A 50,673-nucleotide genomic window follows, 5' to 3' on the forward strand; every position below is an offset into this window, starting at 1 on the left:
GTATCGTTGCCGCTGTTCTCCCATGTGGACACACCTCCGTTAGCCTTATTATCCTTCTGTCCGTTAACGGGTGTCCACTTTTTATTCTAGTTCCAATCGGTTCGTTAGCGCTCGGAGCAAAGAGAGAGAATTCTCTTTGCGAGAGCCCCATTTCAGCTTTGCGCAGGGGAAGTCAGATTTATACGCTGATTCCGGATTCTACGCTAACGAGTGGAAGGAGGACGGCTAACATGTTCTTTTTTACATGTCATGGTGAATTGTGTAACTTTTTCTCTTCCGATGCGTTAAATACGTTTGTATGTATTGAAACGGCTCATCTAAGAGCTTACAGAGAGGGAGGTTATCGGGATGTATTATTCATTGACGTATCGAAGCTGGTCGGATGAAAACCAAGCTGAGACCGGCGTGCTGGAGCAGGCTTCAGTGACGCGGGATGAACTGTTCATGCGTAAGCTGGTGGATGCCACACTGGTCAAAAACAAACTGTGGGCGCATCTGTCCAACGAGTGTCAGGATCAACGGGAGCATGCCGTTTATGTGACAGCGTATGATACACAGATGCCGGAGGGATACGGCGGGGCGATTGCGGACGCATCGCTGGCCATGTGCAAAGTGTCCTCCATGTACAGCCCGGAGTATATGCTGTGGAATGGACATTCCTTTGAGGAACTAACGCTCACAGAGTCCTCTGTTTACACGATGGAGATTGCCGAACAACTCCTTGACCATTACATGGTTCGTAGTGGCAAGACGTATGAGTTCCTGTATTCGGTGCTGGATGCAGATCGCAGAAAAGTGTTGTTTTTCATGAAGGAGGTGGATCTGTGATGAACGAAGAAGAGCGTAACCACAGAGCGAAGCCCGGTTCCAAAGCGAAGTTGGTAGCATTTTCTTTGATGCTGGCTGTTCCTGCTGTACTGGCGGGATGCGGCAGCAACAATGATGAATGTGATCCGGAGTATGACACCGGATGTGAATATGATTCAAGCAGTGGACATTATTATTATGGCGGTGGCTCCTCTTATCGCAGCAACAAGGACGGCAATAGCTCATATAGCTCATCCACATCCAAATCCAAATCAAGCGGGTTTGGCAGCTTCTTCCGCAGTTCGGGAGGATAAGTCAATGAGGCAAGTGTATACATTGCCGTTCAGTCATGACGAGGTTTTTGATGGAGAAGCAGGGCAGCACATACCCTACCATCGCATGTATGGGAAGCAATATTGTATTCCTGCGCTGACGATGTACACGCCGTCTGAGGTACAGGAGCTTCGGAGTGCGGCTGAAGCGGTGGATGCAATCTACTGCAAGGTGATGCGATTTATCCAGCGATATATGCCAGATTCCTTTTTGGAGGGGCCGCTCGGCATTCACCCTGGACTAATTCAGGCGGCGCGGATGGAGATGGTTACTGGTGGAATTACCCGTCAGGACTGGATTATTGGTGAAGCTGGGCTGAAGTGTATTGAAAATAATACCGACACCCCTACGGGCATACCGGAGGCTGCTTCGCTTGAGGGTATTTTGATCGGGCTGGCTGAGGATGCTGCGTGGACTTCGCCATCTGCCGAGATGGCTGCTCGCATTCGGGAATGCTTCCAGTCATGGTTGTCCTTCTATGCAGAGCAAGGATTGCAAGGGCCGGTGACATTCACCTCTTACGGAGATCATGTGGAGGATCGAACCAATACAGCCTATTTGATGGAGCGCTGCCGGGAAGCAGGATACGAGACGTATTATGCGCCGCTGGAGGAATTGGAGATTATGCCAGGCGAGGCATTATATCATCAGGGCAGGGAGATTCATCTTTTGTATCGTCTCTATCCTCTGGAATATTTGATTGATGATCGAGATGAGAACACGGGTGTGGAAGTCGGGGCGGCACTGCTTGAGCTTGTACGCGAGGGGCGGCTGGGCTTGATGAACCCCGTACAGCATGTGCTGATGCAGAGCAAAGGCTTCATGGCGGCCATCTGGTCACTCTATGAACGGAACGAACAGACCCCGGAATATTGCGGATTCACGCTTTTTAACGATGCAGAGATGGATGCCATCTCCCGTTACCTGCTGCCGACCTATTTCTCAGTTGAACCTTTTGAGCAGAGTGCACTGCCTTATGTAGCCAAGAGCTATTGGGGACGCGAAGGCCGAGGAACGCTTTTGCTGGATGGAGATACCAATCAACTTAGCCAACTACAGGATGTGCTTCAACCGCTGGACACAATAATGGGGGCAGATTCAGGCTCTAATGCAATTGAAGAGAACGAAATGAATGAAGAGGAAGAGATTGCGGCCTATTATGACAATCAACCCAAAATCTATCAGCAGATGGTTCTGATGGAGCAGGCTGTGATTCAGACAGAGGATGGCGCGTACAGTGGATATTTGCTCACAGGCGTTTTTGTTATTGGTGGGCGTTTTGCGGGTATGTTGCCTCGGGTTGGAGAGAAGGTTACCGGGGATATGGCCTATTATTGTGCCGCTGCAGTACGTGAATGGATGAAGGATGAGGAGGAGAAGGAATGGAGAACTTAGGGTTGAACCTGGTGAATGTTGCGTTGGGTATAGGTATTCTGCTCGTCGTACTGGTATGTGGATATTTTGCTTTTAGCAAATTGACTCGTTATAACGATAGCGAAGAAATCGCTAAAGGTAATGAAGCGGCAGGCATGTACATGGGCAGCAAATTGTTGGGACTGTGTATCATTGTAGGTATGGTGTCCTTCTCTACACATTCGTGGCTGGATATGCTCCTATGGTCGGTACTGGGTATCATTATTCTGTGCCTGGTCTATATTATATTTGATTTCTTAACTCCCAAAATGCGGGTATGTGATGAAATTGCACGGGGCAATATGGCGGTAGCACAGTTACTGCGTTCGATTATCATTGGCGTTTCCATCGTCATCGGTACTTTTTTGATGTAAAATAAATCCTGACGTAAACGTTAATGTAGAACGAATCTTATACGTAAGAAGGAGCATTGCATCATGAGAAGAGTCATCATCGATACAGATACAGCAGGAGACGATACGATTGCCATCCTGACCGCATTGCATCATTTTCAGGTGGAAGGCATTACGATTACAGGTGGGAACGTACAATTCGACCAAGAGGTTGAAAATGCCCTGTACACGGTACAGGTTGCTGGACATGGCGGCAAGGTGCCTGTATACAAAGGGTGTGAGCGACCACTAATGGCATACGGTCAAGCACAACATCGCACGGTGGAAGATGTGCATGGTGACGACGGTATGGGCGGGGCACATTTTCCAAAGGCAGATCAGCGTCCCGAGCAGGGGCATGCGGTTGATTTTATCATTGAGAAGGTTCATGCGAACCCAGGTGAGATTGAGCTTCTAGCGATTGCTCCATTGACGAATATCGCGATGGCGATTCAGAAGGATCCCACCATTATTCCAGAGATTGCGCACTTGTATATCATGGGCGGAACGAATAATGCATTGGGCAATATCACACCGGCGGCAGAATACAATTTCTACGTCGATCCGGAAGCAGCCAAAATCGTACTGCATGCAGGCATTCCAATCACCATGGTAGGCTGGGAGATGTGTACCCAATATTCGGTCATGGATGATGACGATCATGCAGAGATTGCGGCTCTTGGCACATCTGGTGCCGATTTCTTCACTGCAATCAACAAAGTGGTCATGCAGTTCAACAAGTCAGTACATAAACTGAATGGCACGACACACCCGGATACACTACTGATGGCTGTTGCCGCAGATGAATCCCTTATGACGAAATCTGGTCAGTATTATGTAGATGTAGAGGCTGCGGGTGAACTGACACGTGGATACAGTGTGGTGGATATCAATGGGCGTTTTGGTAAAGCGCCAAATGTACGTGTATGTGAGGCGATTAATCGTCCTCAGTTCAAATCCATGCTGCTGGATGTGCTCTCAGCTATTCGGTAAATGCAGCGAATTCAACAAACGAAAGAATTAACATCAACCGTACCTTTGGCAGGTACGGTTTTTTTTGCCTATTTTCAGATCGACTACTTCACCTGTCGTAGTAAACGTGATATACTTCGATTACTACGACAGATGGAGTAACGAGGAGGAGTATCTTTTGTGATCAGCAGTGACGTGATACGCGGCTACAATGATACGCTGATTCTCTATATGCTGCTCGAAGGGGAGTCGTACGGATACGAGATTTCCAAGAACATCAGACAGCTAACAGAGGAAAAGTATGTGATGAAGGAGACGACACTATATTCGGCCTTCACCCGATTAGAGAAGAATGGATACATCGAATCGTTTTACCAAGATGAGAGCATGGGTAAGCGTCGTACCTATTACCGGATTACCCCATTGGGTCTAGACTACTACCGGGAAAAGTGTGAGGAGTGGAAGGTTACGCAGGAGGTTGTTAATCTATTTATCAGGGAGCTGTGAATGGGCATGGAGACAATTGTGGTGTATCTGGAGAACATGTTTGCAAATCTTCCGAGAACTTCTGAGATGGAGCATTTGAAGCAGGAGCTTTTAACGGGGATGGAAGATAAGTACCTGGAGCTCAAACGAGAGGGCAAATCGGAGAACGAAGCGATTGGTATTGTGATCTCCGAGTTCGGTAACATTGAGGAGTTAACCGCTGAACTTGGCATAGAACCAGTTCATATGGAGGAATCAGTACCTGTATTGACGGAGGAAGAAGCCTATGCGTATACGACTGCGAAGAAAAGTGCGGGATTGTGGACAGGGCTTGGGGTTTTGCTCTGCGCATTCGGTGTAGGTTTTCTAATCTTCATGAGCACATTAGCTGAGAATTATGGTATGTCAGCAGCGCATAGTTCCATTGAGACAGGTACAGTAATCGGTCTGATTGGCATGTTTCTACTCGTCGCCGTTGCGGTCGGCATGTTTATACACAGCGGTATGAAGCTTGAACGGTTCAGTTACTTGGAAGAAGGTTTTCAACTGCCATATTCACTTAAGCGGAATCTTCAGCGTAACCAAGCGAACTTCGCCCTGACTTACCGAGTAGCGCTCATCACAGGTGTCAGCTTGTGTATTCTGGCTCCGGCACTTATATTTGCCGCCGCTTATCTGAATGATAGCTATGCTCCTTATGGTGTATCTTCTTTTATGGTCATGGCAGGAGTCGGTGTATTCCTATTCGTATATTATGGCAATACTCAAGGGGCATACACCACATTGCTGGAGGAGCATCATTTGACGGCAGAGAAGAAGGAAGAAGTGCGTGCTGTGAAGGCCGTGGAGGCTGTAATATGGCCGCTTGCGATCGCTATCTTTCTATTCACAGGCTTTGTAATGCATCGTTGGGACATCAACTGGGTCGTATTTCCGATTGCAGGTATATTGTCTGGTAGCTTTGGCAATCTATACCACATCATGAAGGATCGTAACCCGTCTTAAAGCGTTAGCCTAAGTCTCAGCTTTCATCCTGACGATTTCAAAGTATTTATAAGTATCGAAGCGTGTGTAAAAAAACAAAATGCTCCCATCATAAATAGAGGTAGATGTTTCGAATTCTACTTCTTACGATGATGGGAGTTTTTGTTTTGTATTTTATCTATATCAATTGAACGAAACATTTACACGAGAACGGAGAGGACAGAAATAACATGGAGAAGCGAAGCGGTCGCCTGAAAGCTTTCTACAAGAAAGCTACATCGGAAGCATAAGCTATCCCCGGATTTTACCGTTGGAATAGGAAATCAAAAAAATCTGGGGATAACAGCGATCGGAAAGTTATTCTGTCATCGAAGTGCCAAGTGTAACTATTCTTTAGTTCAATTGATATAACCTTGCTGTAACAAAAATGAGCGAATACCCGTGGTGACCAGATCATGGTCTTCTTCATCGGGCAAGCCCGATACGGTGATGGTACCCACTTGTCCCTCATTTTCAATAATCAGTGGGAAGGCTCCTCCAGCCAGTACATAGTCCCCGTCAGACAGGTCATAGTCCTGCTCTAGAGATTGGTTCTCATTTCTCAGCCGCAGGGCGGTGTGCCAAGAGCTGGACGAGAAGTGGTTCACGACATTGTTTTTGCGTCTAATCCAATTTTCATTATCTGGATGGGTACCCTCCATCGCATGCAAAAATAGACGGTGTCCCTTCCGTGTGATGTCGATGGTTACGGCTTGTGAACGGCGTTTGGCTTCTGCGACGAGATGTAGACCTAGCCGAAGTGCTGTTTCTGAATTAAACGTGTGGAAGATCAAGTCTTTTTCTTCCTGCTGCATTCCCTTCAATTTCTCTGTCAGTGGTAGATTCAAATTCGGGCAGCTCCTCTTCAGTATGATTGTTGTCTACATTCGACATGGCTCGGGTCGGTACCTGCTGGATGCGGATGGACGAGACGAGCATACCAGAGGTCTTGAACTATGTTGCACCGCAGGGCAGTCATTTGGAGACCGTGTATCCACTGTGGTAAAGTAAGGGGAACGTAATAGACAACATTTTTAATATTAGAATTATTTTAATAATACCCGAAGTAGTTATCGTTCAGATTGCACGGTTAGACAGGAGGAGAGGGCACGATGCTGTTTTATTTTGTGGCACTGCTGGTAACCTTGGTGGATCAAGGAACCAAGATTGCAGTGAGGATGTATATGGAAGTTGGAGATGTGATGAGACTAGGCGACTCTGGCATGCAGCTCCAACATTACGAGAACACCGGCATGGCCGGCAGTTTGTTCCAGGGGAATGCGCGATTATTCGGCGTGATTGCTGTCCTGTTCATCGCAGGTATTTTATATTACCGCAGAAAAGGTGAGATTCGTGGTTTCTGGATGCAGGCTGGCGCAGGATTCATGGTAGGTGGAGCGCTCGGTAATGCACTCGACCGATTCATTTACGCCCGGGTGACGGATTTCCTGGTGTTCCCTTCTGGACGCGGTATCTTGAATCTCGCGGATGTAGCGATCAACATCGGTGTAGTGATGATCATTATCGGCATGTTAATTCGTGCATTTCAGGGTTATCGTGCTAAACGTTTACGCAATGCTTTGCCCAAAAATTGAATATCCGCAGGTTGTTATAGGCCGTAAAGCTACTAAATGAGAGACATTGGATGAATTCCGATGTCTCTTTTTTGGTTGTTTTCCATCCCTTGGGCAGAATAGATGGCTTGATTCATTTTAACCGAAATCGTTTTAGAAATAAGAAAGGGCATTTTATGTCGATTGATGTAAGTACAGAAGTGTGTAGAGCGAATGGAAGAATTGCACATGGTTCCTCCAAGTACTCTATGGGTATGTATTTACATATTACGCAAAGGAGGTACAACATGAGAACATCAATTACTAAGGCTCTCGGGGCACTATTGCTTTGTGGAATGATGGCTGTACTTCTATCTTCCTGTACGGGCAGAGATAGCGCGAATGGCAAAGTGCAGATTGAATTTTTCCAGAACAAGCCTGAGGCGAAGGCGACATTTGACGATCTGATCCAAACCTTCAACGCAGCGCATGCTGATATCCAGGTCACCCAGGTCAATCCCCCAGATGCCGAGACGGTTCTGAAGACAAGGGTTGTCAAGAATGACATACCCGATGTTATGGCAATGGGTGCGACCGATACCTATTCCACGCTGGCTCAGAGCGATATTTTTACCGACCTGACAGACAGCTCCCTAGTCCAAACGATTGACCCCAATTACATACAGATGTTAAAGGACGTTACGGGAATGGATGAAGTGACAGGTATTCCTTACGCAACAAATGCAAACGGCATCATGTACAACAAAACGTTGTTTAACGAAATGGGACTGGACGTGCCCAAGACATGGGATGAGCTCATCGCTACTGCCCAACAAATTAAGGATGCAGGCAAAATTCCCTTTTACTTCACATACAAAGATGACTGGCAGACCAATCTACCGTTCAATGCACTGGGGCCTAACCTCGTTGGCATCGATTTCTATCTGGAACGCCGCGAGAATAAGGTGACCTTCAAGGAGAAGTACCGTGAGGTCGCAGAGAAACAGCTTGAACTGATGAAGTATGGTCATAGCGATAACTTTGGTAAAGCGTACTCGGATGGTAACCGGGCATTTGCTAATGGTGAGGCCTTCATGTACATCCAAGGAACCTGGGCTATCCCAGAGATTCGTAAGGCGAATCCGAATGTGGACATTGGCTTTTTCCCGTTCCCAACCGGTAATGATGCAAGTCAGATCAAGCTTGTAAACGGTATCGATTCGTTGTTCACCATTGCGGCAGATACACCAAACCGAGCACAGGCCGAGGAGTTCATTGCCTTTTTGCTGGAGCCTGAGAATATCGGAAGATATATCGACGAACAGACATTGTTCTCTGCGGTAGAGGGTGTCAAGCAGGATGATCCTGCCGTGCAGGAATTGATGCCTTATATTGAACAGGGCAAGGTCATCGACTTCGCCGATCACTATATTCCAGCCGCTGTGCAACTGAATTCTATCGTGCAGTCCTTTTTGCAAAATCAAAATATCGACAACTATCTAGATACACTCGACAAAGAATGGGACAAGGTAGCAAATCGGCGTTAACCCTTGTCCGTAGGAGGATGGCATATGAACAAACGCATGGCACCCTATTACTGGATGACCGTTCCGGCGGTCGTATTGTTCTTCGTATTTATGACGCTGCCGGCGATCCAAGGGATCTATTATTCATTCACGAACTACAATGGTTTCGGTAAACAATATGATTTTGTTGGATTCAAAAACTACTTCAATCTATTTCGCGATGACAATGTGGGTAATGCCTACTGGTTTACCTTCAAATTCGCGATCGTGGTCACGATCTTAACGAATATCCTTAGCCTGCTTATTGCCCTTGGGCTCAATGCCAAGATTAAGTTCCGTAACTTTTTCCGTGGTATCTACTTTTTGCCCAATATTCTAAGTGTATTGATTGTAGGTTACATATTTAACTACCTGTTCTCCAACGTATTTCCGATCTGGGGACAGAACCTTGGCATCAATGCACTATCAACGAACATTCTAGGTAGCGAAAGCTTAGCCTGGCTCGGGATCGTCATTGTGGCGGTGTGGCAGTCGGTGGCGCTCAACACCATTCTGTATTTGGCAGGTTTGCAAACGATATCACCAACACTCTACGAGGCTTCGAATATTGACGGTGCAGGCAAATGGCGTGAGTTCTGGAGCATCACCTTCCCGCTTATTGCGCCATTCTTTACAATTAATATGGTGCTCGCGATGAAGAACTCACTCATGGTCTTTGACCAAATCGTAGCTTTAACCAACGGTGGCCCTGGGCGGGCAACGCAGTCGATCTCCCATCTGATTTACACAGGAGGATTCGAAGGCGGCGAATATGCATATCAGTCTGCGAACTCGGTTATTTACTTCATCGTTATTGCGGTGATTTCCATTCTACAAATCCGGTTCCTGCAAAGAAGGGAGATGGATCTGTAATGAGAAGCCGTCTAGGTACGAACTGGCTCGTGATGTTACTTGTTGTGCTAGGCACACTGTTTATTTTGTTCCCATTGTATATGACCGTTACGATTGCTCTGAAAAATCCAGAGCAGATGGCACAGTCGGTATTCGCCATTCCGACAACACTCCACTGGGAGAACTTTGCGAGTGCGATTGATATGACGAACTTCTTCCAGTCGTTTCGCAACAGTGCTATGGTGACCGCATCGACGGTTGTGCTCACACTCCTGAGCAACTCGATGGTCGCTTATGCGATATCACGTAATATGGAGAAACGGAAATTTTTCAAAGGATTATACTATTACTTCGTCAGTGCAATGTTCATTCCGTTTCCCATCATCATGCTGCCGATTGTTAAGCTGACGTCTTCGCTTGAGATGACTAACTTAATTGGCCTTACTTTGTTGCATACGGTCTATGGACTTGCCTTTAACGTATTTGTGTACGTTGGGTATATCCGATCAATACCCGTAACGCTGGAGGAGGCCGCATACGTGGATGGTGCGACGACTTGGGGCACGTTCTGGCGGATCATTTTCCCGTTAATGGCACCAATCAGTGCCACTGTTGGTATTCTAACGTGTTTGTCGACGTACAACGACTTTTTGCTACCACTCGTTATTATCAGCGATCCATCTCAATATACACTGCCATTGGTGCAGTATGTGTTCCAAGGTCAGTTCAATACAGATTTCAACCTGGCATTTGCTTCCTATCTACTCGCCTTGTTGCCAATGATTATCATCTATCTGTTCGCTCAGAAATGGATTATTAACGGGGTGACACAAGGTTCCATTAAATAAACATTGCGTTGATCAAGTCTGAACCATCGGTTCAGGCTTTTTTGCTGTTCTTTGTTGACAAGATCGAATCGGATAAATAAGCAAATCATAAGGTTCAACTTATGTAAATATCATGAAAAAGCATCTTTTTCCATTCATTTTCAAAATTTTTGAAAAAAATAAAATTATTTTCGTAAAAGCGGATGCTTTTTCAGAAAGTCTATGCTACTATACCCCTTGTTTACATGTTGAAACATCAGGATTCAATGTCGGAAGTTTAAGTGCAATTATTTACTTTATGGAGATTAAAGAGGTGACATCATGAGTGCAGCCGTTACGGAAACAGGGACACAGCAACAGGGCAAACCGCTTAATCTGTTCGCATTAACCTGGCCGATTTTTCTGGAATTATTTTTGTTTATGTTAATGGGTACGGTCGATACGTTGATGATTAGTTCCGTGTCAGACAATGCAGTAGCTGGAATCGGAGCTTCAAATCAGATTATTACAATAGCGATTTTGCTCTTGGAGGTTGTCGGTAACGGAGCTGCGATTGTTGTCGCTCAATATATCGGATCGAAGAAGCTGTATGAAGCAGCCAAAATTACAGGTATGGCGATTACGCTGAACCTCATCGTGGGTCTAGTGCTTAGTGGAGCGTTCCTTGTATTCGGCGGAATGCTGCTGGAGAAAATGAACGTACAGGGTGAGATTCTAGTCTATGCCAAAGCGTACATGCACATTGTCGGAGGCGCTATCTTCCTTCAAGCGTTGATTAATTCCTTGGCTGCGATTATTCGTACGTATGGATTTACCAAAGAGACGATGTATGTCTCCGTATTTATGAACGTGCTTCACGTTGGTTTGAACTACGTTCTGATCTTTGGTCATTTCGGCATGCCAGCACTTGGGGTAGAGGGTGCGGCAATCTCAACCATTGTGAGCCGTTTTGTCTGTCTGTTGATCTTCTTCTGGTTGATGTATCGTGTGACCGAAGTACGGGTGGAGATCAAGTTCTACCTGCAGTTTACCAAAAACTATGTAGCGAAGATTCTGAAGATTGGTATTCCATCCGCAGTAGAGCAGATTATGTACCACTCTTGTCAGCTTGTCTTTTTCTTCTATGCCACGTTCCTCGGTGCAGAAGCATTGGCTTCTCGCCAATATGCGCATAATATCTCGTCTTATATCTATCTATTCAGTATGGCAATTGGTATGGGTACAGCGATTATGGTGGGACGACTGGTGGGTGCCAAGCAGCAAGAGACAGCTTACCAGCGTGTTTGGAAAAGTGTAAAATGGGCCATGATCGCGACCATCGCTGTCGATCTCGTGGTGATTGCATTCCGTGTGCCACTTGTAGGCTTGTTCACGGATAATCCGGAAGTGATTCGGATTGCTGCACAGGTCATCCTGCTCAGTATCGTGCTCGAAACGGGACGCACGACCAACATCGTTATCATTAACTCCCTTCGTGCCGCAGGAGATGCCAAGTTCCCGGTATATATGGGACTGATCTCGATGGTCTGCCTAAGCTTGCCGCTAGGATACCTGTTTGTCTTCCAACTGAACATGGGACTGGCAGGAATTTGGCTAGCCATTGCAGCCGATGAGTGGACACGAGCCTTCATTATGTACTTCCGTTGGAAGAGCCGCGCTTGGGAGAAACACGCCCTTGTAGATCATGATGAGGATGATTCGGTTGGCGCACAGCCGGTTCCAGCAGTTTAAAATAGTAGTTAATATTAACCATCCGCCGAAATAGGATTATTGATGTCGTCAAGTTCAATAGTAGAGCCGATTATAGGGAGTAATGTTCCTATAGTCGGCTTTTTTCTATGGTTTGCTGTCGCTAAACACAAATACCGCAAAAATGATCAAAACAGGTACGCGTTATTTCCGTATAGTACAGATATAGAAAGGGGCTGCACTTCAATTTGAATCGATACAGTGAAATGGTTCAGGAAAGTCTGTATTTCATTGAGACACATCTGTATGAGGATATTGGGCTTGAGGAAGTCGCATCCAGAGCTGGATTGTCGTCCTATCACTATCACCGGGTGTTTCGTAAAGAGGTAGGTATGACCGTCGTAGACTATATTCGTAACCGCCGTTTAAGTGAAACCTCCACAATCCTGAGATCTACTAATATAGGGATCTTGGATATTGCCATCGGATGTGGATTTGAAAGTCAGGAAGCATTCACCCGAGCGTTTAAGAAGGTATATGGACTGCCCCCAGGTCGATTTCGCAAGCTGTTTAATCTGAAGCTATTCCAAGGTAGATCTAGAGGAGGAGAATTAAAGATGAATCATACATCAACTGTAAATGGCTGGGTACTAAGCGGAAGTCATCCGCAAAATTATGAGATGGGCATAGATCCTACGGTAGTTCATCAGGGTAAATCCTCAGGATATTTGAAGTCTGTTACACCGATGGATATCAATGAGTTTGCTACGATGATGCAACAATTCAAGGCAGATAAGTATATAGGTAAACGTATGAAGTTCTCGGGCTTTGTCACCACCGAGAAGGTTGAGCAGTTCTGTAGTTTATGGATGCGTGTGGACAACAACGTTCAGGATGTACTGCAGTTTGATAATATGCATGATCGGCCAATCACTGGGACACAGCCATGGAATCAATATCATATTGTACTCGATGTACCGGAGGACAGCGCAGTGATATCATTTGGCGTTATTTTATCTGGGAAAGGGAAAGTGTGGTTGGATAGCTTACGTTTCGAAGAAGTGGATCGTAATACGCCAGTTACCCATATGGAGAATGAGTATGAGATGGTTGATGAACCCGTAAATTTGTCATTCGAAGAATAGAAAGATGTGTACTATACTTGTATATATTATAGCCAGCCCGGATATAGGGGTGGCTCTTTTTGTCATCCTTGGGTATAAAATAAGGGAAACAAAGCTCAAGCTGGGGAATATGGATGAACAGGCGAAGGTAGGTGCTTAGGTGTGCAGATGTGAATCAGGCTCGTAGCCAATTTACCAAACCCTTGGTACCATATATCTATAAATAGTTTTGATGTGATAGCAATCAACACAGAAGTAACTGATGACATAACGGAAGAGGATGAATCCGATGAATAAAAAAGTGCTGGTTGTCGATGACGAAACAAGTATTGTCAGTGCCATTGCCTATGCTTTGCGCCGGGAAGGCTATGAAGTGGAGACGGCGAATGATGGGGAAGAAGCACTGGAGAAGGTGGCATCGTTCCATCCGCAGGTTATGATTCTAGACGTGATGATGCCGAAGCTCGATGGCTACGGTGTATGTCGTAGACTTGAGGATCGGGAGGATATTGGCATTATTCTATTAACAGTTAAAAATGATATTGTAGACAAAATCGTGGGTCTCGAAATGGGCGCCGATGATTATATGACGAAGCCGTTCGAGATTCGTGAACTGCTCGCCAGAGTGAAAGCCCTGATGCGCCGTGTGGAGAAGAGCAGTCCACCGTCAGAAGATCAGAAGAGCCAAGCCATTATTAATGGAGCATTACGCATTCATGTTGCTCATCGCACCGTCACCGTAAATGATGAGAAGCTGGAGCTTACACCAAAGGAATTCGACCTGCTAACGATTCTGATGTCCAATCCAGAACGCGTATACACGCGTGATGATCTGCTGGATCGAGTATGGGGGATGGAGTATGCAGGGGGAACCCGTACGGTGGATATCCATATTCAGCGTCTTCGCAAAAAAATTGGTGATACGGATCAGGAGAAGCTACAGACCGTCTACGGGATTGGATATAAGGCATCTGCTCCCGAAGCGAGTGGACGGATATGAGAGTGAGCATCAAACTAAAATTCAGTGTTTTCCTCGCAGCTTTGCTGATTCTCACGGTTGTCGTGCTTAGCTACCTCGTATTACGCGGGATCGAGCGCAACCAGCAAACGCAGATCGAGGACATTCTGTCACAACAGACCCGTCTGGTGAATCTGAACGTACGACAGTCCTACTATACGGAGTCGATCCATCTGGAGCCTGATGCATTTTTACAACAGAGCGGTCGCCGGCTTGCCCAGGAACTCGCTAACTCCACAGGGCTTCCTATCGCTCTATATGATATGAAGGGGCAACAGGTAGGCTCATCCATCACAACCGGAGAACGTACAGAAGGTATGACGGAGACGCTGAACTATGTGCTTCAGAATAAGATCGTGTATCGGGAGCAGGGGGAGACACTTCTCTATGTTGCTCCACTTGATGGGCCAGATGGACAGATGGGTGCTGTGCGAATGCAGTATTCCATCCAGAGTTATCACGAATTCTACGCTCGAATTCTGAATTTATTTATGTGGGCCGGAATTGCCGTGGTAGGGTTAAGCTTTATTCTGGGTTATCTTTTCTATAATCGATTTGCTGTGGCGATCACACGCTTGAAGAAGTCTGCAGATTCCATTCGCGAAGGGGATTATATTGAAGCATCGCCTGTAAAACGGAAGGATGAGCTGGGGGAGCTAGGTCAGGGCATTTATTATATGAGCACCTCCATTCGTCAAAATATTACAGCGATGCATGATGAGCAGCAGAAGCTGAAGCTGGCCATCGAGAAGCTTCAAGCGCTCGAACAACAACAGAAGCAATATATCGGGAACATCAGTCATGAGTTCAAGACACCGCTAACCTCGATCAAAGCCTATGTTGAGTTACTGAACATGTACAAGGATGATCCTCAGTTATTGGAGGATGCAACCAATAACATAGGCAAAGAAACAGAACGGTTGTATGAGATGGTCGAGAAGGTGCTGCACATCTCGGCACTGGAGAAGTATGATTTTGAGAATCAGGCTGAGGATGTCGAGGTTCGGGCATTACTGGAGGATGCTTGTGGACGGATGCGAGGCAAAGCGGAGAAGTTTGGGCTTGCGATGGAATTGAATTTAGAGCCAGCAACTATCCACAGTGACCGGGAGAATCTGATGCACATCTTCATCAATCTGTTGGACAACGCTATTAAATATAACGAACCCGCAGGTGTGATCCGTGTCTACAGTGAGCCGCGTGTACAAGAACAGAAGGCAGTTATTCGTATCTTCAACTCGGGTGTGCCGATTCCAGAAGAGTCACGGGAGAAGATATTTGAACCCTTTTACACCGTTAATAAAGATCGAGCCAGAAAGACCGGGGGCACAGGCCTTGGGCTGTCACTCGTGAAGCAATTTGTAGAAAAACAGGGCGGAACGATTCAGCTGTTACCACTATATAAGGACGATGAAGAAGGAACGACATTTGAATTGACTTTTCCGCTTGTGAACCCAAGTTTACAAGTTGGAAACAATTCTGAATAACTTTGGATGTAACCCATCGGTATGATTGATCTATAGACAGCATTCAGGGGGGAACATGATGAATTGGAAACAGATGGCTTTAGGTGTGGTTGGGGCGATATCACTCTTGTCCTTAGTTGCATGCGGGGGAAATACAGGAATGAACGGTAGCATGGGAAGTGGCGCAGGAGGGACAGATATCGTCGTTAAAGATAATACGAATCCATCCGTATACCAGAGCTTCAAGCTTGAGAAAATCGATAAAATCGCAAATATTCGCGGTGTGGGTTGGTTAACGTCTGATTTAATTTTGCTAGATAAGCCAAATCAAGATCTTAAGCCAGTTACGGTTGAGGGAGAAGAGCGTTATCCTTACAATATCTATATGCACGACCTTGCGAAAGGAACAGATACGTTGCTAAAAGAAAGTGATGTCAGCTTAGCGGCACCAATGGCTTCACCGGATGGACAATATGTTTTCTATCGTGAGCCTGAGGAGAGTGTAGGCAAAGGCTTCATTCTGAATATGAATAACGGCGAGTCTGTACCGACGGGTAAAGATATGGGATTTGTCGGTGAGGGTGCGTGGCTTGATCATACACATGTTGTGTATCCGAATATGGATGGCAATCTGGTCGCGGCCGATGTAGAAGGGAACACCAAAGTTTTAGTCGAGGTAGGTAGTTTCAACATTCGTAGTGTAGAGGTTTCTGGCAATACCGTGTACTACATTACCGGTGAGGACGGTCAACTGAACGCTTACGACACAGAGACTGGCGAAGTGAAGCAGGTACTGAAAAGTGTGGAGTGGGTCATTCCTTCGAACGACGGTACGCGACTAGCCATTGTGAAAAAAACAGCGGATACGAAGCGTGCACTAGTGCTTACTGATCTAGAAGGCAATGAGAAAGCTACGCTTGCACGCGGCACACAAATTTTTGGCACAAGCTGGTCGCAAGATGATTCCAAAATTGCCTATACAATCAATTCCGAGAGTGATAGCGAAAAGGGATTGTTCGTCTCTAATACCGAGTCGGCCGAACAATTCCAGATCTCTGCGGACATGGATAACGTGTCTGATCCGCTTGCTTGGAGCCCAGAAGGCAGTAAAATATTGCTGTCACAGTCTGTACTGGACAGTGCAGGATATCACTTTGAGACCTCTATAATTACCATCTCGGAGTGAGTTGAATTAATTAATGGCAGGGAAGATCCAGCATAATTCCATAACTTGCTTGCCTTTCTATACATTTATATTGACTAAGTCCTTGCGCTTCCGATAAACTAGAATGCAGGAATTAAAGTCGAATGTTGTGCAGCAGTTCGAGACATTTGTTTCGGGCGGCTGTTTCTTTTTCTTTTTGACAAATATGCTTATGGACAGTCGATTGGAATGATTAGGTTACGAAGCAAGGGCACACCGTTGTCGGCATGCCGGGAATCCGGCCAATCTCAACATGGAATAGGAACAGGTGATATACATGTGTAACAGCGCGTACCGCGTGCTTTTATATTATAAGTTCGTGAAGATTGAAGACCCTGAAGCATTTACGCAAGAGCATTTGCAATATTGTAAGGATCTAGGTGTAAAAGGTCGTATTCTCATTGCTGCTGAAGGCATAAACGGCACTGTGTCGGGAACACCGGAACAGACGGAGCAATACATGAAGGACATGCATGCGAATCCGCTCTTTAGCGATATGGTGTTTAAGATTGATGATGTCGAAGAGCATGCGTTCAAAAAAATATTTGTTCGTCACAAAGCAGAGCTGGTCACCTTCCGTGTGGACGAAGAGCTTGACCCCAATGTGGTTAGCGGCAAACGCCTCTCACCGAAGGAATTCCACGAGCATCTGCAACGTGATGACGTTATCGTAATCGATGGTCGTAATGACTATGAGTACGAAATTGGTCACTTCCGCGGAGCAATCCGTCCGGACGTCGAGTCATTCCGTGAGTTTCCAGAGTGGATTCGAGAGAATCTGGGCGACATGAAGGACAAAAAGATCATTACCTACTGCACGGGCGGTATTCGTTGCGAGAAGCTGACTGGATTCATGATTAATGAAGGATTCCAGGATGTAGCTCAACTTGAAGGCGGCATTGTAACGTATGGTAAAGATCCAGAAGTGCAAGGTCGTTTGTTCGACGGTAAATGTTATGTATTTGATGAGCGTATTTCCGTACCCATTAATCGTACAGACGAAGATATTGTGATTGCTAGCTGCTATCACTGCGGAACAACGCATGACCGATATATTAATTGTCCAACCTGCAACCTACAGCACGTATGCTGTGAGGATTGCGAAGAGACGCATAACCGCTTTTGCTCGGATGCTTGCCGGGAGGCAGCACCAGTACACGCATAAGCAGGGAGAGCAGGTGCTGCACGTGAAACGTGAAGATGAAATGACGACGCGTGAACGAATCTTGTTCATGCTGAAGCGACAAGGCACGTTGACCGCGAGGGAGATGACGGCTGAACTGGGACTGACAGGCATGGCTATTCGCCGTCACCTTACGTCACTGGAGCAAGAAGGGCTGATTGAGGTTCATGAAGCCCGTGCTACAGCAGGACGCCCGTCATCGGTGTATCATCTGACGGTGCGGGGAGATAATTTTTTCCCGAAGTCTTATCCTTCGCTTACACTTGAGTTATTAGAGGAACTATCGGAATCTGCGGGAACTGATGTCATAGATACGTTGTTTGAGAGCCGCCGGGATAAGCTGTTGCGTAATGGTTTGCCTCAGATGGAGGGTCAGGATCTGGCTGGACGTGTAGAGGAACTGGCGCGTATTCAAAATAACAATGGATATATGGCAGATGCTTCGCAAGAGGATGATGGTACTTATGTCATTACGGAGCTGAACTGTCCAATTGGACAAGTGGCAAGTGTCTATAAGCAGGCTTGTCGCTGTGAATTAGAGCTGTTTCGTTCATTGCTGAAGGCTGATGTGGAGCGTACAGAATGTTATGCCGATGGTGGCAAGAAATGCACATATCAGATTCGTGAAGCATCAGGGAACTAATGATGTTGAATAAACATGAATAGGTTGACATATACGATTGTTTCGATCTGTCGAAACAGTCTTTTTTTGTTTAGGTATTACGTAAATACGATTCATTATAACTTGATTACGTGTTATAATGGAACAAGCATCCGGTGCTTTCTACATCTATATATTTGTTGGAATCTCAACTTATATATTCTGTTAATTTTGCACATAGGAGTGAACAATGATGAATGAACTGCTTGATCCCAAGAATGATTACGTATTTAAACGAATTTTTGGAAGTGAGGATAATAAGGATGTACTTCTGGCCTTCCTTAATCAAACGTTCAAGAACGCAGGGGAGTCCCTGCTAACAGAAATTGTTTTACTTAATCCATATACGGACAAGAACACACCGAGAGAAAAGCAGTCCATACTGGATATTCACGCAAAAACAGATAAGGGCAAACTAATTAATGTGGAAATGCAGTTGTTTAACCAGTATGATTTAGAGAAAAGAACTTTGTTTTATTGGGGAAAACAATTCTCAGGACAACTACTTGAGGGTCAGCGTTATAGTCAGCTCAAAAAATGTGTGACAATCAATATTATAAATTTTAGCATGCTTCCAAATGATCAGTACCACAACGTATTTCATTTGAGAGAAGATACTACTCATATACCGTTGACAGATGATTTAGAAATTCACTTTATGGAAATCCCTAAGTTAAACGATAACAATATCAAGATGGAAGACGGATTAGTGCGCTGGTTATTATTTCTTAAAGGAATAACAAAATCTAGCTGGGAGGCGTTAATGATGCATGAATTGGAACCTGCATTGAAGAAGGCTATGAGTGTGTTGGAGTTCCTAAGTCAGGATGAACAGGCGCGTCAACAATACGAGGCACGGCAAAAGTTTTTACGCGACGAGGCATCAATGATTGAAGGTGCACGTGAAGAAGGATTGAAGAAAGGCATGGAAGAGGGCATTAGAGAAGGTATTAAAGAAGGCTTAAAAGAAGGAGAAGCAGAGAGTAAACGCAAGATCGCACAAAATATGCTTTCCATGGGTCTTGACCAAGATACCATTATGAAAGCAACAGGAATAACCTCTGCTGAACTAAAAGTGATACAGGAAGAACAGAACTAAACACACTGCTATATGGATGAATCCTATCGCATGATCGATTTCCTTTTGAAACACAATCTCTAACGACACGGAGAATATAAGATCAAAGTAGGAGTTATCTGAGAATTAATAAATAGTTTGGAATAATTCGAGATAAACTGAGGGGTCTAACGAACGGATAAAATATATTCATCAGCGTGCCTTTATTCCTACACCGTCGGTGTTAACGAATCTGGGAGACCTTATTCGGCCATATAACGCCAATGGAAATGGTAACGAATCTGAGAAACGTTATATTACGAAATACAGCGTAATGGATCTAATCCTAGCGACCAAAAGGCGTATTAGCGTGTCAACGATTCGTTAGAATTTCCTGAATGCAATCTTACCGCGAATAAGACCGACTGAGTTCGTTAGAGATGGAGCGTGATCGAAAGCCGTGATTCTCACATCCACGCTCACAGTGCATTGCCCACCTTTATCATCTGTCGTCTTCTGACCCCTGCTGGGTCACTTTCCCTTGATGTACCCCGACACTCGCAAGTAAGTCCTTGCTTGAACCAGACATTCGTCAAGCGCTGATTTCTTCAGAACGTTTCCAGTCACGTCCTAGACAGCCCATGTAACTTATGGGTTGTCTTTTTGGTTTGTGTAAAGTTTTCTATCACTGATAATCATTTAATCCAAATTGGAAGCGGTTCAACCATTGACGGGAAGGAGGACGCCCCTTAATATTAGGGAAACAATATAAGAGGTTGTTCAAAAGTCCGATTTTGATTACGAAGTATGCCTAATGGCATGATCAGCATCGAATATGGAATTCAGCTGAAATAAGTGGAAGCTTACGAAGGTGTTTCCTTCGGAAACAATGTAGTTGCTCACGTAGCTTGATCTACGCTCCGCTACTCCTTTTCTAGCTTCATCCCACCTTCTCGGTACTGAAAACCGACTTTTTGAACACACAATAAAAGACAAACATCGGTCATGGTCATCAGTCACATGGGGGATCGTCTGCATTTGTCTGCTTTTGTCGATAAAAGCAACAATGCGTTGACGCGTTCACTATGTTCCGCCCTATCGTGTCAACAGAGTGATGAGGGCAACAACATTTTATTCGATGGAGAGGGGTTCTCACATGAAAAAGAAATTTTGGTTGTCTCTAATGATGGTTGCATCAATGATCGTAGCCGCTGGTTGCGGTAATAATGGCGGTACAGCTACTGAATCTGAGGGCACTGGCGGCAGTGCAGGCGAAGGAAGCGCAGAGAAATCATATCGCATCGCTATCTCACAGATCGTAGAACATCCGTCACTTGATGCTACACGTGAAGGATTCATTGCAGCGCTGAAGGATGCAGGGATTGAAGAGAACAAGAACCTCAGCATTGATTATAATAATGCGCAAGGCGATTCAACGAATAATCTATCCATTGCTCAGAAAATCTCAGGAGATTCCAAAAATGATCTTGTACTTGGGATCGCTACACCATCTGCATTAGCCTTGGCTCAGCAAGTGAAGGAGAAGCCGTTACTCTTCGCAGCAGTAACCGATCCACTGGGTGCTAAATTGGTGAGTGACATGGACAAGCCGGGCGGCAACATAACGGGTGCATCCGACACTAACCCAGAAGCCATTGTGCAGCTGGCTGATTTTATTGCTAAACATCTAACGGATATCAAAACAGTAGGTCTTGTTATTAATGAGGGTGAGCCGAATGCAGTGGTCATGGCGAAAAATGCGGAAGAGGCTCTTGCGAAGCATGGCATTACGCTGGTTAAAGCCCCTGTGACCAACACATCTGAAGTTAAACAAGCGACGGATTCCTTGGTAGGTAAAGTCGATGCTTTCTATATCACACTCGACAACTCCGTTGTTAGTGCGGTAGATACGATCATTCAGACGGCAAACAAAAACCAAATTCCGTTCTTCTCTAGTGACCGGGATACGGTTGAAAAGGGAGCTTTTGCAACCGTTGGCTTCAAATATTATGATCACGGATATCAAGTAGGAGAAATGGCTGCGGATATTCTGAAGAACGGCACCAACCCAGGAGATATGAAAGTGACCGTTCCAGATAAGCTGGATCTAATTCTGAACCTGAAAGCAGCTGAAGCTCAAGGGATCACAGTTACCGATGAGATGAAGGCAGAAGTGAAGGATCAGGACAATAACATTATTCAATAATTGAACCGGGGTACAACCGGGTGAGTGGAACGAGGCGAACATGCAGGTCGGTTCGCCTCATTCTTTTCAATAAATAGGGAGGAAGCAACGTGAGTATAAGCTGGAGTTCAATTGAAGGAGCGATAGAGCTTGGTCTGTTATATGCATTAATGGCACTCGGCGTATATATTACGTTCCGAATCCTCGACTTCCCCGATCTCACCGTTGACGGGAGTTTTACGACAGGAGGAGCCATTGCGGCGGTGATGATCTCGAATGATTTCTCTCCTTGGCTCGCCTGTCTTGCAGCGATGGGTGGGGGCATGTTGGCTGGTATATGTACGGGATTGCTTCATACGAAGGGTAAGATTAATGGCTTGTTATCCGGTATCCTGATGATGATTGCTCTGTACTCCATTAACCTGCGTATTCTAGGCGGAGCACCGAATAAGTCCATTATGGGTATGGACAGTCCCTTCTCGGGTGAGCATGTCATGGTCATCATTATCATCGTCGTACTGCTATTCAAGATCATGCTGGATCTGTTTATGAAAACAGATATCGGACTTGCTCTTCGTGCAACAGGGGATAACAAACGTATGATCCGAAGTTTTGGAGCCAATACCGATGTAACAACAATTGTTGGTGTCAGCCTGTCCAACGGATTGGTTGCCTTGTCTGGAGCCTTTATTGCGCAGCAAGCTGGCTTTGCAGATATTACGATGGGGATTGGTATGATCGTGATCGGACTTGCATCAGTGATTATCGGAGAAGCGATTCTGGGCGCGCGAAAGGTATTCTGGGCAACGCTAGCGGCTGTGGTCGGTTCGATCATATATCGGATTGTTGTGGCGGTTGCTCTTGAAGTCCCTTGGTTCGATACGTCTGACATGAAATTGATTACTGCTGTTATTGTTATTATCGCTCTCGTATTCCCTTCCTTACGCCGCTCCATGAAACAAAAGAAGCTGGCACGTAGAAGGATGCAAGAGCTGATGCAATCGACAGGTCATCAGACGACGACGAAGGGAGGCATGTGATCATGCTGGACATTACACAAGTCACCAAGCTGTTCAATCCAGGCACAACGGATGAGAAGACGGCACTGGTTGGTGTGAATCTAACGATGAACCCGGGAGATTTCGTCACCGTCATTGGCAGTAATGGAGCAGGGAAGTCCACGCTGATGAACATCATATCGGGCGTGATGAAACCGGATATGGGCGATGTGCTGATCCATGACCGTTCGATCAAAAACCTGCCAGAGCATAAGCGCAGCAGCTGGATCGGCAGGGTGTTCCAGGATCCGATGGCAGGTACAGCACCGCATATGTCCATTGAAGAAAATATGGCGATGGCTTACAAGCGTGGCAAAGGACGTGGACTTGGCTTCGGTGTTACCCGCGCAAGACGGGAAATTTTCAATGCTCAGCTAGAGAAGCTGGGTATTGGACTCGAGAAACGGCCGAACGCCAAGGTGGGTCTGTTGTCTGGCGGGGAGCGCCAAGCACTTAGTCTACTCATGGCCACATTCACGCAGCCGCAGATTCTGCTGCTCGATGAGCATACGGCAGCACTTGATCCTGCCCGTGCAGAACTGATTACGGAGCTAACCGAGTCACTGGTTCGTGAGATGAGACTGACTACGCTGATGGTCACGCATAACATGGAGCAGGCGATTCGCCTGGGAAACCGTCTGATCATGATGGACAAAGGCCGAATCATTCTCGATGTTAGCGAAGAGCGCAAGCGCACGCTGACCGTCTCTGAGCTGCTTGGCGAGTTCGAACGCATTAGTGGTAAGAAAATGGCAGACGACCGCGTAGTCCTTGGCTAAGGTATATCGACTTATGACGATAAGTGAAGCAAGTTCACGGGTTACCCAACAAAACCTTTTGCGTTATCGCAAAGGTTTTTTTTTGTGGTATGTTGAAAACTTGAAAACATAGAAAAATGTAGACCCGAGTGAAACTTGGGTTAGTAAGTTCACATAGGAGGGTTGCCACATGTCTTTGCAATTTGATGAAGGAACCTATACGGTAACCAAACGGTCAGAATCGATCCGTCTGCTCGCAAAGGAATTTGCACTACTGTATTTTCTGTATCAAAACAAAGAGAGAGCATTTACTCGTAGTCAACTACTTGATCGGGTGTGGCCCTTGGAATACCCGGTTGAGCGTACCGTGGATGATCATATCTACCGTTTACGTAAAAAATTGAGCCATTGGGACGAGGTCCATCTGGATACAGTGCGTGGATATGGCTATCGACTCGCCATTCGAATGAATAAAGCTGTATTACCCTCCAACCCTTCGACACTAGATGAGGAAACGCGAGATGTGGTTCATGAGTTGTTCCGTAAATACCATCTATTTGGACAAGGGAAGTCGCTCTTAACACTTGTTAATCAACAGGACGCTCTGGGCATACAGATCGATCCCTTCTATCAACAATATATACATTTTATTATGGGAGATTTGAAATGGTTGATTACAACGGACGAGGTTCTGTTTGAGGAGCGTTTTTATTGGCTGTTGATTTTTGTGCATGTTCTGATTGAACCAGCGGAAACGTTAGCCCTATATGAAAAGGTATTGCGTTCATCTGCATTATCCGCAGATCGGCTTCGAGAACTCCGCATTCTAAATATTATTGAAGTGTATGCAGAGGTAGGGCAATATCAACGAGCTAAGACGCAGCTATTAGAGACGCATCGTGTTATTCAAACAGACAACCTGGTCAACTTCAAGCTACCTGTCGCACTGTCCGAATTGTATGTCGAGCTTTGGGGTGGTAGTGGTGAACGGGTGGAGGAACAGATGGAAATTTTACGAGCAGGTTTGAAGGATGCTCCTTATTTGCGTGAAATCGGACGGTTTCAGATCATGGAAGGATTTTGGCTGTTAAGGCAGGGACGTTTCCTTGAAGCGGAACCTAGAATTGATGATGGATTGGATGTCCTAAAAATGACATTGAATGCACCGCTATATATCATTTCTGCACATCAAGTATTATTATTCATGGTACATCAACGTGTTCAGGGACGTCTGCTCACCAAATATCAACAAGTCTATGCTGAGATTGCCAAAGAATTCGGCGTGCCTGTGTACGGACAGCAAATTGTTGATAAAGTCCGCAGTTTTTTGTCCACATTTCCACCCGCCTCTGATCTTCCTCTGATGTAACTCTCGTATGATTACAGTCAAGTAACGTACCGTGAATCACGGCTGTAATCAAGGGAGGAATACTGCATAATGACGAGTACAAACAAAGAATCTAACGGATCGCCAAGTCCGTCCGATTCATCCAAAGGGTTATGGCGTAATCTTCAGTTTGCCCGCATGTTTATCGCTTACGCGCTCGCTACCTTCGGAGATTGGTTCGATGCACTGGCGATTCAGGTCATGGTCGCCTATCGGTGGGGGGCTGATCCGCTAATCATCGCACTGATCCCTGTATGCATGGCAGTTCCGGGCATATTGCTGGGCTCTGTTGCAGGTACGCTTGCGGATCGATTTCACAAAGTTAGAATCATGTTACTCTGTGATGTGATTACTGTAGTGCTAACCATTGCTATTCTGTTTGCTCCTAATGCAATATGGCTGCTTCCGCTTCTTACCCTGCGAGCCATGATGGGGGTATTCCATATTCCAGCCCAACAAGCACTAACCCGTCAGGTGGTATCAGAGGAGCATCTATTTCAGGCATCTTCTCTAAATGGCTTTGTTGCACAGTGTTCTAAAGTTGCAGGGCCGCTGCTGGGCGCCGTCATTTTGGCTGTATTTTCACCTCAATTCTGCATTGTCATTAATGCGTGTACCCGTCTGATATCAGGCTTAGTATTGTGGCCTCTACGAAAGCTAGTACAGCCGAAGCAATGGGAAGGGAAAGGACTGACTGGGCAGACGCGTACAGAAACCGAGTCAGTACTCACGCAGTGGGTCAGAGGGTGGAGCTTTATTCGAAGTCGTCGAATCATACTGACTACAATGCTGTTTGGTTGTTTTGGGTTACTAGCCATTTTGATGATTGATTATCAGTTTACAACACTGTTTCGGGCAATTAAGCCTGGAAATGAATCCTTACTTGGCTGGTTGGCTTCATCTGTGGGAGCGGGTGCAGTTGTCGTCATTCTGCTGCTGAATCGTCTGCCGCAGATCGGTTATGGTTGGGGTTTAGGAGGAGGTTTTTCGTTTATTGGAATCGGTATTGCTGCCTTGGGTTGGGTAACGCCGCTAACTCCAGAGATCTGGGTCATCGTCTGGGGGCTGTGTATTGGAATTGGAAACGGGTTGTCTATGGTAACCATGAACTATCTGTTGCAAAAAGAAACACCTCCTGCCTTCGTAGGTCGAGTGTTTGGTATCCAAAATTCGCTATCCAGCATCGTACTTGTAGTTGCTCCTCTGGTAGGGGGAATTTTGATTCGGTCAGCCGGGCCGAGCCCAGCGTTTCAATACATTGGTATGGCGACATTTATGATTGGGATCGTGGGCATCGTACTACAACGTGTCTTATGGGCAGAAAAGAAATCTCCCGTAGCTGCCTTACAAGAATAAGTTTGACCCGCTATCATTTGCCACAAACTTGATCACGATGGGATGCTTTAAATTAAAACAAGAACAGCCGCTGCTGGTTTTCACCAGAAGCGGCTGTTCTTTGGCATGCGTAGCGTAGCATGCATCAGAGTAGCAAGAAGAGGTGCTTTGCCATGTACCATGCTACACTTCCCACCAAGCAAAATAAGCAGTTGAGGCCAGTAAGCCCGCAACGGAGAGGGAGCCACTAACCGTCAGATTGATCGACTGACCTGGGGGAACAACATATTGCCCCCAGACGCTCGATGCAAATGGCCCAGCTTGCAGAGGCATCGACATGATTGTAGTCGCTCCAGATGGAGCCGAAGCAGAGGCGCGTACCGTTGCGACGCTGGTATTACTGCTGGATAGATTGCTGTTCACTGCGGCTATAGTGGTTGGTGAGGTTAGTGTGCCATTCGCGCTTAGTATCATCGAACCACTAAAGGAAGACAGAAGGTTGAGTCCTACCGTAATCCCGCCAGAGAGTCGTGATACATATAGGGTTCTACCGCTACCCACAGGATTCGTGAGTTGTACCGTCGCAATGACGCTACCTCCTAACAGTCCAAGCGTTGTTGAGTTGGTTGAACCCGCGTTATATAGATTGCCTGTGTTACCGGCATCCGTCTCAGGTGGAGCAACAATGCCGGGGGAAGTAAAGGTGTTGGTGTTGGAGGTATAGACGGGCTGACTTAAAGGGTTGAATACATTATTATTCGGCACAGTATACACCACCTTTATAAGTAGATTAGAATTCCCACCACGATAGATTGATTGCTGCGGTCTGATTCCCCGTACCTAAACTAATCGATAATGTCTGTCCCGGGGGAACAACGAGCGCACCATTAAAATCAAGCATATACATGCCAGCCGTTAACGGAATACTGATGAGACTTGTGAATGCACCGCCCAGTGTACCTGTATTTTGCCTTGTAGTGACTACACTGGCGTTGGCATTACCCAGTAGGGTATTGACTGGAACAGGAATGCTTCCTGCGGTCACTGTCCCCCCCGAATATATAACCAAGGTTGCCGCCGCTGTGGCGCCTCCTAGTATGCTTGATATCCGTATCGTTCTGCCACTGCCAGCCGCATTAATGATTTGCAACAGAAGGTTTTGGCCCGCGGGAATGGAGGAGTTATTCGTAGTCAGTGTAAAAAAACTACCAGCCGCCGCGGCTCCGCTCTCTGCCGAAGCCTCAATACCAGGAGCGGAGAACGTATTCGTCAACTGTGTGAATAAAGGTCCGTTCGACTGATTGAACACATTATAGTTCGTGATCTCTTCCACCTCCCTTACGACCAATAGATAACCCTATAGCTATAGAGACTGCTCCAAAAATCAGAATCAACATGCTCTAGAACAAGCCTTCTCTCGTATGCTTCATTGTACTTGCATTGTATGAGGGAAACGAATGAAGGGTTTGGGACAAAATGAGGAAAACTGGAAATAGCGGCAGATGCCGTGCCCGTATTTTGAATAAAGGCATACGATGCGGAAGCACATTTTTTAAGGGGAAATTGAGATGAGTCGAACAGCGAAGCGATGTAAGAGAAAAACGCATCCATCAACTAAATATGCAAACCGCTGCCAACCTCGTCGTTCCTGCCGCGCTAAATTGCTGAAACCCCCTTGTTCCCGGATTACGCGTCCTCGGTTCAAGCAGGGTACTTCCTCACATACCAAACTCCCTGGTGCTACTCACTGTTTTACCGAGCATACGTATGTCGGAGCCATGACCCAAAATACAACCCAACCTCTGCCGGCACAGGATACCTCATCGCTCAGCATGTACACATATGGCATCGTGAACCGGGGCGAACATCCAGCTATTGTAGAGATTCAGATTAGCCCCAATGCTGTGGATTATGCCGTGGACAGCCAGGAGGTGATCGCGGGAGGTCAGACGAAGGCTTTGGTGCCACAGCGATTTTTACACTATACCCGGCTGGTTATTCAATCGGTTCAGCCAGATCAACCAACAAGGCTCGATGTTTATTTTCAGGCACAACGTGTGCGGTAAAGGGGTATATCAAGACAGATATGACCAGGGAGGAGGACGAGGCGCATGCCTAACTTTACAACGTTTAATACCAATCCCGATAACTTGCGAACCTTGATCTTCGGTCAGGATAGCACGGGGACAGCTCAACCTGTCAGAACCGATACAAGCGGCAATGTGGTCGGCATTATTTTGGACGGGACAATCAGTAACATCTCAGGTTTGACTACTGTTACGATTAATGCAGGAACGATTACAAACATTCTCAACGGAACCATTACAAGTGTACTTGGCGCAACGATTACAGCTGGTACCATAAATAGTGTGCTGGGTGCTACAGTGACGGCGGGAACCCTGACCAATTTATTGAATGGTACAATCACCAGCGTGCTCGGAGCAACGATCACGGCAGGAACGCTATCGAACCTGTTGGATGGGACGATCACGAGTGTACTTGGCACAACGATTACAGCGGGAACCATTACGAGTGTGCTCGGTGCGACCGTCACAGCAGGAACCCTGACCAACCTGTTAAACGGTACAATCACGAATGTGCTTGGCGCAACGATTACAGCCGGAACGATCACCAGTGTACTCGGCGCGACGGTAACGGCCGGAACGCTGACGAACCTGTTGAATGGTACGATCACGAATGTGCTTGGCGCAACGATTACAGCGGGAACGATTACGAGTGTACTCGGTGCGACGGTAACGGCCGGAACGCTGACGAACCTGCTGAATGGTACGATCACAAGTGTGCTTGGCGCAACGATCACCGCGGGAACACTGAGCAATTTGCTTAACGGTACAATCACGAGTGTACTCGGTGCAACGATTACAGCGGGTACGATTAGCAGTGTGCTTGGCGCAACGATTACAGCGGGAACACTAAGCAATTTGCTCAACGGTACGATCACAAGTGTGCTCGGAGCTACCGTCACGGCAGGGACGTTAAACAACTTGCTGAATGGTACGATTACAAGTGTATTAGGAGCAACTATTACCGCAGGAACGTTAACAAACCTGCTGAACGGCACCATCACCAGCGTACTTGGAGCAACCGTGACGGCCGGAACGTTAACGAACTTATTGAATGGTACGATCACAAGTGTACTGGGAGCTACAATCACCGCAGGCACGTTGACCAATCTGCTGAACGGAACGATTACCAGTGTGCTCGGAGCAACGATTACGGCGGGGACACTGAGTAGCGTAACTTCTATATCACAGAAGAGCTTTCAGGAATCACAGCTTATTGGTACACCGACCGCGAATACTTTTACAGCTCTTCCGGCCGTGACCACCAGTGTATTTGGGACGTATTCCTTCTTCGTATATAACCGAGGCCCAGGAGTTAATCGGGTGGATGCCCGTGTTGAAATCAGTGCTAACGGAACGAACTGGTATACCGATGTAACAACCGTCACAGGCATATTATCTGGATCGGTGGATGTATTGGTGCCACAGCGTTTCCTCAAATATACACGCCTATCCTATCGTTCCAGTCTCATCGGATCACCGACTACAATTGATGTCATCTTCAATGGACAAGGCACATAACCCGATTGATCATCATATAGGTACATGGAGTCCGCTTTTGTGGGCTTCATGTATTTTTTTTTGGCATAGGAGGTGATGGTGCTGTGAAGCAAGGGTTAGTCGGAATCCACATGATTGTGCAAAATGAAGAACATTACCTGCCCCGTTGTCTGGGCAGCTTCCAATCACTTGCAAGTGAATGCTTTGTTACAGATACCGGCTCCGTAGATCGCACGGTTGAGATTGCTAGACAACATCAGGCAACGGTGCTGCATGCGAAGTGGGATGAGGACTTTGCTTCTGCCCGTAATATCAGTCTACCGCTGGCAAGTACAGACTGGATTCTGTGTGTGGATGCGGATGAGTATGCCGTAGAAGGGATTGATGAGCTCCTTGCGTTCCTTCCAACGGTTGAGCCTAGCATCACCAAATTGCGAGTCACTATAATTAATCAAATCGGCGAACAGGAGCAAGCCAATGTGTTGTTTCAGCCTGTCCGTCTCTTCCGAGCAGGTCGAGGATACCGGTACAACGGACGGATCCATGAACAGCTCGTTCGTGGTACCACAGGAGATAGAGAAAGAGCGATAACTGTGGGTGCAAGTGTAGAAAGCGAGCTGCCTACTGAAATAGCAAAAGGTGTATCCGTGGAGCAGGAACCTCTCGCACCACTAGTTATTATGCATGACGGTTATTTGCCGTCTACTATGGCGACCGGGCATAAACCACGTCGCAATCTCAAGCTGCTCCAGAAACAGCTTGTAGAGCAACCAGAACATCCTTTTCACCTCTACAATCTCGGTGTAACGTACTGCCAGCTAGGATATGTGGAGAAGGCGACAGAAGCATTCGCGCAATCTCTTCAATCTACTCCGCTGGAAGCACCGTATCGTCCAACCTTAGTTCGAGACTATACGAAGGTGCTTATTGTGCTGGAACGTTATGATGAAGCACATGGACTTCTGGCTGTAGAGAGACAGCGTTATTGGGGCTATGCGGATCTGCATCTATTGTTCGGGGAGACGTTGCAGCAGCAGGGTTTGGAAGAACGCGCTTATCAGGTTTATGCAGAAGCAGTTGAGCATTACACAGACCATGGAACATCAGTGAACATAACGAAGATTGAATTGCAGAGCACTAGCGATAAAGGACATGAGGTTCAATCCGAGCCAGCTTATGTTACTGAGCAAGGTTCGGCTACCTGTAAACCCTATACAGCGATGGGGCGGTTAGCACAGAAAAAAGGATTCCTGCAAGAAGCAGCTCAATTATATAAGCTTGCGTTAGTTAGTATGCCAACCTATAAACCAGCGTGGAGAGGTTTGGCTGATGTGCTACAACAGTCGGGTGAGCCAGATGAACGGATTGCTGAACAATTGAAGACTGGATGGAAAGACCAATGGAAGGAACAACTGCAACGAGTTGCCGTTGAAGCTGATCGGGATATAACGGAGGTTATTCAAGCACTTGCCTCCTGCGGAGCATACGAACAGGCACTGCACATTCTGCAAGATCAGGATTGCAACCATAGCATACCGGAAGCTGACCTCGTGCACTGGATGCTGTGTGTGAACAGGGTGTCCGAAGTGCAAGAATGGGCAGAGAGGCAGTATCGGGATGGGAAAGATCATCATGTATTTAAAGCGTCTGATCTGAAAATGGACTGGGCAGTGGCGTGCTGGACTCATGGTTCAACGCTACCATCTTCGTTTCTGGCTGTAATTGAACTAGAGGAAAACTCTACTTGGAGAGCATTAGACCGCTTACTTTGCGACCAGAACGAGCCAGAGACAGGACTAGGAACAGGAACCAACACAGAAACGAAGACAAAGATCAACATAGAGATAAAGACACCTAATAATACAGAGACAAGAGTGAAATCACACTTGAAAGATGAGGGTTGGGATCAGGATGAGCGCATTATTCAGCCAGATGCAGATAGCCAAAAGGTAACTACATCGCAAGTTTCAGCATGCGTACAAACATTAGCAAAAACAATCATAGAACGGGCTGTACAGACAGGACAGTTATCCCTTGCGAAACGGTTGCATATGAAGATCGCAGAGCTTTATGTAGAACCTTATGAACGTTTGTTGCACAAGCAATGGATCGCCGAGGTGCTGTATCGCACCGGATATACGATGGCAGCAGCTGAGATATTAATTCAGTGTATGGCAGAAGGGGAGCTACAGGCGCAGAGTCTATTTATTCTGGGGGAAACGGTGTATAGCAGAGGGCATTACGATCAAGCTCTAGCTCTGTTCCAACAAGCATTGGAGCAAGAACCAGGATTACATCGAGCCAGAGCAGGTGCATCTCTATGTTATTTGCAGTTGGCTAAGGAGGTCATAGAGCAAGAGATAACACGTTCACCTTCCGTTGCTGAACTGACAGCTCAATTGACGGTGCTGGAGCAAAAATTGCGACTTGCTGAGGGGCTTCCTTGGCGTACGGTCTTCCATGCGAAGGAGAGGAGGAATCATGTTGCCGAACAATCTCATTTCGCTATGCATGATCGTTAAGGATGAGGAACAGTGGCTACCTCAATGCCTGGAAAGTGTGCAAGCAGCGGTCGATGAAATCATCATTGTAGACACAGGTTCCTCTGATCGCAGTGTAGCGATTGCGGAGTCGTATGGAGCAATGGTTGTGCATTTGGCGTGGAACGATGATTTTGCCGCGGCACGTAATGCCGGACTCGCGCGAGCTTCCGGCGATTGGATTCTCTTTCTGGATGCGGATGAAGCGTTGGATCAAGTTGCTCAGGAGCAGATCAGGAGCTGGACGGCAGTCAGCGGATGTGACGGATTGTTTTTAAATATCCATAACTATACAGGTTCGGGTCAGCAAGGGGCTACGGTTAATCCGGTGTTGAGGTTGTTCAGGAATGCACCGGAGCACCGATTCGAAGGACGAATACACGAGCAGATCGCGGCGGCCATCTGTCGGAGGAATCCAGAGGCGGCGTTTCACCTCACGGATATGATTATCCATCATTATGGCTATCAGACGGCTGTGGTGGAGCACAAAGACAAAGTGAATCGCAATTTACGTCTGTTAGAACAAGTGGTCAAGGAAGAGCCGGATCAGCCGTTTCATCATTATAATTTGGGTGTCGAATATTTGCGTCTAGGTGAAGTGGAGCGGGCACTAAAGACATTTGGTGTGGCTAAGGCGGGTATCGATCCAACGGTGACTAGTTATGCACATCTGCTATGCAAGTATGAGATTCGATGTCTGGAGCATCTGAATCGCTGGCAGGAGGCGTTGGAGCATAGTGATGCAGCGCTGGAGCTATTCCCGGATTATACGGATTTACTCCATCACCGCGGGGTATGTGAGGAGGCGCTTGGACACGTAGAGAAGGCAGAATTCTGGTTACGTGAAGCTATTCGGTTGGGAGCGCCACCCCCAATGTACCATACCGAAGAAGGTCTCGGAACCTATCAGACGTGGTACACGCTGGGCAGATTGCTGGAGGGGAAGGCAGATCTGGAAGGTGCAGTAGATGCCTACGTAGAGGCTGTTCGTGCCCAATCGAGCCTGTTGCCCCCGTTGTATCGAATATTCCGCATTATGCGGGTATCAGGGCATGAGCAGCAGATTCCTGAGTTGATTAGAGAACGCTTTGCTCTGGAGTCGGAGGAAGCGATATACAAAGTGCTGGGTGTAATGGAGCAAAGTCGCTGTTATGAGGCAGCAGTTGAGTGGTTAGCGGAGCTTGCATCATCGGCAGATCCAGTAGAGAAGCGAGAGCGGCTTTCCATGGCAGAGGCATTGCTTCAGATTCAGCGGGGAAAATGGAAGGCGGCCAGACCCAAGCTGGAGCCAATACATCGGAAAAAGGGGCTGTATGCAGACCAAGCATCCAGTTGGCTGGATCGATTACATTGGGCTCAGGGAAGACCTATAGAAGGAAACGATGGACTATGCAACTGGCTCTATTATCAATCCCGTCCGGATGGACTGGGAGGAGAAGGGCATGATGGCAAGGCAGGGGAAAGTAACCCACCTGTGACCAAAGGGGAATCAGCCAATGCCGGGTATGAGGGATGGCAGGCATTTGGGTTGCTGATGGAGGGCTGTGTACAATCAGGTCAATGGGGGGAGCTTCATGCGCTCATTCAGATGGGTCGGCAACAGCTTGCGACTGGGGTCTCACCGGGGGGAGAGACGCGTCGGGAGCAAACAGAGGAGCCCTTTGCCGGGGCAGCTAATACGGTAGCGGGTACGAGTTGGTTGGTTCGTGGGCTCGTAAGTGCTGCGGATGAACAGCTCCGTGAGTGGAGTGAAGGAGTAAATGGACAACGGCAGCGGTGTTGGCCGCTGGTGCAACGGCTTCGATTGGAATTGCCGGGGCCGGACGGTTTCGGGTCATAAGTAGAGTAAAGGCGGATAAGGGCGGGGATAAGCATGCGGATGGGAATCAGCTTGTGCATGATCGTTAAGGATGAAGCGCAGTATCTTGAGCGGTGTCTGAATGCAGTCCGTGATGTGGTCGATGAGATCATCGTTGTGGACACAGGATCAACCGATGATACGCCTGATATTGCCCGTCGCTATGGTGCAATCGTAATGCATGCCGCCTGGTCGGGCGATTTCGCTAGAGCGCGTAACCAATCCCTCGCCTTAGCGACAAATCCGTGGATTCTAGTGCTGGATGCAGATGAAGTATGGCTGCCAACGGAGTCAATGCGTGCTGAGCTGGAGCGTCTAGTATCCAGTGCTCAGGATGAGATATGGGGATATTGGATACAAGTTACGAGTTTACTTGGTCACTCCGGTGAAGAACGAGTAACCGATGTGGTGTGTCGTCTATTTCGGAACGATCCTCGGATTGCCTTTAAAGGGATGATTCATGAAGAGGTCGCTTCTTCGATCTATGCCTTCGCACCACAGGGGATTGCAGCGTGTGAGCTAGAGATTCTACATGATGGATATCTAGATAGGATTATTACGAGCAAAAATAAAATAGAGCGGAATATGCGGTTAATCCGCTCCGCTCTGAATCAAACCCCAGACCAACCTGAATTGTTGTATGCACTCGCTGCCGAGTGGTTTCAACAAGGAAATTATGAGGAAGCATTGCGGTTACTGGTTCCTCTGTTAGCAGGACTTGAACCGGGTTGTGGATACCACTCTGATCTGGTGCTCAAGACAGCGTATGCCTGGCGAGAATACGGACATCCCGAACGTGCGCTAGCTATTGTGCAATCGTGGACGCTGGTGTATGAGGACTTTCCCGATCTGTTGGAGCTTGGAGCTGTGCTCCAGCTGGATCTGGGACATGAAGAAGATGCGCTGGATTGGTTGCGACATGCCAAGTCCATTGCTGGATCAGGCTCAAAGTACACGTCCGTTTCGGGAGCTGGATCATATCGCAGCTTGATCTTAGAGGGCATGGCGTATGAACAGCTAGGTCAGTGGCAGCAGGCAGAAGAAGCCTACACTGCCGCAATCGAGACCAAGTCAGACAGTATGGCCGCATGGCAGCGGCTACTGTGGTTAGCTGCGGTTACAGGGCGGCCTAACGCGTTGGCACGCGTTGTTGCAAGGCATCACCTGCCATTAGTGGCATGGCAGGTGATGCTCCAGACTGCGCTGGATGCACACCGGCCAGAATGGCTGTTGCGCCATGCGAGCTCGCTCACCGGTGTGATGCAGGCACAGCCGCTGGCATCGGGGCTTGCACTAGCTCAGCTCGGCGAAGATGCTGGCGCCGAGATGGCACTGCGCCCTTGGGCGTCGCATGCGCAGCACGAGCCAGCAGCAACGCTGGCGCTGTGGGCGCTCGCGTGTAAGCGGCGCGGTGTGCCTGCCGCAGCGTCTGGTGAGGCGGGCGATGCAGCAGGCGCTGTGGGCGAGGCAGTAGGCAATGCAGGCGAGGCAGGTGATGCAGCAGGTGATGTAGGCGAGCCAGCGAGCGCAGTAGCATGCGATGTAGGCGATGTAGGCGGGGCGCGTGCCGGTGGCCTTGCACGCTGCCATGCGGCTACGCCGCCGTGGCCTGCGGCAGCCTGCGCAGCGGAGGCGTTGCTGCGCGAGCCTGCGCCACGCGGCGAAGGCGGCGACCAAGCGCCCACCGCCGCAAGCCCGGCGCAAGCGCCGCAGGCCGCCGTGCACGCCGCCGCCGATGCGCTTGCGCGCACGGGCGCCTGGCCGGCGTGGCTGCGCCTGCTGGCGGCGTTGCCGCCGGGCGCTGCACCGGCGCTGCTCGCGGCGCTTGCGCCTGCGGCACGCTGCGGGGTGCTGCACGCACCCGCGAGCGTCCGCGAAGGGCTGTTTCAGCTCTGCGGCGGCGAGCCTCCAGCCGCAGGGCAGCCCTTCGCGGACGAAGTGCCCGCCGCCATCCGCACAGCGGAGGCACTTGTGGCGGGCACGCTCGCGTTACTCGCAGGGCGGCGGCCTGCCGCGCGTGCATGGGCCGAATTGGCCCAGCGCAGCTCGCTGCAAGCCACCGCCGCAGGCCGCCCGGCGACGACCATTACGCCGGGCGTACGTGCATTGTTGCGCCTGACAGCTCCTGGCGCAACCACTGCCGACAGCTATGCAGCGCAATGCCAGCTGCTATGGGTACACTTATAGAGGGTATTCCAAAAGTCCGTTACCCCATTTCGATCTTCATCCCATCTTCTCGGCACTGAAAACCGATCTGTTTGAATACGCACTTATAGATCCCGGCGTTCAATCGGTTAACTTTTACGAATGACTGCCCGAAAACAACGAATGGGGGTGCCATACATGTCAGACCAGATGGCATCCTCAGGCTCATCCACGCTCAGCTTCCCATCAATCGTTAATCCGGTTACAGCCATAATGGTCTCGAGCAGGTCAGGACGCATCTCGGGCACGTCAAACGTTGCGATTAACCTTCCATCTGGCTTCATGACTCGGGCGAACTCTCGAAACGCACGTAGCATCGTGCCTGTATCTAAATGCTCCAATACAGAGATACAGAAGATGCGGTCAAATGTGCTTGTTTCATAGGGTAACTGCGCGAGATTAGCCTGTGCACGGTGCAGTTTGGTTAGGTAGAACCTAGGAAAATCACGTGCAACTTCTTCGCCAAAGTCTGAGATGATGTCCAGCCGGATGGCTTCCTCCGATAATATGCGATCATCCCAATCACAGGCATGAACCTCCTGGCATTGCTCTGCGAGCCAGAATTTGAAGGGATGTGAGATGCCACAGGCAGCGTCTAGAACAACGTCACTCGGACGGGCGAATTGACGAGCCCATTCGTATTCATAAGGTCTGCTCCACCATGCCGGATGTAAGGGGAATATCAGTGTATCGGTCTTCGGGTCGTTACGTCGAACATATCTAGATTCCATTAATTCTGTCTGATCCGCTGCATCCATCATCATCGAACCCCTTCCTTCATATCTGCGTCAGCAAGAAATGTACGGAGTACCTCACTCCATTTGCGTTTCCATCGGGATAGATCATAGGCGAGTGCTGTTTCGCGTGCATAGATACCAAGCCGTTCCCGCTCAGCTCTATCTTGGACAAGTCGGACGAGAGCAGCAGTCAGCGCTTCTTGGTTTGGCGGAACGAGCAATCCGTTGAATCCATCCTGAATTAGATCATTTAGTCCACCCACATTAGAGGCGACCACAGGTAACCCGCAGCTCATCGCTTCCAGACAGGCATAGGAGGTGCCTTCTGAGAAAATCGTAGGAATGACCGCGATATCCGCGTGATGGTATGCCTCTCGGATATCCCTGAAATCATACGTACGGTGAAATATCCGATTAGCATGCGGGTGTGTGCGATGCCAGTAACGGAAGGAACGACCTACGGTACTGCCTTCAACCAGTTCTCCGGCGAACTCGATCTCTAGATCTGGAAAGGCTCCAAGCAACTGATCTGCCGCTAGCATCATCGGAATGATGCCACGTTCCAAGCTGACACGACGTGGATAGAGGATACGCACTGGGCGGGATATGGCATCTTGTTCGTTCAACTTATTAGCTACAGTAAATCCATCATGCTGCTCCTTGCTCTCTTTACTTTCTTCATTCTCTTCGCTGTGCACCTCCGGCTTCTGTGTAAGCATGCTCTTAGGTACATCCGCATCTATATGCTGATCTCGCTCTAGACCAGGAGGTGGGGCATCAGGCGTGCTGGAGATGAAGATACGATCTAAACTATCTTCATGCTGCTCTAGGTCTTCCTTCCACTGGGATAGCCACTGTGCCTCCTGTTCTTGCTGCATCTGACGCCGAGGAGGAGCAGGGGTGAAGTATGAGGTATCGACTGCATTCGGAATCAAAATGAGCTGTGCAGGGTCACTGAACGTGCATGAAGCACGGCAATACGTCTGAAAATGAGAATCCACAGATACGATATTCAGCAGACCATCCACAGCCTGCTGAATATGCTCGGCAACCTGTTGTTTTGTTTCAAGTGGTAGACCGGGGCGATCCCAGTTAATACCATGGCAGATACCAAGACTACCAGGTTTATAAGCTATCGGTTGCCAGATGCAGCTAGCATAAATGATAGGACCACGTGCAGCTTCGGCCATTCGAGCGAAGGCTTCAGGCACGTCGTTCATATCGTATGGGTAACCGAAGACGTCAATCTGTCCTGTACGTGTCTGGAAAGCCTCGAAATAAGATAACTGGTGCACTTCAGGGATGTGTCCCATCTCATGGATGACACTACATAGATCCAAAATATATCGTTCCAGTCCACCGCCGAATACCCGTGCGAACTCCCGGTTGTACCCGTCTGTGAAGCTGTGTGTTAGAATGCTGACTACCCCCATGTCACTGCTCCTCCTTCCAAGGAACCAGCCGGGGTTCCGGATCAAGAATAGACTCATAGTGTTCGAGACTGCCCCATTGTCCATCTGGATCAATGCGCTTGTAACGCAGATATTTACGCACCCGATCTTCCAGACTACCTGCCCAGCCGAGGTGTTGTACTTTTAATTCGGTATGGATGCCAGGCAAGACCATGCAGGATAGGGGGAGACGGGGAACGTGATGATTTTGCTGTGGGTAGAAGTAGGGATATTCAGGTATATATCGCACAAGTGAGGCTGTGTGCCTCTGATGTAGGTTCCATAGTTCATCCTCTCGATAGTGAGTACGTCCACCCCACATATCGTAGAACCGAAATGCAACCCAGTCCGCATGCTCCTGGTTAATGAGCTCCCGCACGGCTTGTTTGGCTTTTGTCCCGTACAACTCATCAGCATCGACAGATAGGAGCCAGTCTGGTGAGGTACTCACAGCCGCTTGCCATAAGACGTTACGTAGACGCCATTCCTGAGCAAATAACGGTTGTTCAAGCACCTCTAAGCAGACAACCTTGGGATAAGACCGGCAGATGTCTGGTGTTCCATCTGTACTGGCATCATCCACGATCACGATCTCATCTACAAAATCACTCAGATTGTGCAGCACTTCCTCCAGATATCGCCCACGTTCGTTTCGAACCTGAAGCATTGCAGTCAGTTTGTTGTTTTGGCTTTTGCGGATTCGCCGGATGGAGGCTGGCTCTGTCTCGAGGATTGGCTCCCGCATATGCTGTCTGCGTTTCTTTGGATCAAACATTAGGGCACCTCCCCAAGCAGCTGTTGTATCGCTTGTTCCAGCAGTTCCATTTCGACGATTCGGGCAAGAGCATGTTCATCATCAAGAGCTGACTCTAGAAATAACTTCACTGCCCCATGGCGTTCTCCCCGCAGAGCTAGCGCGGTGCCGGACAATTGACGATAATCCTGCTGGCTGGCTTGATCTACAATGTCTGCGGCATGAACCAGTTTAAGTGCTTCCTCTACACGTCCGGTTTCCTGGAAAATGCGAAACTTCCAGTGCCGGGCCGTTTCTCCGCCGAGCTCATCAAGTACTTTTAAAGCCGTTCCATAATCATCATTTAGACGTAATAATTCTGCCTGCACGAGCTGATGCTCTCCAGCCTCCAACCAGCGACATAACTGCTCGTAATGATGCCTTTCCTGATCCGAAGCGGCGGTAGTTCCATACACCTGTAGTGCGTGCTCCACCTCCCCGGCTCTTGCCTGAATGGCAGAGAGGAAGCGGTAGTGTGATTGAACACAGTCAGAGCGTCCACATGTGATCGCATGGACAAACGCTTCTTGGACTGTTGTTGCCGCCCGCGAGTCTTCCAATATATATTCATAAGCAGCGAGCAAAAAGGATATCGTCTCATGTGCACCTGTTTTGGAACGTAGCTTACGATAATAATCCGCTCTTAGCTTACATTGAAGCTGGGTAACCGTATCTGCTGCACTGCTAAGGATCTGTTTGAGTGCATGCAGAAACAGCATTTCATAATCCCGTAGTGGAATTTCAAGCTCATCCTTTTGCATCATACCCGTGGGTGTAGAATCTTCCCCGCCTAGCCAGACAGTGCGGACACCTTGAAATACCAGTTTCATATAACGGGTCTCTGAGGACGTACATACTAGATCAGAAATGCCAACAAGCTTGCTAACACAGCTCTCCCAGAGCGGGGAATCGGCTTCTTCTTGGGCAGGCTCTGGCAGGAGTGTTATCAATAAATTAGGCCGAATGGAGGCTACTGCGGTAAGCCAGTACGGATGCGCAACAACTGCAACAGTACGAGGATGTTGTAGCAGTGCTCCCGCCTCCGGTAAGGATATTAACGTAATCGCTGCAGGTAGATCGTTTAACCGTTCCAGATGGCTAACGTAGTAGACTGCTCCTTCAGCAGCCAGTAGTGCAGCAATGTCTGGATAAGGAAATGCCGACCATCCCCCTTTACGGGGAAATAGAACGTATTGAATTGGAGAGAAGGACGTCTCCTTATATTTTTGAGCTGTCTCGTTCGGATGAATCTGACTCTCACTGGATTGTACAGGTTCTTCCACGGGCTGGATCACCTCACTTTGTTTGCATTTAGACTCGGATAACACGGATATAATCATTCGACTCAATCCATATGTAAAGCCTTTGTCGCACAAGGAATAGGTTGCCTGACATTAACATATGGGCATTCCGTCTCAAACATGAGCAACTTCCGTGAATAGACGAAGTTGACAAGCGTCCCAAATAACAGAGAACCGTACTTTGAATTCGTACTAATGTGTGACCGTCGTCACATTTTTGTGGATTTTTTGAATAAGTTTGTGATTATTATCACATGTATAAAATAGGTAATCTGGCACAATACGTTCATCAATGTATTTGGTGGACAGACAGCGAAGGTGTAGCTTCAATCCCAGGTACATACATAATCATGCGAATAGAACAGAAAGAAGGGGTAACGGTATGGATCCGATCATGCTATCGCGAATCCAATATGCGCTCACAACGATCTTCCATTTCTTTTTTGTGCCGCTGTCCATCGGTTTAGTACTGCTGGTAGCGATCATGGAGACGTTGTACGTCATGAAGGGGAAAGAAATTTACAAAACGATGGCCAAGTTCTGGGGCAAATTGTTCCTGATTAACTTTGCGGTTGGCGTCGTTACAGGTATCCTGCAAGAGTTCCAGTTCGGTATGAACTGGTCGGAGTACTCCCGCTTTGTTGGGGATGTATTCGGTGCGCCCCTGGCTGTTGAAGCCTTGCTGGCGTTTTTTATGGAGTCTACCTTTATAGGACTATGGATATTCGGCTGGGATCGTTTGTCCAAAAAAGTCCATCTGGCCTGCATCTGGCTGGTATTTGTCGGTACCTTCTTATCGGCACTGTGGATATTAGCAGCGAATTCATTCATGCAGCATCCAGTGGGCTTCGAGATTACCAACGGCCGAGCCGAGATGAATGATTTCTTCGCACTGATTACCAATGGTCAGCTGCTCGTTGAGTTCCCGCATACGATCTTTGGCGCATTAATGACAGGAGCGTTTGTTGTAACAGGAATTAGTGCCTATAAGTTGATGAAAAAGCAGGACGTTGAGATCTTCCGCAAATCGTTCAATATTGCAATCATTATTGGTCTTGTATCCTCCTTCGGTGTAGCCTTCTCTGGGCACTTCCAGGCACAATACCTGGTTGAAACACAACCGATGAAAATGGCGGCCAGTGAAGGAACGTGGACAACCACAGAAGACCCTGCACCATGGACGGTGGTTGCTTTCATCGATCCAGATAAGCAGGAGAATTCAGGGGAGGTCAAGATCCCTGGATTGCTGAGTTATCTGTCGTACAGTACATTTTCGGGCAGCGTTAAGGGGATGAAAGAATTGAATGCTGAATACCAGCAGACCTACGGCCCTGGAGATTACATCCCACCGGTGCGTACGACCTTCTGGAGCTTCCGCATTATGATTGCGGCGGGTGGTTTGATGATTGCACTGGCTTTATATGGTACGTACCTGGCTATGCGCAAGAAGCTGGAAGTGGCGAAGCCGTGGTTTATGCGCCTCATGGTATTTGCCATCTCTCTGCCGTTTATTGCGAACACCTCCGGATGGATCATGACCGAGGTTGGTCGGCAGCCTTGGACGGTATTTGGATATATGACGACGGAGGCCGGTGTTTCACCGAATGTATCGGCAGGGATGATCTTATTCTCAACCATTGCATTCACGGCTGCCTACACCGTTCTAGGTATCGTGATGGTTTATCTATTTGTGCGTGAGATCAAAGCGGGGCCATATGCCGTAGATAAGCCAGAAGATCAGGACGAATCGGCCGATCCGTTCGGCGTGGATGGGGGGTATTCCGTTGTCACTAAGTGAGCTGTGGTTTTTGTTGATCGCTGTGTTGTTTGTCGGTTTCTTTTTCCTTGAAGGCTTCGATTTTGGTGTAGGCATGTCATCAGGTATCATCGCCAAGACAGACCGGGAGCGTCGTACACTCATTAATTCAATTGGCCCGTTCTGGGATGGAAATGAGGTATGGCTGATTACGGCAGGGGGCGCCATGTTTGCGGCCTTTCCGCACTGGTACGCCACGTTGTTCAGTGGTTTTTACCTACCGCTAGTTGTAGTGCTGTTAGCTCTGATCGGACGCGGGGTTGCATTTGAATTCCGCAGTAAAGTAAAGCAGCAACAGTGGCGCAAAACGTGGGATATCATCATCGTTGTATCCAGTGCTCTGCTGCCATTTCTGTTCGGCGTTGTGTTTGCAACGCTGATGAAGGGATTGCCGATTGATGGAGAGATGCAGCTTCGTGCAGGTTTTCTAGACATCGTTAATCCATATACGGTCGTGGGCGGTTTAAGTGTGACCATGCTGTGTCTAGTTCATGGACTACTATTTGTCTCACTGCGCACTGTTGGCGACCTAAGAGAGCGTGCTCTCCATACAGCGCGCCAATTGATGCTTCCGCTTGCGGTTATGCTTGCCATTTACACGGTGATGACCTATCTCATGACCGATATTTTCACTGTACGGGGTTGGGCACTCTGGATCATGATGATCCTTGGGGCAGCAGCACTGGCTTTAGCGAATTATTTCGTTCGTCAGAAACGGGAAGGCTGGGCTTTTGGTATGACGGGAGCTGTAATCGCGATTTCTTTTGCTTCGGTATTTATCGGTCTGTTCCCAAGAGTGATGATCAGTTCGTTAGGCGCTGCATTTGACCTGACCGTATATAATGCTTCCTCAGGTGGCTACTCCTTGAAAGTGATGACGATTGTAGCGTGCACCTTATTGCCGTTTGTCCTTGGCTATCAGATCTGGAGTTATTATGTGTTCCGTAAACGCCTGAACGAGCAGCACCACCTGGAGTACTGATATGGGACGTGGGCTGATGAAACTGCCGGGCATCCGGCCAGTACTGGCGCTGGCTTCAGCGCTAGTCATGCTGCAGGCGATGACGATCATTATGCAGGCCAAATGGCTGGCACAGGCCATCACAGCTTTGTTTGAAGGTTCATCCGTAACAGAGCAGTACCCGGTACTGCTGCTGTTCCTGGCTGCTTTTGCTGCCCGCTATGCTATATCTTATTGGTTGCAGCTTGTGACCTCACAATATGCTGAGCGAACGGGAACCGATCTACGAAGACAGTTGGTGGAGCAATGGTTTCAATTAGGTCCACGCTTTGCGAAGACGGAAGGCACAGGGCATCTGGTGACTTTGGCACGAGAGGGAACAGCTCAATATAAAACGTATTTGGAACTGTTCATTCCCCGAATGTTAGGGATGGGATTCATACCGATTGTGCTGCTGTTATACGTGTTTAAATTGGACGTAATGTCCGGGGTGATTCTCATGCTGACCCTTCCTATTCTGATCACATTCCTTATCCTGGTTGGTCTGGCCGCGCAACGCAAAATAGATGGTCAGTTCAAATCATATAAAGCACTAGCCAATCATTTTGTCGACACCTTGCGTGGGTTAGAAACATTAAAAACCTTGGGACAGAGCGAGCGGCATGCACAGACGATTATCCAGGTTAGTCAGCGTTACCGCAAAGCTACAATGTCTACGCTACGAATGGCATTTCTCTCTTCATTTGCACTCGACTTCTTCACGATGTTATCGGTGGCTTCGGTGGCGGTTGGTCTGGGACTGCGGCTAACGGAAGGACATATGCTGCTTGGCCCTGCGTTAACAGTGCTTATTCTGGCTCCAGAATATTTCTTGCCGGTACGGATGGTCGGTGCGGATTACCATGCAACATTGGATGGCAAGGAAGCAGGACAAGCGATTCATCGGATGATTGAACGAGGCAAGGAAGCTGAACGTGAGCAAAAGCAAACCTACGATCAGGTGATCTCGCATACCGAAAGGGAGAACAAACCCTCAGCAACGGTGAAGATACATCTTGCAGATTCTCAGCGGTCGGCAGTTCAGCAGAAGCAATTAACCCAAGAGGGCGAGCCTCCAACCTACGATGGGCTATGGAACAAGACCAGCCGATTGGCGTTAACGGATCTACAGGTTCGTCATGAAGAGGGTGCTCCGCCTTCGCTTACAGATGTGACGTTTCAGGTTTCGGGCAGGAGCAAAGTTGGCATTATCGGGGCCAGTGGAGCGGGCAAATCCACTTTAATTGATGTATTAGCTGGTTTTCAGTTGCCCACCTCTGGTCGCATGGTTGTGGATGGGAAACCAATATCTCCAGATATGGTGAAGTCGTGGAGAAGTCAGACTGCAGTTATCCCGCAGCATCCCTATATTTTTAGCGGTAGTTTAGCGGATAACATTCGTCTCTATAAACCTGAGGCATCGAACGTAGAGCTGGCTGAAGCGATTCGTGCAGCGGGACTGAGTTCACTGGTATCGTCATTGCCACATGGAGTAGATGAAGTGATTGGTTCTGGTGGTCGACAGCTCAGCGGTGGACAGGAGCAACGTGTCGCTCTAGCGAGGGCTTTGTTAGGTGCGAGACCCATGTTGCTATTAGATGAACCGACGGCACATCTGGATGTTGAGACAGAATATGAGCTGAAGCAGACGATGTTGCCGCTATTTGAAGACAAGCTGGTCTTCCTCGCTACCCACCGTCTACACTGGATGCCGCATATGGACTGGATTATCGTCATGGAAGCTGGAACTGTGGCGGAGACAGGCACGCATGCACAATTGATGGCACGTCAAGGCGTGTATTATAAGATGATTCAAGCCCAGATGGAGGCGGTGTAAGGATGAGAGCCGGAGATCAATCAATCGTGACAGAGCGTGACCTCCGCCCAGAGAGAAAATGGGATTGGATCACGCCTTATGTGAAGCAGTATCGCTGGAGATTCGCAGGGGTCATTGCACTGGGCACAGCCGCGATGCTGTGTGCCGTATTGCTGCTCTTCACTTCGGGTTACCTCATCTCTGCATCTGCTCTTCGTCCTGAGAATATTCTGATGGTTTATGTACCGATTGTAGGCGTACGTGCCTTCGGGATTTTCCGAGCTGTGTTCCGGTACGTCGAGAGATTGGCTGGGCATGATGCAGTACTGCGCGTGCTTGCGGATCAACGCGTGAAGCTGTATCGAATTCTGGAGCCGCAGGCGCTATTTCTTCGTTCCCGCATGCAGACAGGGGATGTACTCGGGGCACTTGCAGAGGATGTCGAGCGTCTTCAGGATATCTATCTACGAACCGTCTTTCCAGCAATTACGTCGCTTGTGATCTACGGTGCTGCAGTGATTACTTTTGGTACAGTAGATGTTGGATTTGCGTGCTGGATGGGACTGTACATGTTGTTCCTAATCGGTGTATGGCCTGCCATATCGCTGAAAGTCACTTGGAAGTTAAACGTGAGGCTGAAACGGGAAAATAGCAGGTTATATACACGTCTTACGGATGGTGTTCTTGGTCTAGGGGATTGGATGGCAAGTGGTCGCGCTGTGGAATTTGTGCAACAACACGATGAAGAAGAAGGACGAGCAGATGCCATTCGTCGCAGGTTGCGACAGTGGAAGAGATGGCGTGATCTCGTCGCCCAGCTCGTCATTGGGCTTATGGTTGTGTCCGTCACGGTATGGGCAGGCGGTGAAGTGGCGGCGATGCAACTGCCTGCCGTCATGATTGCAGCCTTTGTCTTAGTGCTATTTCCACTCACGGAAGCTCTGCTTCCTGTGGCCGATGCTGTGGAGCATATTTCCCAATATCGTGAATCGCTGAATCGTCTGCATCAGCTTGAAGCTCATGAGGAGCAAGTCTTTTCGAAAAGGACGACGAATGGTCAAGAGCAGGAAAATGAGAACGAGACGAATCGCCGTATTCGCTTGCGCATATCTCCTAAGCTAAGAGCAGACATTGAGATTAACGGAGTCAGTTACCGTTATTCTTCCAGTGATGCCGATGCTGTGCAGGAAGTGTCTCTCGATCTTCCCCAGGGGAAACGATTAGCTATACTAGGGCGTAGCGGTGGGGGCAAATCCACACTCTTGAAGCTAATCCAAGGTGCGATTGTACCGACAAGTGGACAGGTGCTGATCAATGGTTTAGCTGTGCCAACGCTTGGTGAAGACATGACGGATGCCATTGCTGTATTGAACCAAAGTCCACATCTATTTGATACAACGGTGGCGAATAACCTGCGAATTGGGCGTCCGGATGCTAAGAATGAAGAGATTCGGCAAGTGGCTGCCCAAGTAGGTCTAGCTGAGCTGATTGAGTCTTTGCCACAGGCATACGATACGCCAATGCTGGAGACAGGTTTACGTTTCTCGGGTGGGGAGCGGCAGCGGATTGCGCTTGCACGGGTTCTGCTCCGTGAGACACCCATCGTTATTTTCGATGAACCGACCGTAGGACTTGATCCGCTGACGGAACGTGCACTTATGCGTACGATTCTAGACAGCATGAAGGGTAAAACGATGATCTGGGTAACCCATAACCTGATGGGTGCAGAGCAAATGGATGAACTTATTTTTATGGAAAAGGGAAAGATCGTCATGCAGGGTTCTCACGAACAACTGCTGGCTAGGGAAGAACGCTACCGGCGGCTCATTGAACTTGATCGACCCGGATGGGCAGACCGGCAGAAACGAGAGAGTCCATTACAACCTGTAGCTTCCAGATAAGATTGCTGGAGGTGATCTGGTGGGGAGGGTGCGGATGAAGTAATAGAAAAAAAGGGGCTGCCCCGTAATGAACTGCACCCCGTATCGTAACAGGCTATTATTAATTCACCTGTTTACGATATGGGGGAGCATATCAGACGGGGACAGCCCTATTAGTGTTATTTTTGAAGTATTAAATCTTGCATACGTATACTCTAGGCCTCTACAAGCAAAAGAATAATAGACGATAGACAGAGGCATGTACTGATCAGATACAGGACGGCTACCACCTGTTTGTGGTTTAAGCCTGCACGGAGAAGTCGGTAATGCGCCTGACTTGCATCTGCTTGATAGATTGCTTTGCCTTGGATGAACCGTTTGATGACAACAAAGATATTGTCAAAGATTGGCACACCAAGCGCTAGAATTGGGATAAAGAGCGATAGTGTAGTGGCTTGCTTGAATGCTCCATCCAGAGCGATAACAGCCAGAATAAAACCAAGGAATGTAGCCCCTGCATCTCCCATAAATACTTTTGCCGGAGGTTTATTGTATTTAAGATAAGCCAAGGTTACACCCACTAGAATAATAGACATGAGCGCAGAATCACTCTGCCCTTTGACGACTGCAACGATGAACAATGTAACTGCTGAGATTGCCGATAATCCCCCCGCAAGTCCATCCATACCATCCGAGAAATTAATGACTGTAGTTACACCGAAGATCCACAGAATCGTCAGTATGAACTGAAGCCAGATGGGGAGCATGATGTACTCGGAATTCAGTGGGTTAACGAACCCAGTAAAGGCAATGCCCGAAAGGAACACAAGCACAGCTGCGGAGATCTGAATAATCATCTTAGGTAGCGCAGGAAAGTCTTTCCCTTTGGTTTTGTACCAATCATCAATGGTACCAATCGTTAACAGAAGTATACCGCCGGCCACGAGAGCCGCCGTTTCCCATGAAAGTTCTTTGGTAAACATAATATATGTAAGGAAAAATCCGACGAATATCGCGTAACTAGCTGTTAGTGGAATAGGCTGTCTATGTAATTTTCTCTCCACGTCTTCACGTGGCTTGTCTACAAAGTCCAGGCGATGAGCCAAACGACTGAGCGGCGGAATGAGCACCAGCACGACAGCAAAAGACAACATAAATGCCACAAGATATATCATAACTTCTCTTCGTTCACTCCTATCTTCACATTTCCTCTTATTATACGAGCTTGGCAGGAAATCTGTCGATGTCATTATTGTAACCAGACTAGATTAAATGCGTGCCGGGCACTTCATGGGAAAGTGACGCAGCAGGGTGCAAAAAGGCGGTAAAAGATGCACTTCAGCGAATTTTGAGAAACGCCCTAGCGAATCTGAGGCATATACGGGGCAAAATAGCGAAGAGCAGCCTCTGTATTGTAGCCGTCATCTCCTTGCCAGGTTGCGACAAATATAAAGTCGCCGGAACCGCCTTTGCCTCTTCTCGGCTTATCAGTGGGAACGAGCAGACCAGCCGCGGCCCAAATTTCCAGTAGTGCATCCCGCTCTTGTTTGCTGGAAGGAAAGAGACCTTTCCACCGCTTCTCAAGTGAACGAGCACTATCCTTCGGATCACCAGTCTGTGCAGCTTCCAGAAGGCTCACCAGGATGGCTTGATCTTCAGGGGTAACTTCGGAGATTGCATCAGTGTCCTTGTATAGAAGTTCTAGATCCATCAGACAGTAGAGGAGCCAGCCGTGGCGAACGCCACCCCACTTGATCCGTTCGAAATTGAGTACATTCAAATCTGCGTTTACGTATTCTTGATCCGATTGAAGCCGCAGGAAATTACAATCTCCGCAGGCACTCGTATTGGCGTGTACAGCTCGCCGCTCGAGATAGGTGTGCAGAGGAAGCTGTGAAGTCAATGCCCAACTGGACAGGGCACTGCGTAAATGTACCTTTTTGGTGGAAAAACTATGTAGAAATGCAGTAACCACTCGTTCTTGGAGTGTATCGTCTTGATGAATTTCATACAATCGTTGCACGATTTCGTCATGCGTAATCGTCAGCGGGTCGAACATCACGCCTTGGCTCTTGGCATATTCAAAGTCTTCTCCCGAGAAGGGAGTGGACACGGATTTCCAGCCTCCGCCGCCCCAGAACGTACTCATCAGTATTTTGGCTGCTTTCTTGTCCATATAGGATGCCTCCTTATAGAGGTTGTTCAATCTATGCTTTTTGTTAAGTAGTTAAGTAGGTTAGTTTAGATCGGTTAGCTCACGTATTCTTCTGTTGTATTCAGAATCATGTCTACAAGACCAGGAAACTGCGTATTCAAATCGTCCTTTCGTAAAGAATAAAAATGCTGCTTGCCTTCAATGCGAGGCTGGATCACACCAGCTTCACGCAAAATTTTGATGTGATGGGACAACGTGGATTTTGATATATGATCTACTTCGAAGGCGGAACAATTCTTCTCGCCGGAGCTGGCTAAACAATGTGCAATTTTCATGCGGATCGGATCCCCGAGTGCATTACACACTGTAGTCAACTTCATTTCCGAAGCCGTAGGAATAGTAGGAGTTCTCATATCTATGACGTTAGCATAATCAGCGTGTTCTTTCAATGTTTGAAAAATTTCGAACTAATTATTGTTATGGGGGATAAATTATGTTACATTTCTTTTTGTTCATTTCGAAAAAATTCGAACTAAAATATAAAGTTAGTCTACTAGGAGGATTACCATGACCACACTATTAAACAACTATTTCCGCTTATTTGACGCTTCCCGAGCAGATGAGCGTGCGATGCAAGATCTATTGTCTCTCTTTACACCTGATGCAGAGATTGTATTGAACGGAACGAGCAGAAAAGGGTTTGAAGGTTTCATGAAGGCGTTCTATGAGTACAACAGTGATGTCAAACATATGTGGGAGAAATGGGAGCTTCAACCGGATGGTAGCTATCAGACCAATTGGGCGGTATGCGGGCAGTCTGCTGACGGTAAGGTATATGCCAAAACAGGGATTGATATTGCCCGACTGAATGATGCGGGACAGATTATATATCTGGAGAATGTACAAGATGATAAGGACGCTTTTAGTAAATATAATCAGTAATTTGGGTTAATTATTGTCGTACAGCTAGGCTTTGCGTAAAAGCTGTTCTCCGAATTGAATTTTCTTTTGATAAGAAAAGTAGGCCTAGCGGAACGATCCTTATCAATTTTTTGAAACTTAGCTGAATAAATCCTAAGAAGACTGCCTGCATAGTGGTCATACCCCTGTCAAGTAGACAGATGAAAAAAGCTATGCTGCCAGCGCGCATCGATATTCAATCGGTGCGCGCTGTTTGAGTTTCGCTTGA

General features: G+C 47.8%; 46 protein-coding genes. 36 read left to right on the forward strand and 10 right to left on the reverse strand.

What is annotated here, in order from left to right; genetic code table 11:
• Positions 1 to 348: 348 nt before the first annotated feature.
• From J2T19_RS27015 to J2T19_RS27050, 8 genes are all read left to right on the forward strand, one after another.
• On the forward strand, positions 349 to 828 hold the full coding sequence (locus tag J2T19_RS27015; protein WP_307221447.1) for a hypothetical protein: 480 nt from the start codon (positions 349 to 351) through the stop codon (positions 826 to 828).
• Positions 828 to 1,121 (forward strand): hypothetical protein, encoded by a 294-nt coding sequence (locus tag J2T19_RS27020; protein ID WP_307221522.1) that lies wholly within the window; start codon positions 828 to 830, stop codon positions 1,119 to 1,121. The genes J2T19_RS27015 and J2T19_RS27020 overlap by 1 nt, the downstream gene beginning before the upstream one ends.
• A gap of 4 nt (positions 1,122 to 1,125) precedes the next feature.
• Complete coding sequence (locus J2T19_RS27025) at positions 1,126 to 2,535, forward strand: glutathionylspermidine synthase family protein (protein ID WP_307221448.1); 1,410 nt, start codon at positions 1,126 to 1,128, stop codon at positions 2,533 to 2,535.
• Complete coding sequence (locus J2T19_RS27030; protein ID WP_307221450.1) at positions 2,523 to 2,927, forward strand: DUF350 domain-containing protein; 405 nt, start codon at positions 2,523 to 2,525, stop codon at positions 2,925 to 2,927. The genes J2T19_RS27025 and J2T19_RS27030 overlap by 13 nt, the downstream gene beginning before the upstream one ends.
• Positions 2,928 to 2,990: 63 nt before the next feature.
• Positions 2,991 to 3,938 carry a nucleoside hydrolase gene (locus J2T19_RS27035; RefSeq protein WP_307221452.1) on the forward strand — a complete coding sequence of 316 codons (948 nt, stop codon included), beginning with the start codon at positions 2,991 to 2,993 and terminating at the stop codon, positions 3,936 to 3,938.
• A complete protein-coding gene (locus J2T19_RS27040) occupies positions 3,939 to 4,079 on the forward strand; it encodes a hypothetical protein (protein WP_307221454.1) in 141 nt (46 codons plus the stop codon).
• Positions 4,080 to 4,097: 18 nt separating this feature from the next.
• Positions 4,098 to 4,424, forward strand: coding sequence for a PadR family transcriptional regulator (locus J2T19_RS27045; RefSeq protein WP_307221455.1), 327 nt, complete (start codon positions 4,098 to 4,100; stop codon positions 4,422 to 4,424).
• A 6-nt stretch (positions 4,425 to 4,430) separates the two neighbouring features.
• A complete protein-coding gene (locus J2T19_RS27050) occupies positions 4,431 to 5,408 on the forward strand; it encodes a permease prefix domain 1-containing protein (RefSeq protein ID WP_307221457.1) in 978 nt (325 codons plus the stop codon).
• 377 nt (positions 5,409 to 5,785) lie between these two features.
• Here J2T19_RS27050 and J2T19_RS27055 read toward each other — a convergent pair whose 3' ends face one another.
• Positions 5,786 to 6,274 (reverse strand): heme-degrading domain-containing protein, encoded by a 489-nt coding sequence (locus J2T19_RS27055; RefSeq protein WP_307221459.1) that lies wholly within the window; start codon positions 6,272 to 6,274, stop codon positions 5,786 to 5,788.
• 29 nt (positions 6,275 to 6,303) lie between these two features.
• On the opposite strand from J2T19_RS27055, the gene J2T19_RS27060 reads away from it, so the two are divergent.
• From J2T19_RS27060 to J2T19_RS27145, 18 genes are all read left to right on the forward strand, one after another.
• Positions 6,304 to 6,432, forward strand: a complete 129-nt coding sequence (locus tag J2T19_RS27060; protein ID WP_307221461.1) for a hypothetical protein — start codon at positions 6,304 to 6,306, stop codon at positions 6,430 to 6,432.
• A gap of 106 nt (positions 6,433 to 6,538) precedes the next feature.
• On the forward strand, positions 6,539 to 7,021 hold the full coding sequence (lspA, locus tag J2T19_RS27065) for a signal peptidase II (protein ID WP_239291202.1): 483 nt from the start codon (positions 6,539 to 6,541) through the stop codon (positions 7,019 to 7,021).
• Positions 7,022 to 7,335: 314 nt separating this feature from the next.
• Positions 7,336 to 8,526 (forward strand): ABC transporter substrate-binding protein, encoded by a 1,191-nt coding sequence (locus J2T19_RS27070; RefSeq protein ID WP_370874967.1) that lies wholly within the window; start codon positions 7,336 to 7,338, stop codon positions 8,524 to 8,526.
• 24 nt (positions 8,527 to 8,550) lie between these two features.
• The gene (locus tag J2T19_RS27075) at positions 8,551 to 9,417 is read left to right on the forward strand and encodes a carbohydrate ABC transporter permease (protein WP_307221467.1); all 867 of its coding nucleotides are present in this window, start codon (positions 8,551 to 8,553) and stop codon (positions 9,415 to 9,417) included.
• A complete protein-coding gene (locus J2T19_RS27080) occupies positions 9,417 to 10,244 on the forward strand; it encodes a carbohydrate ABC transporter permease (RefSeq protein WP_307221469.1) in 828 nt (275 codons plus the stop codon). The genes J2T19_RS27075 and J2T19_RS27080 overlap by 1 nt, the downstream gene beginning before the upstream one ends.
• A 300-nt stretch (positions 10,245 to 10,544) precedes the next feature.
• Positions 10,545 to 11,954 carry an MATE family efflux transporter gene (locus J2T19_RS27085; RefSeq protein WP_307221471.1) on the forward strand — a complete coding sequence of 470 codons (1,410 nt, stop codon included), beginning with the start codon at positions 10,545 to 10,547 and terminating at the stop codon, positions 11,952 to 11,954.
• A gap of 224 nt (positions 11,955 to 12,178) precedes the next feature.
• Positions 12,179 to 13,057 (forward strand): helix-turn-helix domain-containing protein, encoded by an 879-nt coding sequence (locus J2T19_RS27090; protein ID WP_307221524.1) that lies wholly within the window; start codon positions 12,179 to 12,181, stop codon positions 13,055 to 13,057.
• A gap of 268 nt (positions 13,058 to 13,325) precedes the next feature.
• Positions 13,326 to 14,036 carry a response regulator transcription factor gene (locus tag J2T19_RS27095; protein ID WP_307221473.1) on the forward strand — a complete coding sequence of 237 codons (711 nt, stop codon included), beginning with the start codon at positions 13,326 to 13,328 and terminating at the stop codon, positions 14,034 to 14,036.
• Positions 14,033 to 15,541, forward strand: a complete 1,509-nt coding sequence (locus tag J2T19_RS27100; RefSeq protein WP_307221475.1) for a sensor histidine kinase — start codon at positions 14,033 to 14,035, stop codon at positions 15,539 to 15,541. The genes J2T19_RS27095 and J2T19_RS27100 overlap by 4 nt, the downstream gene beginning before the upstream one ends.
• A gap of 58 nt (positions 15,542 to 15,599) precedes the next feature.
• Positions 15,600 to 16,706 carry a TolB family protein gene (locus J2T19_RS27105; protein ID WP_307221476.1) on the forward strand — a complete coding sequence of 369 codons (1,107 nt, stop codon included), beginning with the start codon at positions 15,600 to 15,602 and terminating at the stop codon, positions 16,704 to 16,706.
• A gap of 295 nt (positions 16,707 to 17,001) precedes the next feature.
• Positions 17,002 to 17,889, forward strand: coding sequence for an oxygen-dependent tRNA uridine(34) hydroxylase TrhO (trhO, locus tag J2T19_RS27110; protein WP_307221478.1), 888 nt, complete (start codon positions 17,002 to 17,004; stop codon positions 17,887 to 17,889).
• 13 nt (positions 17,890 to 17,902) lie between these two features.
• Positions 17,903 to 18,550 (forward strand): helix-turn-helix transcriptional regulator, encoded by a 648-nt coding sequence (locus J2T19_RS27115; protein WP_307221480.1) that lies wholly within the window; start codon positions 17,903 to 17,905, stop codon positions 18,548 to 18,550.
• A 211-nt stretch (positions 18,551 to 18,761) separates the two neighbouring features.
• Positions 18,762 to 19,667, forward strand: a complete 906-nt coding sequence (locus tag J2T19_RS27120; protein WP_307221482.1) for an Rpn family recombination-promoting nuclease/putative transposase — start codon at positions 18,762 to 18,764, stop codon at positions 19,665 to 19,667.
• Between the two features lie 1,114 nt (positions 19,668 to 20,781).
• On the forward strand, positions 20,782 to 21,831 hold the full coding sequence (locus J2T19_RS27125; RefSeq protein WP_307221484.1) for an ABC transporter substrate-binding protein: 1,050 nt from the start codon (positions 20,782 to 20,784) through the stop codon (positions 21,829 to 21,831).
• 89 nt (positions 21,832 to 21,920) lie between these two features.
• Positions 21,921 to 22,850 carry an ABC transporter permease gene (locus tag J2T19_RS27130; protein ID WP_307221485.1) on the forward strand — a complete coding sequence of 310 codons (930 nt, stop codon included), beginning with the start codon at positions 21,921 to 21,923 and terminating at the stop codon, positions 22,848 to 22,850.
• A 2-nt stretch (positions 22,851 to 22,852) separates the two neighbouring features.
• Positions 22,853 to 23,647, forward strand: coding sequence for an ABC transporter ATP-binding protein (locus J2T19_RS27135; protein ID WP_307221486.1), 795 nt, complete (start codon positions 22,853 to 22,855; stop codon positions 23,645 to 23,647).
• Between the two features lie 169 nt (positions 23,648 to 23,816).
• The gene (locus tag J2T19_RS27140; RefSeq protein WP_307221488.1) at positions 23,817 to 24,995 is read left to right on the forward strand and encodes a winged helix-turn-helix domain-containing protein; all 1,179 of its coding nucleotides are present in this window, start codon (positions 23,817 to 23,819) and stop codon (positions 24,993 to 24,995) included.
• A gap of 69 nt (positions 24,996 to 25,064) precedes the next feature.
• Positions 25,065 to 26,369: an MFS transporter gene (locus tag J2T19_RS27145; RefSeq protein WP_307221490.1), complete on the forward strand. Its 1,305-nt coding sequence runs from the start codon at positions 25,065 to 25,067 to the stop codon at positions 26,367 to 26,369.
• A 162-nt stretch (positions 26,370 to 26,531) separates the two neighbouring features.
• Here J2T19_RS27145 and J2T19_RS27150 read toward each other — a convergent pair whose 3' ends face one another.
• Positions 26,532 to 27,113 (reverse strand): hypothetical protein, encoded by a 582-nt coding sequence (locus J2T19_RS27150; RefSeq protein ID WP_307221491.1) that lies wholly within the window; start codon positions 27,111 to 27,113, stop codon positions 26,532 to 26,534.
• Positions 27,114 to 27,138: 25 nt separating this feature from the next.
• Positions 27,139 to 27,696 (reverse strand): hypothetical protein, encoded by a 558-nt coding sequence (locus J2T19_RS27155; protein ID WP_307221492.1) that lies wholly within the window; start codon positions 27,694 to 27,696, stop codon positions 27,139 to 27,141.
• A gap of 220 nt (positions 27,697 to 27,916) precedes the next feature.
• Here J2T19_RS27155 and J2T19_RS27160 point away from each other — a divergent pair, with 220 nt between their 5' ends.
• The 5 genes from J2T19_RS27160 (at position 27,917) to J2T19_RS27180 (ending at position 36,517) form a co-directional block, all read left to right on the forward strand.
• Complete coding sequence (locus J2T19_RS27160; RefSeq protein ID WP_307221494.1) at positions 27,917 to 28,414, forward strand: DUF6385 domain-containing protein; 498 nt, start codon at positions 27,917 to 27,919, stop codon at positions 28,412 to 28,414.
• 45 nt (positions 28,415 to 28,459) lie between these two features.
• A complete protein-coding gene (locus J2T19_RS27165; protein WP_307221496.1) occupies positions 28,460 to 29,953 on the forward strand; it encodes a DUF6385 domain-containing protein in 1,494 nt (497 codons plus the stop codon).
• Between the two features lie 83 nt (positions 29,954 to 30,036).
• Positions 30,037 to 32,454 carry a glycosyltransferase gene (locus J2T19_RS27170; protein WP_307221498.1) on the forward strand — a complete coding sequence of 806 codons (2,418 nt, stop codon included), beginning with the start codon at positions 30,037 to 30,039 and terminating at the stop codon, positions 32,452 to 32,454.
• On the forward strand, positions 32,414 to 34,312 hold the full coding sequence (locus J2T19_RS27175) for a glycosyltransferase (protein WP_307221500.1): 1,899 nt from the start codon (positions 32,414 to 32,416) through the stop codon (positions 34,310 to 34,312). Before J2T19_RS27170 ends, J2T19_RS27175 begins: the two co-directional genes overlap by 41 nt.
• A 57-nt stretch (positions 34,313 to 34,369) precedes the next feature.
• The gene (locus tag J2T19_RS27180) at positions 34,370 to 36,517 is read left to right on the forward strand and encodes a glycosyltransferase (RefSeq protein ID WP_307221502.1); all 2,148 of its coding nucleotides are present in this window, start codon (positions 34,370 to 34,372) and stop codon (positions 36,515 to 36,517) included.
• A gap of 107 nt (positions 36,518 to 36,624) precedes the next feature.
• Here J2T19_RS27180 and J2T19_RS27185 read toward each other — a convergent pair whose 3' ends face one another.
• From J2T19_RS27185 to J2T19_RS27200, 4 genes are read right to left on the reverse strand one after another with little or no spacing between them, the layout of a single operon-like run.
• Positions 36,625 to 37,299 carry a class I SAM-dependent methyltransferase gene (locus J2T19_RS27185; RefSeq protein WP_307221504.1) on the reverse strand — a complete coding sequence of 225 codons (675 nt, stop codon included), beginning with the start codon at positions 37,297 to 37,299 and terminating at the stop codon, positions 36,625 to 36,627.
• Positions 37,296 to 38,705 carry a glycosyltransferase family 4 protein gene (locus J2T19_RS27190; protein ID WP_307221505.1) on the reverse strand — a complete coding sequence of 470 codons (1,410 nt, stop codon included), beginning with the start codon at positions 38,703 to 38,705 and terminating at the stop codon, positions 37,296 to 37,298. The genes J2T19_RS27185 and J2T19_RS27190 overlap by 4 nt, the downstream gene beginning before the upstream one ends.
• A gap of 1 nt (position 38,706) precedes the next feature.
• Entirely contained in the window at positions 38,707 to 39,498 is a 792-nt protein-coding gene (locus tag J2T19_RS27195; protein ID WP_307221507.1) for a glycosyltransferase, read from the reverse strand.
• A complete protein-coding gene (locus J2T19_RS27200) occupies positions 39,498 to 40,799 on the reverse strand; it encodes a hypothetical protein (protein WP_307221508.1) in 1,302 nt (433 codons plus the stop codon). The genes J2T19_RS27195 and J2T19_RS27200 overlap by 1 nt, the downstream gene beginning before the upstream one ends.
• Before the next feature lie 400 nt (positions 40,800 to 41,199).
• Between J2T19_RS27200 and J2T19_RS27205 the strand changes: the two genes are divergently transcribed.
• The 4 genes from J2T19_RS27205 to cydC are packed head-to-tail and all read left to right on the forward strand — an operon-like array spanning position 41,200 to position 47,350.
• Positions 41,200 to 42,615, forward strand: a complete 1,416-nt coding sequence (locus tag J2T19_RS27205) for a cytochrome ubiquinol oxidase subunit I (RefSeq protein WP_307221510.1) — start codon at positions 41,200 to 41,202, stop codon at positions 42,613 to 42,615.
• On the forward strand, positions 42,587 to 43,615 hold the full coding sequence (gene cydB, locus J2T19_RS27210; protein WP_307221511.1) for a cytochrome d ubiquinol oxidase subunit II: 1,029 nt from the start codon (positions 42,587 to 42,589) through the stop codon (positions 43,613 to 43,615). The genes J2T19_RS27205 and cydB overlap by 29 nt, the downstream gene beginning before the upstream one ends.
• Before the next feature lies 1 nt (position 43,616).
• Positions 43,617 to 45,470: a thiol reductant ABC exporter subunit CydD gene (gene cydD / locus J2T19_RS27215; RefSeq protein ID WP_307221512.1), complete on the forward strand. Its 1,854-nt coding sequence runs from the start codon at positions 43,617 to 43,619 to the stop codon at positions 45,468 to 45,470.
• Between the two features lie 2 nt (positions 45,471 to 45,472).
• Positions 45,473 to 47,350: a thiol reductant ABC exporter subunit CydC gene (cydC, locus tag J2T19_RS27220; RefSeq protein WP_307221515.1), complete on the forward strand. Its 1,878-nt coding sequence runs from the start codon at positions 45,473 to 45,475 to the stop codon at positions 47,348 to 47,350.
• A gap of 194 nt (positions 47,351 to 47,544) precedes the next feature.
• Here cydC and J2T19_RS27225 read toward each other — a convergent pair whose 3' ends face one another.
• The 3 genes from J2T19_RS27225 to J2T19_RS27235 form a co-directional block, all read right to left on the reverse strand.
• A complete protein-coding gene (locus J2T19_RS27225; protein WP_307221516.1) occupies positions 47,545 to 48,504 on the reverse strand; it encodes an MraY family glycosyltransferase in 960 nt (319 codons plus the stop codon).
• 185 nt (positions 48,505 to 48,689) lie between these two features.
• Entirely contained in the window at positions 48,690 to 49,505 is an 816-nt protein-coding gene (locus tag J2T19_RS27230; protein ID WP_307221517.1) for a hypothetical protein, read from the reverse strand.
• A 74-nt stretch (positions 49,506 to 49,579) separates the two neighbouring features.
• Positions 49,580 to 49,897 carry an ArsR/SmtB family transcription factor gene (locus J2T19_RS27235; RefSeq protein WP_307221519.1) on the reverse strand — a complete coding sequence of 106 codons (318 nt, stop codon included), beginning with the start codon at positions 49,895 to 49,897 and terminating at the stop codon, positions 49,580 to 49,582.
• 154 nt (positions 49,898 to 50,051) lie between these two features.
• Here J2T19_RS27235 and J2T19_RS27240 point away from each other — a divergent pair, with 154 nt between their 5' ends.
• Positions 50,052 to 50,426 (forward strand): nuclear transport factor 2-like protein, encoded by a 375-nt coding sequence (locus J2T19_RS27240; protein ID WP_239291241.1) that lies wholly within the window; start codon positions 50,052 to 50,054, stop codon positions 50,424 to 50,426.
• Positions 50,427 to 50,673 lie beyond the last annotated feature (247 nt).

Source organism: Paenibacillus tundrae (assembly GCF_030812775.1).
GTDB classification, from domain to species: Bacteria; Bacillota; Bacilli; order Paenibacillales; family Paenibacillaceae; genus Paenibacillus; species Paenibacillus tundrae_A.

What these genes read in the sequence shown, in the direction of transcription:
- J2T19_RS27135 (WP_307221486.1), top strand. Translation starts at nt 22,853, where the DNA reads ATGCTGGACATTACACAAGTCACCAAGCTGTTCAATCCAGGCACAACG.
- J2T19_RS27240 (WP_239291241.1), top strand. Translation starts at nt 50,052, where the DNA reads ATGACCACACTATTAAACAACTATTTCCGCTTATTTGACGCTTCCCGA.
- J2T19_RS27100 (WP_307221475.1), top strand. Translation starts at nt 14,033, where the DNA reads ATGAGAGTGAGCATCAAACTAAAATTCAGTGTTTTCCTCGCAGCTTTG.
- J2T19_RS27125 (WP_307221484.1), top strand. Translation starts at nt 20,782, where the DNA reads ATGAAAAAGAAATTTTGGTTGTCTCTAATGATGGTTGCATCAATGATC.
- J2T19_RS27025 (WP_307221448.1), top strand. Translation starts at nt 1,126, where the DNA reads ATGAGGCAAGTGTATACATTGCCGTTCAGTCATGACGAGGTTTTTGAT.
- J2T19_RS27070 (WP_370874967.1), top strand. Translation starts at nt 7,336, where the DNA reads ATGATGGCTGTACTTCTATCTTCCTGTACGGGCAGAGATAGCGCGAAT.
- J2T19_RS27180 (WP_307221502.1), top strand. Translation starts at nt 34,370, where the DNA reads ATGATCGTTAAGGATGAAGCGCAGTATCTTGAGCGGTGTCTGAATGCA.
- lspA (WP_239291202.1), top strand. Translation starts at nt 6,539, where the DNA reads ATGCTGTTTTATTTTGTGGCACTGCTGGTAACCTTGGTGGATCAAGGA.
- cydC (WP_307221515.1), top strand. Translation starts at nt 45,473, where the DNA reads ATGAGAGCCGGAGATCAATCAATCGTGACAGAGCGTGACCTCCGCCCA.
- cydB (WP_307221511.1), top strand. Translation starts at nt 42,587, where the DNA reads ATGGGGGGTATTCCGTTGTCACTAAGTGAGCTGTGGTTTTTGTTGATC.
- J2T19_RS27095 (WP_307221473.1), top strand. Translation starts at nt 13,326, where the DNA reads ATGAATAAAAAAGTGCTGGTTGTCGATGACGAAACAAGTATTGTCAGT.
- J2T19_RS27225 (WP_307221516.1), bottom strand. Translation starts at nt 48,504, where the DNA reads ATGATATATCTTGTGGCATTTATGTTGTCTTTTGCTGTCGTGCTGGTG.
- J2T19_RS27235 (WP_307221519.1), bottom strand. Translation starts at nt 49,897, where the DNA reads ATGAGAACTCCTACTATTCCTACGGCTTCGGAAATGAAGTTGACTACA.
- J2T19_RS27050 (WP_307221457.1), top strand. Translation starts at nt 4,431, where the DNA reads ATGGAGACAATTGTGGTGTATCTGGAGAACATGTTTGCAAATCTTCCG.
- J2T19_RS27160 (WP_307221494.1), top strand. Translation starts at nt 27,917, where the DNA reads ATGAGTCGAACAGCGAAGCGATGTAAGAGAAAAACGCATCCATCAACT.
- J2T19_RS27190 (WP_307221505.1), bottom strand. Translation starts at nt 38,705, where the DNA reads ATGGGGGTAGTCAGCATTCTAACACACAGCTTCACAGACGGGTACAAC.
- J2T19_RS27080 (WP_307221469.1), top strand. Translation starts at nt 9,417, where the DNA reads ATGAGAAGCCGTCTAGGTACGAACTGGCTCGTGATGTTACTTGTTGTG.
- J2T19_RS27205 (WP_307221510.1), top strand. Translation starts at nt 41,200, where the DNA reads ATGGATCCGATCATGCTATCGCGAATCCAATATGCGCTCACAACGATC.
- J2T19_RS27120 (WP_307221482.1), top strand. Translation starts at nt 18,762, where the DNA reads ATGAATGAACTGCTTGATCCCAAGAATGATTACGTATTTAAACGAATT.
- J2T19_RS27075 (WP_307221467.1), top strand. Translation starts at nt 8,551, where the DNA reads ATGAACAAACGCATGGCACCCTATTACTGGATGACCGTTCCGGCGGTC.
- J2T19_RS27165 (WP_307221496.1), top strand. Translation starts at nt 28,460, where the DNA reads ATGCCTAACTTTACAACGTTTAATACCAATCCCGATAACTTGCGAACC.
- J2T19_RS27140 (WP_307221488.1), top strand. Translation starts at nt 23,817, where the DNA reads ATGTCTTTGCAATTTGATGAAGGAACCTATACGGTAACCAAACGGTCA.
- J2T19_RS27020 (WP_307221522.1), top strand. Translation starts at nt 828, where the DNA reads ATGAACGAAGAAGAGCGTAACCACAGAGCGAAGCCCGGTTCCAAAGCG.
- J2T19_RS27185 (WP_307221504.1), bottom strand. Translation starts at nt 37,299, where the DNA reads ATGATGATGGATGCAGCGGATCAGACAGAATTAATGGAATCTAGATAT.
- J2T19_RS27090 (WP_307221524.1), top strand. Translation starts at nt 12,179, where the DNA reads ATGGTTCAGGAAAGTCTGTATTTCATTGAGACACATCTGTATGAGGAT.
- J2T19_RS27105 (WP_307221476.1), top strand. Translation starts at nt 15,600, where the DNA reads ATGAATTGGAAACAGATGGCTTTAGGTGTGGTTGGGGCGATATCACTC.
- trhO (WP_307221478.1), top strand. Translation starts at nt 17,002, where the DNA reads ATGTGTAACAGCGCGTACCGCGTGCTTTTATATTATAAGTTCGTGAAG.
- cydD (WP_307221512.1), top strand. Translation starts at nt 43,617, where the DNA reads ATGGGACGTGGGCTGATGAAACTGCCGGGCATCCGGCCAGTACTGGCG.
- J2T19_RS27030 (WP_307221450.1), top strand. Translation starts at nt 2,523, where the DNA reads ATGGAGAACTTAGGGTTGAACCTGGTGAATGTTGCGTTGGGTATAGGT.
- J2T19_RS27085 (WP_307221471.1), top strand. Translation starts at nt 10,545, where the DNA reads ATGAGTGCAGCCGTTACGGAAACAGGGACACAGCAACAGGGCAAACCG.
- J2T19_RS27040 (WP_307221454.1), top strand. Translation starts at nt 3,939, where the DNA reads ATGCAGCGAATTCAACAAACGAAAGAATTAACATCAACCGTACCTTTG.
- J2T19_RS27175 (WP_307221500.1), top strand. Translation starts at nt 32,414, where the DNA reads ATGTTGCCGAACAATCTCATTTCGCTATGCATGATCGTTAAGGATGAG.
- J2T19_RS27015 (WP_307221447.1), top strand. Translation starts at nt 349, where the DNA reads ATGTATTATTCATTGACGTATCGAAGCTGGTCGGATGAAAACCAAGCT.
- J2T19_RS27195 (WP_307221507.1), bottom strand. Translation starts at nt 39,498, where the DNA reads ATGTTTGATCCAAAGAAACGCAGACAGCATATGCGGGAGCCAATCCTC.
- J2T19_RS27145 (WP_307221490.1), top strand. Translation starts at nt 25,065, where the DNA reads ATGACGAGTACAAACAAAGAATCTAACGGATCGCCAAGTCCGTCCGAT.
- J2T19_RS27230 (WP_307221517.1), bottom strand. Translation starts at nt 49,505, where the DNA reads ATGGACAAGAAAGCAGCCAAAATACTGATGAGTACGTTCTGGGGCGGC.
- J2T19_RS27035 (WP_307221452.1), top strand. Translation starts at nt 2,991, where the DNA reads ATGAGAAGAGTCATCATCGATACAGATACAGCAGGAGACGATACGATT.